Consider the following 56490-nt stretch of genomic DNA (forward strand, 5'->3'; position numbering starts at 1 on the left):
AGGACACCGCTGGCGAAGCTGCTCGGCAGGAAGGCGAAGCTCGCCCCGTTATTCACCGTGTCGGTCGAACGTGCCACTTGCCTGATCAGCCAGGGGAGCTCGCAGATCGAGATCGCGCTGGACCAGGGATTTGTGACAAATCCTTGCGCGGAGAATGGTTCGGACGCCGAGGCGATCAGCGAAATCGAGCTCGAGCTGAAGAAGGGAGTGGCGAAAGACCTCTTCACTCTGGCGCGTGAAATCTGCGAGCGCGTGCCCGTGCGTCTCGGCGTCGTGAGCAAGGCTGAGCGCGGGTTCGGCTTGATCGATGGGGAAGGCGATCGGGCTCACAGGGCCGAGCCGATCGACTTGTCGGACGACATGTCGGCCGCTGACGCATTCCGCACCATCGCCCATGGCTGCCTGCGCCAGCTGCGGCTGAACGAGGACGTTCTGCTTGGCCGCCACGATGTCGACGCCTTGCATCAGGCTCGCGTCGCGATCCGCAGACTCCGCTCGGCCATGTCACTGTTCAAGGATCTGCTGGCCGACGATCGGTTCGAGGGCATCAAGGCGCAATTGAAGCGCCTTTCGCAGCCTTTTGGGCGCACCCGGAACCTCGATGTCTTTCTCACGGAAACGCTGCCTGCGGAGATGTCCCGGCATCCTGATCATGCCGAGCTCCTGAGCTTGGAAAAGCATCTCCAGAGCCAGTGTGCCGAAGCCTATCTCGCGGTGGTCTGGACGCTGCGTTCGGAGGAGTGGCGGCGCTTCCTGATCGATCTGGTCGCGTGGATCAACGCCGGGCCGTGGCTGTCCGGGCAGGGCGGCGCCGAGCGCGACCAGCCCGCGCGTCCCTTTGCGTCGGGGGTGCTCGACAAGCGCAGGCGGCAGGTCGAGAAGCGTGGCCGGAACCTCGCGACATTGAGCATCGAGGAGCGGCACCAGCTCCGCATCGCGGCCAAGAAGCTGCGCTATGGCGCCGAGTTCTTCGCCAGCCTCTATGAAGGCAAGAAGGAGCGCAAATTCCAGAAGGCCTTTGCATCGGCCTTTGCGAAACTGCAGAGCAGCCTCGGTGGGCTCAATGACATCGCAGCCGGCCAGCAGATTCTGGAGCGCGTGGTGGGCTCGGATGCTGTTGGTTCCGTCCAGTTCGCCGCAGGTCTGGCGCTGGCCGATGTCGAGGCGAAGGAGCAGAAGCTGCTCGCCTCCGCCGTCGAGGCGTATGGCGAGCTGATCGCGCTTCAACCGTTCTGGCGCTAAGGAGATACGGGCGGCAGATGACCTCCAGCGCATGAGCTTTGGGCATCTCCGCAGCGAATGTTGCAGCGCGGGCGCATTCGTCTCCCGGTTGGGAGTCGCCAGCGCAGGCGCGGGGGATCAATCGGGATCGGTCACACATCGGGCGGGTTGACCCATGGAATCCGATAACGCCCGGCAGGCCATGGGCCGTCTGCTTCAAACCCGCTGCCTCTGGTCTTTCTCGATCTGTCGATCGAGGAGATCGGTATTCACCGCCGCATTGAGCGGTCTCGCGAACCACTCGCGCCGCCACGGAGCGGCAACTGGCTCGAAAGCCTTCTGGCATCTCTGACGAGCCAGGCGGCGAAGGGTTCGCGATGGCCTTTTCGGGAGGCTCCTGCTGGACGCCCATCGCTCAGGTTCTGCCCCGATCTATATGGCCGCCGCCGGCGGTTTCTCCTCGGGGCGGGTCGAGGGGCGCAGGCGCTCGCGCAGGGATTGGAAGACCACATAGAGCGCCGGGATGACGAAGATGCCGATTAAGGCCGCCGCTAGCATGCCGCCGAAGACGGGTGTGCTGACATTGCGCCTGGCGAGCATCGCCGGCCCTTCGGCGACGACGAGGGGCAGCAAGCCGAGGATGAAGGCGAAGGAGGTCATCATCACCGGGCGGAAACGCAGGCGCGCGCCTTCCGTGGCCGCATGCAGCAGCGGGTGCCCCTTCTCGCGCATCTCCTTGGCGAATTCGACGATCAGGATGCCGTTCTTCGCCGCAAGGCCGATCAGCACGACGATGCCGATCTGGGCATAGAGATCGAGCGTCAAACCGGCGACCACGATCGCGATGAAGGCGCCGAGCAGGCCGACCGCGACCGAGAGCAGGACCGGGATCGGGATCGTCCAGCTCTCGTAGAGTGCGACGAGGAAGAGATAGGCGAACAGCAGGGCGAAGGCGAGGATGATCCCGGTCTGTCCCTCCGCCCGCTTCTCCTGGAACGATACGTCCGTCCAGGCGCCGCGATAGTTCGCCGGCAAGGTCTTGGCCGAAACGGCCTCCATGGCGGCAAGGGCTGCGCCGGACGAGACGCCGGGCGCGGGCGAGCCCTGCAGGGTCACGGCGAGGCGGTTGTTGTAGCGGATCAGCGCCTGCGGGCCGACCACGACTTTGGCTTCGACGAAGCTGCGTAGCGGGATCATGTTGCCGCTGCGGCTGCGGACATTGATGCGATAGATGTCGTCGACCGAGGCGCGGTCGCTCCCTTCCGCCTGGACCTGCACCTGCCAGGTTCGGCCGAACAGGTTCATGTCGTTGACGTAGTAGCCGCCGAGCGAGGCCTGCAGGGCCTGGAAGACGTTGTTCAGCTCGACGCCGAGGATCTGGACCTTGTCACGGTCGATGTCGAGATAGATCGAAGGGGCGGAATCCGAGAAGGTCGAGAAGACCCGCCGCAGCTGCGGATCCTGGTTGGCCGCGATCGTGAGGCCACGCAACGCCCGGGCGAGGGCCTTCGGATCGGATGTGCCCATGTCCATCACGACGTAGCTGAAGCCGCCGCCGCTGCCGAGGCCGATGATCGGCGGCGGGGCGAGCGCCACCACGTTGCCTTCGCGCACCGCCCGCAGCTTCTGCGACAGCCGGGCGATGATCGCCTCTGCGGAATCCTCGCGGCTCGGACGCTGATCGAAAGGCTTCAGCGAGATCATGACGAAGGCGGCATTGGGCTGAGAATAATTGTCGAGGAAGTTGAGGCCGATGACTGTGGAGTAATCCGCGATCGCGCTTTCGGTCTTCAGGATGCTCTCGACCTGGGCCATGGCCGTGGAGGTGCGGCCGATCGAGGCGCCGTCGGGCAACTGGGCGACGATGAAGAAGGCGCCCTGGTCGTCGTCCGGCAGGAAGCCTGTCGGCGTTATGCGGCTCATCGCATAGATGCCGGCGCCGAAGGCCGCCGTCAGCACGAGGCTGATGGCGGAGACCCGCACGAGCCGCGCGACGGCGGAGCCGTAGCGGTCGCGCACCCAGTCGATCCCGCGCATGAGGCGGGCGATCGGCCCGTGCCGCGGCCCTTCGTGGCGTTTGAGCAGCACGGCGCAGAGCGCCGGCGACAGCGTCAGCGCATTGATGGCCGAGAGCACCATCGCCACCGCCACCGTGACCGCGAACTGGCGGAACAGCTCGCCGGAGATGCCGGGGATGAAGGCGACCGGCACGAAGACCGAGAGCAGCACCAGCGTGATCGCGATGATCGGGGCTACGATCTCGCTCATCGCCTTCTTGGTCGCCTGCGCCGGGGTCAGATCCGGATGCTCCTCCATCACGCGCTCGACGTTCTCGATCACCACGATCGCGTCGTCGACGACGATGCCGATCGCGAGAACCACGGCCAGCAGCGACACCGTATTGGCGGAGTAGCCGATGGCGTTGAGGACGACGAACGCGCCGATGAGGCTGACCGGAACGGCGACCGTCGGGATCAGCGTTGCCCGGAAGTTCCCGAGGAACAGGAAGACGACGAGGACGACGAGGACGAAGGCCTCGAGCAGCGTTTTCTGCACCTCGTGGATCGTCGCGGTGACGAAGGCCGTCGGGTCGTAGGTAACCTTCCAGTCGAGCCCTTCCGGGAAGGATTTCGACAGGTCGCCTACCGTCTTCTTGACGGCGTCGAGCGCGGCGATCGCATTGGCACCGGGTGACTGGTAGACGCCGATCAGGACCGCGGGGCCGCCGTTCAGCCGCGTGTCGCGGTCGAGATTGGCGGCGCCGAGCTCGAGGCGCGCGACATCGGAGAGCCGCAGGATCGAGCCGTCCGGATTGGTGCGCAGCACGATCTTGCCGAACTCCTCCGGCGAGGTCAGCCGGCCCTTGGTCTGGATATTCAGCTGCAGCTGCTGATCGTCCGCGATCGGGCGGGCGCCGATGCGCCCGACGGCGGCCTGGGTATTCTGGGACTGGATCGCGCTGATGATATCGCCGGTCGTCAGATTGAGGCCGGTCAGGTTGTCGGTGCGGATCCAGGCCCGCATCGAATAATCCTGCGCGCCGAACAGTGCGGCGTCGCCGACGCCGGGCGTGGAGCGGATCGAGTCGAGCAGGTTGATCGTGACATAGTTCGAGACGAACAGCGTGTCGTAGGTGTTCTTCGGCGCATAGACCGCGATCACGCCGAGCAGGGCCGAGGACTTCTTCTTCACCGTCACGCCGTTGCGCTGCACGTCCTGGGGCAGCTTCGACAGCGCGACCTGCACGCGGTTGTTGACGTTGACGCTGTTGATGTCCGGGTTGGTTCCCAGTTCGAAGGAGACGAGCAGCGAATAGCTGCCGTCATTGCCGCTGACGCTCTTCATGTAGAGCATCTTGTCGGTGCCGACGATCTGGGCTTCGAGCGGCTGGGCCACGGTCTGCTCGATCACCGCCGCCGAGGCGCCGGGATAGGAGGCGGTCACCGAGACCTGCGGCGGCACGATGTCGGGATACTGGGCCACCGGGATGGCGAAGAGCGACAAGAGGCCGGCGATCGTGGTGACGAGCGCGATGACGATGGCCAGGCGCGGCCGGTCGACGAAGACGGAGGTGAACATGGCTCAGCTCCGGCCGACCGGCGGAGGCACGGGCGAAGCCAGGACCGGCGTCCCCGGCCGCAGGTTCTGCAGCCCTTCGACGACGATCTGCTCGTTGCCGACGAGGCCCTGCTCGACGACGACATCGGCGCCGACCTCGGCGCCGATCTTGATGCGCTTGACCACGGCCTTGCCGTCCTCGACCGCGAAGACATAGGGGCCCTGCTGATCGGCGATCAGCGCCGATTGCGGGATCAGAACCTTCTCTTCGGGCTTGTCGGCCTGGACGGTGACGCGCACGAGCGTGCCGTCGATGAGCTTTCCGTCCGGGTTCGGAACCTCCGCGCGCACCAGGACCGTGTCGGTGGAGCGATCGACCGAGACGTCGACGAAGTCGACGCGGCCCTTGTAGTTATAGGTGCTGCCGTCCGCAAATCTGAGACTGACGGAGGGAGGGTTCTTCAGTTCCGCGACCGAGTTCGTCTTCAGCCCCAGAAACTCGCGCTGGCTGACCGGGAAGTTGACGTACATCGGGTCGCTGCTGACGATCTGCGCCAGCACGCCGCTGTCGGGGCCGACGACGTTGCCCTTGGTGAACTTGGTCCGGCCTATCCGGCCCGAGATCGGCGCCGTGATCTCGGTATAGCCGAGATTGATCTGCGCAGTCTTGAGGTTGGCCTCGGCCGTCGTCTGATCGCCCAGCGCTCCCTTCTCGTCGGCGACACGCTGGTCGCGGACGGCGACGGAGCCTGCGCTGGTGCGCAGGAGATCTTCGGCGCGTTGCCGCTGCACTGTCGCGTTCTGCAAAGCGCCCTGCGCGCGTTCCAGAGCGCCCTGGGCCTGCTCGACGGCTGCTTCGAATGGGGGGCGCTCGATGCGGAAGAGGGGTGTGCCTTCCTTGACGTTTGCACCGTCCTTGAAGAGCACTTCTTCGAGGTATCCGGTGACGCGTGCGCGGATGTCGACGCGATTGACGGCTTCGATGCGGCCGACGAAATCGGCGGTTTTCTCGATCGGCCGCTTTTCAGCGGAGACGGTGCCCACCGGAATCTTCGCCGGGGCGGCCTGTTGGGCGAGGGCGGTGGTCGCGGGACTCAAGACGAGGCTGCCGGCCAGGGCCATCGCCGCAAGGCAGAGAATTCCAGGGCGCAGTCTTCCATCCGCGCGCTGCGAAAATCCAGGCATCCGCTTTCCCCTGCCAGCTTGACCGCCGCATCGGCTCCATCACGGGGATGGGCCGGGTCGCGGCAATATTGGGCGTTTTTTTCGAAGGGCGCTACAGCCTTGTTCGGGCTGTCGCAAACGGTGCTTGTTGATGTCGGCCATTGTTCATGCCGAAGAACGGTCTTGGTTGGAGCTGCCCGAAGCTTTGGCGGCATTGATCCCGGTGACGGTGGAGCTCTCTCAGAACCTCGGAATATAGCTGCCATGGCACAGCTTTGATCGGGGGTGGAAATTGGTGCGAGACATCGCCCTTTTATAAAATTGTCGTCAAAGTGACAGTTTTGAATTCTGCCAGGTTGAATATTGTTTCTGGCATCGATGTTCTGGCTGTGCGTGCCTACAGAGGCAGTGCTGCGAATATCGGTCCTTGAGTCATACGTGAATTCGCGTCTAGAGTTCCGTCTGCTGTTATCGCTTGTTTGATTTCAATCAGTTCAGTTTCCAGAATTTGGGAGGCGATCTGTGGCGGCGCTATCGTCGATTTTTCATCAATCTCCGGAAATAGCTCTCTTCCTGTCATTGGCGGTGGGTTACTGGGTCGGCAAATTCCAGTTCGGGAAGTTCCAGCTCGGGGGCGTCGCCGGCTCCCTGCTTGCGGCGGTCGTGATCAGCCAGGTCGGCGTCACGATCGACAACGGCATCAAATCGGTCTTGTTCGCACTGTTCATCTATGCAGTCGGCTTCGAGAGCGGGCCGCAGTTCTTCCGCTCGTTGGGGCGGCAATCGATCCGCGAGATCGTCATGGCCGCGGTGCTGGCTCTCAGCGGCCTCGCCACCGTCGTCATCCTCGCCAGGATGTTCGGGCTCGACAAAGGTCTCGCGGCCGGCATCGCAGCGGGCGGGTTGACGCAATCGGCGATCATCGGCACCGCGAGCGCAGCCATCGGCAAGCTCGGGCTGGCGGCGGATGAAGTCCAGCGCCTGCAGGGCAATGTCGCCATCGGCTATGCCGTCACCTACATCTTCGGCTCCTTCGGCGCGATCATCGTCTGCGTCAACATCCTGCCCTGGCTCATGGGCCGCAGCATCCGGGACGATGCCATCAAGGCCGAGGCCGAGATGCTCGCGGGCATCCGGGTCTATGGCGCCGGCGAGCACCCGGCGGCGCCTGATCTGGTCGGTCGCTTGTTCAAGGTGGAGGGTGTCGCAGGGCGCTCGATCGCGGAAGTCGAGGCGCTGGCCGGTCCTGCCGCCTTCGCCATCGAGCGGCTCAAGCGCGACGGCTCCGTGATCGGCGTCGAACCGGACCTCAAGCTCAAGGCCGGGGACACCATCCTCGTCGTCGGCAGGCGTGCGGGCGTGGTTGGCGCAGCCGGCAAGATCGGCCCTGAGCTGCAGTCCTCCGAGGGTATGGATCTGGTCGTGCTCAGCCGCGACGTCGCCGTCGCCAACCGGGACTTCATCGGCAAGACCGTCAAGCAGATCAGAGATGCGACGGCGGGCAATCTCCGCCACGGCATCTACGTCACCGGCCTGCAGCGCGCCGGCAAGCCGCTTCCGCTGGCTGAAGATACCGTCGTCGAAGCCGGCGACGTCGCGACGCTCTACGGCACGGCGGAAGATGTCCAGCGCGTGGCGAAGGTCGTCGGCACCCTGCTGGTCTCCAGCGACAAGACCGATTTCGTCTTCCACGGCGCCGGTCTGGTCCTGGGTCTGTTGATCGGCCTGCTGGTGGTTCGTATCGGCGATGTCCCGCTGACGCTCGGCAGTGGCGGCGGCGCGCTGCTGTCCGGCCTGCTCTTCGGCTGGTATCGCAGCCGCAATCTCGCCATCGGCAACATGCCGACGGCGGCCTCGACACTGCTGCGCGATCTTGGCCTTGCCGGCTTCGTCGCGGTGGTCGGGCTCCAGTCGGGGCACCAGGCCGTCACCACCATCGCCCAGAGTGGCCTGTCGATCTTCCTGATCGGCGTGGTCGTCACGCTCCTGCCGTTGATCATCACCATGCTCGTCGGGCGCTACATCCTGCGCTACGACAATACGGCCGTTTTTGCCGGCGCATTGTCCGGCTCGCGCAGCGCCAACCCCGCCTTCGGCGAGGTTCTGGACAAGGCCGGGAACTCCATCCCGACCACCCCTTTTGCCATCACCTACGCGCTGGCGAACGTTTTCCTGACATTGCTCGGCCCGCTCGTCGTGGCCTTCACCTGATTTGATCGAGGAGACGTATTATGGCGACTGATTACAGCAAATACGCCAAGCTCAGCCCCTTCGAGCTCAAAGACGAACTGATCAAGCTGGCTTCAAGCCGCGAAAACCGCCTGATGCTCAATGCCGGGCGCGGCAATCCGAACTTCCTGGCGACGCTGCCGCGCCGGGCCTTCTTCCGGCTCGGCCTCTTCGCCACGGCGGAGGCGGAGCTCTCCTACTCCTATATGCCCAACGGCATCGGCGGCCTGCCGCAGATCGAGGGCATTGAGGGCCGGTTCGAGCGCTTCATCGCCGAAAACCGGGAGATGCCGGGCGTGGTCTTTCTCGGCCGCGCGCTGAGCTATGTCCGGGACCAGCTCGGCCTCTCGGCTTCCGAGTTCCTGCACGAGATGGTCGAGGGCATCCTTGGCTGCAACTATCCGGTTCCGCCGCGCATGCTCAAGGTGAGCGAGGAGATCGTTCGCCACTACATCGTCAAGGAGATGATCGGCGGCTTCATCCCGCCGGGCAGCATCGATCTCTTCGCGGTCGAGGGCGGCACCGCCGCGATGACGTACATCTTCAACACGCTGAAGCAGAACGGCCTGGTCAAGCGCGGCGACAAGGTCGCGATCGGCATGCCGGTCTTCACGCCCTATATCGAAATCCCCGAGCTCGACGAATACGGGCTGGTCGAGGTCGCGATCGATGCCGATCCCGAGAAGGGCTGGCAGTACCCGGATTCCGAGCTGGAGAAGCTCAAGGACCCAGCGATCAAGATCTTCTTCTGCATCAACCCGAGCAATCCGCCCTCGGTGAAGATGGACGATCGCAGCCTCGAGAAGGTCGCCGCGATCGTGCGCGAGCACCGGCCGGACCTGTTCATCCTGACGGACGACGTCTACGGCACCTTTGCGGATGATTTCCGGTCGCTCTTCGCGACCTGCCCGCACAACACGATGCTGGTCTACTCCTTTTCGAAGTATTTCGGCGCCACCGGCTGGCGCCTCGGCGTCGTCGCGACGCACAAGGATTCCATCTTCGACAAGGCGCTGGCCGATCTTCCGAAGAGCGCCAAGCAGGCGCTGGACCGGCGCTACGGTTCGCTTCTGCCGGATGTCAGCCAGCTGCGCTTCATCGACCGCCTCGTCGCCGACAGCCGCACCGTGGCGCTCAATCACACGGCCGGTCTCTCGACGCCGCAGCAGGTCCAGATGGTGCTGTTCTCGCTCTTCGCGCTCATGGACGAGGCCGACGGCTACAAGGCAGAGCTGAAGAAGCTGATCCGTCGCCGCGAGGCGGCTCTCTATCGCGAGCTCGGCGTCCCCCAGGGCAACGACGAGAATGCGGTCGATTACTACACGCTGCTCGATCTCGAGGCGGTGGCCCGGGACCTCCACGGGCCGGAGTTCGCCGCCTGGGTGAAGAAGAACGTCAACCCGGACGAGCTGCTGTTCAGGATCGCCGACGAGACCGGCATCGTGCTCCTCCCCGGCCGCGGCTTCGGCACGCGCCAGCCGGCGGGGCGCGCCTCGCTCGCCAATCTGAACGAGTACCAATACGCCAACATCGGCCGGTCCCTGCGCGGCATGGCCGAGGAGTTCCACGTGGTCTTCGAGAAGGGCGGCGGCTCCTCCGGCAAGAAGGGCGGCGGCAAGGCTGGAAAGAAGTCCAAGGGCTGAGTCGACCCGGCGCCGGGGCTCGTGGCTTTAGTCCCGGGCTCCGATCGATAATGAGCCGGCCGCTCAGCCCGGGCGGCCGGCTCGCTTCGCTTTCGGCGCATTCAGCGCGACGGCGGCGCGGATCAGCTCGGCCAGGGCCTTTTCGTCGATCGCCTCGCCCACGTGGAAATCGATGGCCCGGCGGACATTGCCCTCCAGGCTGGAATTGAACAGGCCGGACGGGTCTTCCAGCGCCGCGCCCTTGGCGAAGGTCAGCTTGACCACGCTCTTGTAGGTCTCGCCGGTGCAGATCATGCCGTCGCGATACCAGACCGGCACGCCGCGCCATTTCCATTCCTCGACGACGTCGGGAACGGTCTGCCGGATCAGGGCACGAAGTCTGGCAAGCATCTCTCCGCGCCAGTCGCCGAGCTCCCTGATCCGCCCGTCGATCAGTTCGGATGGTGATTGCTCGCTCTGGGTGGCGGTGCTTGTCATGATCGCTCTCCGTTGCCGCGTGCTCCAGGGCCGCGGCGGTTCCTGCGCAACTAGATGATCCAGCCGGGCAGCTTCGCGGCCTGCTCGACCCAGCGCGCCATCAAGGCTGCGTCGGTCAGGCCATGCTCATCGATGTGAATGTAGCGGGTGTTCTTGTCCTTCGACGCGATGGGCGGCAGCGGGTCGAGCGCCACGCCGTTGAGGAAGGCGATCTTGATGTAGCGTGCGAAGCAATGGACGCCGAGGAACCAGCCGTGCTCGCTGGTGCCGTAGAGGGGCGAGTTCCATTTGACCGCCTTGCGCAGGTCGGGGACGGTCCGCTCGATCAGCGCGTCGAGCTGCTTCCCCGCTGCGCTCTTCCATTCCGGCATCGCGGCGATATAGGCCTGCACGGCCGCATCGCCCTCGGCCTTCGCGATCTGCGGGTTGCCGCCCGAGAGCAGGACAGGCTTGGCGGGGCCGCCCGCATCGACCTCGATCGATGGTCTCGTTTTCTTCGCCAAACCGCTCTCCTCCGGCAAACCGATCTCCAAACGGCGCGGCTGAACGGCGGGCGTTTCTCAGCCCATCCGCGCGAGCACGTCTTCCAGCGCTGCGAAGAAACGCGGCCATCCGCCCTGGGCGCCCTGGAAGTAGCGCGGCTGGTCCGCCCGGAAGCCTGCCTGTTCCATGCGCAGCCACGTGCCGGAGCCGGCCGGCGTCAGCGTCCAGGTCACCACCGTCTTCAGTCTGTGATCGCCCCATGTGTAGGACAGCGTCCGGGCCGGCTCGACCTCCAGCACCTCGCACTGGACGGCGCCCCATTCGGCGCTGAAATCGAAGCGGTGTCCCACGATCGGCTGGAAATCGTTCTTCATCAGCCACTCTGCGATCAGATGCGGCTGCGTCAGGGCGCGCCAGAGCTTCTCCGGCGGATGCGGGAACTCCCGCTCGACGACGACGGAACGGATCTCGTCCGATGTTTCGTTCATTGATCCATTCTCCTCAGCAGATCCTCGAGATCGTCGAAGCGGTTTTCCCAGAAGCCGCCCATCTGGCCGGTCCAGTCGATCAGCGGCGCCAGAGCCCGGGGCTGCGCGCTGTAATGCGTCTGGCGGCCTGCCTGCCGGTCTCGCACCAGCCCGGCCTGCTTCAGCACGGCGAGATGTTTCGACACGGCCGGCTGCGAGACGCCGGCGCGGACCGTTAGCGCGCCCACAGTCTGCTCGCCGTCCCGGCATAGCCATTCGAACAGAGCCCGTCGCGTCGGGTCGGCGAGGGTCCTGAAGAGCTGGTCGTGATCGGTCGCTATCAAAATACATAACCCGTCAGTTATTGATTGAACCAATAACTGACGGGTTATGTAAGAGTCAACTCGAGAGGAACTGTGTTGTGCCGACGCGCGTCGCCGTCAGGAAACGAAGTCCTGCCGCATCGGCGTGAAGACGTCGACGAGCGTTCCCGCTTCGATGGCGGTCGCGCCGTGCACGGCATCCGGCGGCACGGTGAAGCTGTCGCCGGCCCGGAGCCGTTCTGTGCGCCCGGAGATGGTGATGTCGAACACGCCGCTCTCGACCAGCGAGCACTGGATATGAGGATGGCTGTGCGCCAGACCGACGGCGCCGGCCTGGAAGCGCACCCGCACCATCATGACTTCGTCGCGGTAGGTCAGGACCTTGCGCGTCACGCCTTCGCCGGCCGGCTCCCAGCCGAGATCGGCGTCGCGGGCGAAGGGCTCGTTCTTGCGATCCATGTCGGTTCTCCCTCAGCGCGCGAGCCAGCCGCCATCGACGGGCAGGACGACGCCATGGACATAGGCCGCGGCGTCGGAGGCGAGAAACACGGCGGCCCCGCCCAGTTCCCCGGGATTGCCCCAGTGTCCGGCCGGGATGCGGGCCAGGATTGCGGCATTGCGCTCGGGATCGGCACGCAGGGCCTCGGTGTTGTTGGTGACGAAATAGCCGGGCGCGATGGCGTTGACGTTGATGCCCTTGGCTGCCCATTCGCAGGCGAGCAGCCGCGTCAGCCCGGCAAGCCCGCTCTTCGACGCCGTATAGGAGGGGATGCGGATGCCGCCCTGGAACGAGAGCAGCGAGGCGATGTTGATCACCTTGCCGCCCTTGCCGTCGGCGAGCATGCGCTTCGCCACCCCTTGCGTCAGGAAGAAGGTCGACTTCAGGTTGACGTCCATTACCGCGTCCCAATCGGCCTCGGTGAAGTCGATCGCGTCGGCGCGGCGGATGATGCCGGCATTGTTGACGAGGATATCGAGCCGCGAGCCGTCGGCCTTCGCCGCCGCGTCGGCTTCCTCGACGATCCCGGCGATCGGCTCCAGCGTGGCGAGGTCGGCCGTGATCTCATGGAAGGGCTGGCCGGTCTCTGCGATCAGCGCCTTCGTCTCGGCCATGCTGGAACGGCCGACCGCGACGATGCCGGCGCCCGCCTGCGCGAGCGCGACCGCGATCGCCTGGCCGAGACCCGTATTGGCCCCGGTGACGATCGCGGTCCGGCCGCCCAAATCGAAGGGTGAGCGCATCAGCGCAGATCCCCGGTCGCGACCATGTCCATGTCGGTGTAGTCGACATTGTCGCCGCCCATCCCCCAGATGAAGGAATAGGCCTTCGTCCCGACGCCGGAATGGATCGACCAGCCGGGAGAGAGGATCGCCTGCTCGTTGGCGACGACGAGATGGCGGGTCTCCTGCGGCTCGCCCATCAGGTGGAAGACGCGGGCGTCGGCGGGGACGTCGAAATAGAGATAGATCTCGCAGCGCCGGTCATGGACATGCGAGGGCATGGTGTTCCAGATGCTGCCCTCTTCGAGCGTCGTCACACCCATCACGAGCTGGCAGGTCTCGCAGACGCCGGGGATGATGTACTGGCGGATGACGCGCTTGTTGGCGGTCGCCTGCTCGCCGAGCGCGATCGTCTTGGCGTCGGCCTCCCGGATGACCTTGGTCGGGTGCACGGCATGGGCCGGCGTCGAGAGCAGGTAAAACTTGGCGGGATTGCCGGCATCGTCGCTGACGAAGGAGACTTCGCCCGCTTCCTTGCCGACATAGAGCGCATCGCGTTTGGCGAGTGCGTAGTCCTTGCCGCCGACCGAGACCTTGCCGGGACCGCCGACATTGACGATGCCGAGCTCGCGCCGCCTGAGGAAGGCGTCGGTGCCGACGGCCTTCGGCGTCGGCAGCACGACAGTTTTGCTGGTCGGCATGGCGCCGCCGACGATGACGCGGTCGAGATGGCTATAGGTCAGCTTGACCTCGCCCGCGGCGAACAGCGTCTCGATCAGGAAGTGGCGCCGCAGCTCCGCCGTGTCGAAGCCCTTGACGGCCTCGGGGTGCGAAACCTGGCGAATTTCGATGGTCATGATCAGTCCTTCAGTGGAACAGGCGCGGCAGCCAGAGCGACAGGCCGGGCACATAGGTGACGAGCAGGAGCACGGCGATGCTGGCGCCGTAGAAGGGCCAGATCGTCCGCATGGACTCGCCGATGGAAATGCGGCCGATGGCGCAGGCGACGAACTGCACCGACCCCACCGGCGGCGTGTTGAGGCCGATGCCGGCGTTGAGGATCAAGATGACGCCGAAATGCACGGGGTCGACGCCGAAGGCCTTCACCACCGGCAGGAAGATCGGCGTGCAGATGATGATCATCGGCGCCATGTCCATGAAGGTGCCGAGCACCAGCAGGATCAGGTTGATCATCAGCAGGATGGTGATCGGGTTGTCCGACACCGCCTTCATCGCGGCGATGGTCGCCTGCGGCACCTCCAGGAAAGCCATCAGCCAGCCGAAGGCGCCGGCCGTGCCGATCACCAGCAGCACCATGGCCGTCGTGCGCACGGCGCCGAGCGTCGCCTCGACGAAAGCGGTCCAGGTGAGCTGGCGATAGACGAAGATGGTGATGAGGATGGCGTAGACCACGGCGACGCAGGAGGACTCCGTCGCGGTGAAGATACCGGAACGGACGCCGCCGAAGATGATGCCGATCAAGAGGATGCCGGGCAGCGCCAGCACGACATAGCGGCCGACGGTCGCGAAGCCCGGGAAGGGCTCGCGCGGATAGCCGCGCTTCACCGCGACCGCCCAGGCTGCCACCATCAGCGCGGCGCAGAGCAGCAGGCCCGGCACGACGCCGGCCGTGAACAGGTCCGCGATCGAGAGATTGCCGCCCGCCGAGAGCGAATAGATGATCATGTTGTGCGATGGCGGGATCAGCAATGCGATGATCGCCGCGTTTGCGGTGACGTTGACGGCGTAGTCGGCATCGTAGCCGCGCTTCTTCATCTGGGGGATCATCAGCCCGCCGACCGCGGAAGCATCGGCCACGGCCGAGCCGGAGATGCCGCCGAAGAGGGTGCAGGTGACGACGTTGACCTGGCCGAGGCCGCCGCGCAGATGGCCGACGAGGCTCGCCGCCATCTGGATCAGCCGCTCGGCGATGCCGCCACGGATCATCAGGTCGCCGGCATAGATGAAGAACGGGATCGCCATCATGGCGAAGGCGTTCATGCCGGAATTCATCTGCTGGAAGACGACCACCGGCGGCAGGCCCATAAAAGCGACGGTCGCGACCGAGGCGATGCCGAGGCAGAAGGCGACGGGCACGCCGATCAGCAGCAGGAGCGAGAAGACGCCGAAGAGAATCCAGAGTTCCATGGCTCAGGCCTCCTGGCTTTCGCCGAAATGGACGAAGCCCAGCGGAGCCTGCTGCTCGCCGGTGACGAAGAGGAGGAGCTTTTCCAGCGCGAACAGGGCGATCAGCGCGCCGCCCGCCGCGATCGGCACATAGTCCCAGCCGCGCGAGATGCCGATGATCGGCATCCGGTCGCTCCAGGTGCCGGCCGCGAGCTGCCAGCCATAGCCGAGCATGGCAATGCCGAAGGCGCAGACGAGGCCTTCACCCAGCACGATCAGCACGGAGCGCAGCGGCGGCGGAGACATCACCAGCCCGACCTCGAAGCCGAGATGGTCGCTTTCCCGCACGCCGACGGCGGCGCCGAGCAGGATGAACCAGGACATCAGGAACAGCGATCCGGCCTCGACCCAGATCGGCGTATCGTTGAGGACGTAGCGGCCGAACACACCCCAGGCGACCATCACGGTCATCAGGACGAGGCCTGTCCCGGCTGCGATCAGCGCGAAGAGGCTGAGCTTGGCGTCGAGGCGTGTCAAAAAGGCAGTGAAAGCGCGCATGGAATCTGCCCGGGCTGGCAAGGGGCCAAAGCGGGGCGGCCATTTCGGCCCGCCCCGCCTGATTGAGGCTCAGTTCACCGCCTGGATGGCGGCAACCATGTCCTTGAGCTTCGGATCGGTGACGAACTTGTCGTAGACCGGCTTCATCGCGTCGATGAAGGGCTGCTTGTTGACGGTGTTGATCTGGGCGCCGCCGGCCTTGACCTTCGCCTCGGACGCCTTCTCGCGGGCGTCCCAGAGCTCGCGCATCTTGAGGACCGATTCCTTGGCCGCAGCCTTGATGATCGCCTGGTCCGCCGCGTTGAACTTGTCGAAGCTCTTCTTCGACATCACCAGCGCCTCGGGCGACAGCGAGTGCTCAGTCACCGAATAGAACTTCGAGACCTCGAAGTGGCGGGTCGATTCATAGGACGGCCAATTGTTCTCGGCGCCGTCGATGACGCCGGTCTGCAGCGCGGAATAAACCTCGCCGAAGGGCATCGGCGTGGCGTTGGCGCCGAGCGCCGAGACCAGCGCGACGAACATGTCGGACTGCTGGACGCGGATCTTCATGCCCTTCATGTCGGCAGGGCTGTTGATGGGGCGCTTCGAATTATAGAACGAGCGCGAACCGGAATCGTAGAGCGCGAGGCCGATCAGGTCGTGCTTGTCGAACTCCTTCAGCAAATTGTCGCCGATCGGCCCGTCCATGGCCTTCCGCATGTGGTCGACCGAACGGAAGATGAAGGGCAGGGACGGAATGTTGGTCGCCGGGATCAGGTTGTTGAACGGCGCCATGTTGATGCGGTTGATGTCGATGACGCCGAAGCGGGTCTGGTCGATCGTATCCTTCTCCTGGCCGAGCTGGGCGGAGTGGAAGACGTTGATCTTGATGCGGCCCTGGCTGCGCTCCTCAAGGAGCTTGCCCATGAAGCGGACAGCCTCGACGGTCGGGTAGTCGGTCGGATGGATGTCGGCCGAGCGCAGCGTCACGCTCTGGGCGAGGGCGGAGGTCGCCGCGGCGGCCGAGAAGGCCAGTGCGGCGGTATAGGCAAGGAAACTGCGGCGTGCGGTCATGGTGCGTTCTCCCGTGGTTTCGAAGGCCTCGCCGTTTCCCGGCTTGTTCGCTGGCCTGCCGAACGTAAGCTTGCTGCCCGCGCCCCGTGCTCGGTTGCGGCAGTGATTGTATGGTAGTATGTTGTTGTATGGTACGCAACAGGCCCTGGAGGTTTTGACTTGAGTCTTTCGTTGGCGTCTCCCGCCTCTTTCCCGGGCGCTTCGGCGGCCGCGCGTGTCGAGGCCGAGCTGCGCCGCGCGATCGTCGCGCTCGAATTGCCGCCCGGCACGCGCCTGTCGGAGCAGGAGATTGCGCTGAAATACGGCGTATCGCGCCAGCCGGTGCGCGAGGCGCTGATCGCGCTCGCCAAGACCCGGCTCGTCGACATCCAGCCGCAGCGCGGCACGGTCGTGGTCAAGTTCTCGGTCCGCAAGATGATGGAGGCGCGCTTCGTGCGCGAGGCGGTCGAGGTCGCGATCGTACGCGAGGCCTGCGTGGCCTTTTCGGCCCAGAGCCGGCAAAGGATTTCCGATCTCCTCGACGTCCAGGAGAAGGCGGCTCAGCGCGACGACCACAGCTCCTTCCAGCGTTATGACGAGCTCTTTCATGTCGAGTTGACGGAAGGGGTGGGCATGCCGCTGGCCTGGGAGGCGATCCGGGATATCAAGGCGCATATGGACCGGGTCTGCCAGCTGACCTTGCCGGGACCCGACGCGATGCTGCCGCTGGTCGGGCAGCATCGGAGGATCATGGCGGCGATCGATGCCGGCGACGCTGCGGCGGCCGAAGCGGCCATGCGCCACCATCTGACCGAAATCCTCCGCGCCTTGCCGAAGACCGAGGTTGCGCACCCCGACCTCTTCGAATAGCGCGCAGCGCGTCCGATCACGGGGCGGCTCAGCGGCATCGTGCCGCGTTTTCGCGCACGGCTGAAAGCTGCGTCATGCGCATGGCTCTCGCGGGCGGCTTCTTGCATGCTATGAAAGCCGCTGAGCTCAATGTTCCATGCTTGTTCCGTTGGAGACGCTCCATGCGCTTCTGTCGCGTAGCCTTCGCCGCTGCCCTCGCTGCATCCCTGCTATCCCCGCCTCAGGCGCAGGCGCAGGCGCGGTTGAAGGCGCTGATCGAAAGACTGCGCGGCGACACGATGCCGGAGGGGATCGTCAAGACCAACGGGCGCATCGAGGCGACGCAGGTCGACGTATCCTCTAAATATGCCGGCCGCCTGGCGGAGGTCACGGTCAAGGAAGGCGATGAGGTCACCGCCGGCCAGGTGGTCGCCCGCATCTCGTCGCCGGAATACGAGGCTCAGCTGCGCTCCGCGCAGGCGCAGGTGCTGCGGGCCCGCCAGGCCCTCGCCGAGGCGGAGGCGCTCATCGCCCAGCGCAAGAGCGACCAGATTCTCGCCAGGACCGATGCCGAGCGTGGCAAGGAACTGGTTGCGAAGGGCTATCTCAGCAAGCAGGTCGACGACCAGCGTTCTGCCAAGGCCGATGCCGCCGATGCGGCGCTGCGGGCTGCCCAGGCGCAGCGCGACCAGGCCCAGTTCGCGATCCATGCCTCCGAAGCGGATGCCGAGCAGATCAAGGCGATCCTCGTCGATCTCGTGCTCGTCGCGCCGCGCAGCGGGCGCGTCCAATACCAGCTCGCCCGAACCGGCGAAGTGGTCTCGGCCGGCACGCGCGTCATCACCATCCTCGACCTGTCGGACGTCTACATGACGATCTACTTGCCGGCGGCGCAGGCCGGGCAGCTCGCGCTGGGGGATGAGGCGCGCATCATTCTCGATCCCGTGCCGCAATATGTGATTCCGGCGACGGTCAGCTTCGTCGCGGCCGACGCGCAGTTCACGCCGAAGGCCGTCGAGACAGCCGAGGAGCGCGAGAAGCTGGTCTTCCGCGCCAAGCTCCAGGTCGATCGGGATCTGCTCGCCAAGTACCACCGGCAGGTGAAGACCGGCGTGCGCGGCCTCGGTTTCGTCCGCACCTCTCCCACCGCGAAATGGCCTGACTCGCTGGTCGTGAAGCTGCCATGACGGAGGCCGGGCCTGCCGCCAGCCTCGTGGGCGTCACGCACCGCTACGGCAAGGTGACCGCCCTCGATGCGCTGACGCTCGAAATCCCGTCCGGCCGCATGATCGGCGTGATCGGGCCGGACGGTGTCGGCAAGTCGACGCTGCTCGCGCTCATCGCCGGCGTGCGGGCGATCCAGCAGGGCAGCGTGCACGCGCTCGGCGGCGATCTCGGCGTCAAGGCGGAGCGCGAGGCCCGGCGCGGGCGCATCGCCTATATGCCGCAGGGGCTGGGCCGCAATCTCTATCCGACACTCTCGGTCTTCGAGAACATCGACTTCCATGCGAGGCTTTTTGGACAGGACGCTGCCGAGCGTCGACAGCGCATCGACGAATTGCTCACTGCCACGGGGCTCGACCCCTTCGAGGGGCGCCCTGCCGCCAAGCTCTCCGGCGGCATGAAGCAGAAGCTTAGTCTCTGCTGCGCGCTGATCCACGATCCCGACCTGCTCGTCCTCGACGAGCCGACGACGGGCGTCGATCCGCTCTCGCGCGGCCAGTTCTGGGATCTGATCGACACGATCCGCGCCCGCCGGCCGGGCATGAGCGTGATCGTCGCCACCGCCTATATGGAGGAGGCGGAGCGCTTCGACTGGCTCGTGGCGATGGATGACGGCAAGGCGATCGCGACGGGCACGCCCACGGAGCTACGCCAGAAGGCCGGGCAGTCAACCCTGGAAGCCGCCTTCGTCGCGCTGCTGCCTGAAGCCAAGCGCGCGCAGCACCGCGAAGTCGTCCTCAGGCCGCGGGTCGTGAGCGACGACGCGACGCCGGCGATCGAGGCAGAGGGGCTGACGCGCCGTTTCGGCGATTTCGTCGCTGTCGATCATGTCAGTTTCCGGATCGGCCGTGGCGAGATCTTCGGCTTTCTCGGCTCCAACGGCTGCGGCAAGTCGACGACGATGAAGATGCTGACCGGCCTGCTGCCGGCGACCGAGGGCACCGCGAAGCTGTTCGGCCAGCCGCTGGCGGCCGACGACATGGAGACGCGGCGTCATGTCGGCTACATGTCCCAGGCTTTCTCGCTCTACAGCGAGCTCACGGTGCGGCAGAACCTCGTGCTGCATGCCGAGCTCTATCATCTGCCGCCGGCAGAGATCCCGGGCCGGATCGCCGAACTTCTGACCCGCTTCGACCTTGAGAACGTCGCCGATGAGCGGCCCGACAGCCTGCCGCTCGGCATCCGCCAGCGTCTGCAGCTTGCCGTCGCCGTCCTGCATCGACCGGCCATGCTGATCCTCGACGAGCCGACCTCGGGCGTCGATCCGATCGCGCGCGACGCGTTCTGGCGCACGCTGATCGATCTCTCGCGCGACGACGGCGTCACCATCTTCCTCTCCACGCATTTCATGAACGAAGCGGAGCGCTGCGATCGCATCTCCTTCATGCATGCCGGCAAGGTGCTCGCTGTCGGCACGCCGCAGGAGCTGGTGCAGAAGCGCGGTGCCGACACGCTGGAAGAGGCCTTCATCGCCTACCTCAAGGAAGCTGCCGGCATCGAGGAGGCGCCGGCGGAGGCCGCGGTCATCCCGGCGGCCGCGGCCCTGCCGGCGCCACCGGCCCGCCGCTTCGATCCGCGCCGGCTCTGGGCCTGCACCCGTCGCGAGACGATGGAGTTGTTGCGGGACCCGATCCGGTTGAGCTTCGCCTTCCTCGGGCCGTTGCTCCTGATGCTGGCCTTCGGCTTCGGCATCTCCTTCGACGTCGAGAACCTGAAGTTCGCGGCTTTCGACCAGGACGGCTCGATGGAAAGCCGGCAACTGGTCGAGGCTTTCTCCAGCTCGCGCTATTTCGACGAGCAGCCGCCGATCCGTTCCGAGGCGGAGCTGGACCGGCGCCTGAAAAGCGGCGAGCTTCAGCTCGCGATCGAGATCCCGCCCTCCTTCGGTCGCGATCTGATGGCCGGGCGCACGCCTGAACTTTCGGTCTGGCTCGACGGCGCCATGCCCTTCCGGGCCGAGACTACCCGCGGCTACGTGACGGGCTTGGCGGCGCAGTATGCGCAGGGGTTTGCGGCTGCCCAGTCGGCGTCGAGCCATGCGCCGTCGCCCGTCACGATCGAGACCCGCTTCCGCTACAATCAGGATTTCAAGAGCGCCAACGCCATGGTGCCGAGCGTGATCATGCTGATGCTGATCCTCATTCCGGCGATCATGTCGGCGATTGGCGTCGTCCGCGAAAAGGAAACCGGCTCGATCGCCAATTTCCGCTCGACCCCGATCAGCCGCTTCGAGTTCCTGTTCGGCAAGCAGCTGCCCTATATCGCCGTCGCAATGGCCAGCTTCGTCATGCTGGTCGTGATCGCGTTGACCGTCTTCGAGGTGCCGATCAAGGGCTCCGTCTGGGTGCTGGCGCTGGCAACCCTGCTCTATGTTTCCGCCACGACCGGCTTCGGCCAGCTCATCTCCAGCTTCACGCGCACGCAGGTATCGGCCGTGTTCGCCACGGCGATCCTGTCGATCATCCCTGCGGTCAATTTTTCCGGCCTGATGGTGCCGGTCGCCTCGCTCTCGGGCGGCGGCCGTCTCATCGGCATGACCCTTCCGCCGGCCTGGTACCAGCCGGTGAGCGTCGGCGTGTTCACCAAAGGGTTGGGAGCCGCAGAGCTCTGGCCCAACCTCGTGATGCTGGCCTTCTTCTTCCTGCTGTTCCTCGTCGTTGCGCAACTGGCGCTACGCAAGCAGGAAGCCTGAGATGTCCGCGCTCGTCATCCATCTCCAGAACATCCTGCGCCTCATCGTGAAGGAGCTGCGTAGCCTCCGGGCCGACCCGATCATGCTGGTGCTGGTGGTCTACACCTTCAGCATCGCGGTCTACACGGTCGCCACCGGCGTGAAGCTCGAGGCGCGCGACCTGACCATCGGCATCGTCGACGAGGACCAGTCCGAGTTCTCGCGCACGCTGCTGGGGGCCTTCGGCCCGCCACTGTTCAAGGTCTCCAAGCGCATCGCGGCCAACGAGATCGACGCCGAGATGAATTCCGGCCGCCTGGTCTTCGTGCTGGAGATCCCGCCCAAGTTCCAGGCGGACCTGCAGGCGGGGCGGCAGGCGACGCTGCAGCTCAATATCGACGCCACCGCGATGACCCAGGCGGGCAACGGCGCGGTCTATATCCAGCAGATCATCGCCCAGGAGATCGCGAACCGGCAGGCCGGGCGCGAGACCACGACGTCGATGCCGATCAATCTGGTGGTGCGGGCGCGCTTCAATCCCAACCTGGATTCCGGCTGGTTCAGCTCGGTCATGCAGATCCTCAACAATGTCACGCTGCTGACGATCGTGCTGACCGGCGCGGCGCTGATCCGCGAGCGCGAGCAGGGCACGGTCGAGCATCTTCTGGTGATGCCGGTCACGCCGGTCGAGATCATGCTCGCCAAGATGGTGGCGAATGCCCTCGTCATCCTGGTCGCGGCGGTCGCCTCGCTCGTCTTCATCGTCGAATGGGCGCTCGGCGTCCCGATCGCCGGCTCGCTTCTGCTCTTCGTGATGGGGACGGCGGTCTACGCCTTTTCCGTCGCGGCGCTCGGCATCCTGCTCGGCACGCTGGCGACGACGATGGGGCAGTTCGGCCTGCTGGCCATCCCGGTCTTCGTGGTCACGCAGTTGCTCTCGGGTGCGACCACTCCGATGGAGAGCATGCCGGTCTGGCTGCAATGGATCATGCAGACCTTCAGCCCGACGCCGCATTTCGTTTCCTTCTCCCAGGGCGTGCTCTATCGCGGAGCGGGGTTCGACGTCGTCTGGCCGGAGATTGCCAAGATCATCGCGATCGGCGCGGCCTATTTCGCCTTCGCGCTCGCCCGGTTCCGCAAGGTGATCTTCGCTTGAGACATACCGGGCAGAGGCGGAACGGGAGCGGCGCCGATGCGTGAGATGGTCGTCCATCTGAGCCTGTTCGCCATCGCAATGGCAGGGGCCGTCGCTGGATTGATCGCTGGCCGCGTCGGCGGCGCATGGTCGCCGGACCTGATCTGGACGGCGGCGACGATCCCCGTCGCCGTGGCGCTGGCGGTCTCGATGCTCCGCGACATGCTGGCCGGACGGCTCGGCGTGGATGCGATCGCGCTTGTCGCGATGGTCGCCTCCATCGCGATGGGCGAGCCGCTGGCCGGCGCGGTCGTCGCCATGATGTATTCCGGCGGCAACCTGCTGGAGGACTATGCCCGCGGCAAGGCCGAGCGCGAGCTCCGCTCGCTGCGGGACCGGACGCCGCGCATCGCCCACCGTCAGGACGCCGGCGGACTCGTCGATATCGCTGCGGAGGACGTGGCGGTTGGCGACGAACTGCTGGTGCGGGCCGGCGAGATGCTGCCGGTGGATGGTGAGCTTCTCGATGCCGCGGCGCGGCTGGACGAATCCGCCGTCACCGGCGAGCCGCTGCCCGAGGCGAAGGCGAAGGGCGAGGCGCTGCGCAGCGGCACCGTCAATGCCGGCGAGGCGTTCCGCTACCGCGCTTCGGCGGCGGCGCATGAGAGCACCTATGCCGGCATCGTCCGGATGGTCGAGGCGGCGCAGACCGCGAAGGCCCCCTTCATCCGCATGGCCGATCGCTTCGCGCTGCTGCTGCTGCCCGCGACCCTGATCGTTGCCGGCCTGGCCTGGTGGCTGTCCGACGATCCGATCCGCGCCCTCGCCGTTCTCGTCGTCGCCACGCCTTGCCCGCTGATCCTGGCGGCGCCGGTCGCCTTCATCGGCGGCGTCTCCCGCGCTGCCCGTGCCGGCATCCTGATGAAGGGCAGCTCAGCGATCGAGGCGCTCGGGCAGGTTCGCACTGCGATCTTCGACAAGACGGGAACCCTGACCGAGGGCGGCGCCCGGCTGGTCGCGTTGGAGTCGGCTCCGGAGGTCCAGGCGGCCGAAGTCCTCCGCCTCGTCGCCTCGCTCGAGCAGGCATCGCATCATGTGCTCGCCGAGACGCTGGTCGCGCTGGCGCGCCAGAAGGCGCTGCCCCTGTCCCAGCCCACCGAGGTGCGCGAATATCGGGGCTCGGGCCTTGAAGGCGTCGTGGATGGCAGGCATGTCCGCGCCGGCTCGCGCAATCTCGTCCTGGGAGATGAGCCCCTCCCGAGTTGGGCGCGGACGGCACAAGCGGGCCTCGACGGCGCCGCTGCTCTTGCCGTCTTTGTCACCCTCGATGGGCAATTCGCCGGTTTCCTCGCCATGGCGGATGCGGTGCGGCCCGACGCGCGCGAGACGCTGGACCGCCTGCATGGTGCCGGGGTCAATCGCATCCTGATGGTGACGGGCGACGATGCCGGGACGGCGGCGGAGGTTGCCGCTCACCTCGCTATCGACGACGTCAAGGCCGAGTGCAGCCCCGCCGAGAAGGTCGCTGCCATCGCGGCGGAGAAGGCTCGTCAGCCGACGATGATGGTCGGCGACGGCTTGAACGACGCGCCGGCGCTGGCCGCTGCGGATGTCGGCGTGGCGATGGGCGCCCGGGGTGCGACGGCCTCCTCCGAAGCGGCCGACGTGGTGATCCTCGTCGACAGGATCGACCGGGTCGCGGAAGCAGTCGTGATCGCGCAGCGGACGCGGGCGATCGCGCAGCAGAGCATCGTTGTCGGCCTCGGCCTGTCCGGAGTCGCCATGGTCTTCGCCGCCTTCGGCTACATCCCGCCCGTCGTCGGCGCGTTCCTGCAGCAGGGCATCGACATCGCTGTCATCGTCAACGCCTTGCGCACGCTCGTCGGCCCGATGGCGCGGGGCCGGACTTTGGAGGCAGCGCGGGCGCCGCGCATCGCAGACGGGGTTTGACCTGTCGCAAGGCTGTCGCGGTTGCCTCGGCAAGGTCGGCTGTCTACCTTCCGGGCGCAATCGACAATGCGGGTGTTTCGACCATGGCCACGAGCCGAAACGCAGTAGAGACATCTCGCCAGCCGACGAGTGGCCCCGACGAACTCAGCCTGCCCTGGTTCTGGCCTGTCGACGCCGCCCTGCGCCTGACCGAGTACAATCTCGATTTCCTCTCCGAGGCGGTGAAGATCACCCGCCCGCCGCCGCCGGACTGGGCGACGCGGAACACAGTGCGCCTCGACCTGCCGACGATGCGGCTACGCGAATTCGGCAAGCCTGAGCCCGGGGGTATCCCCGTCGTGATCGACGCGCCCTACGCCGGACATAGCGCGACCATCGCCGACTACGACAAGGGCCAGAGCCTCGTCGAGACGATGCTCGCGAATGGTCACGAACATGTCCTTGTCACCGACTGGAAGCCGGCGACGCAGGAGATGCGCTACTTCAGCATCGACACCTATCTGGCCGAGCTCAACGCCGCGATCGACGATCTCGGCGGCGTCGTGCATCTGGTTGGCCTCTGCCAGGGCGGCTGGCTCAGCGCGATGCTGGCCTCCCGCTTCCCGCACAAGGTCAAGTCGCTGGTCCTGGCTGGCTCCCCGATCGACGCGGATGCCGGCGATGGGCCGATCAAGCGCATGGCGAAGGCCATGCCGCTGAAGAGCTACCGCGCCATGGTCCGGACGGGCCGGGGCCTGATGCCGGGGCGCTTTATGCTCGCCGGCTGGAAGAACATGCACCCCGACGAGCATTACGTCGACAAGTACGTGCGGCTCTACCAGAACATCGCCGACAAGAACTATCTCGACCGTACCGAGACCTTCGCGGCCTGGTACGAGAACCCGCTCGACCTGCCCGGCGCCTACTACCTCCAGGCCATCGAGCAGATCTTCAAGGAGAATCGCTTCGCCAAGGGCGAGTTCGTCGGCCTGGGCCGGCGCCTGAGCCTGACGGACGTCGCTTGCCCGGTCTATCTCCTCGCCGGTGCCGAGGACGACATAACCACCAGCGAGCAGGTCTTCGCGGCGGAAGACCTCGTCGGCACGCCGAAGAAGAAGATCGAGAAGAAATTGGTGCCCGGCGGCCATATCGGCCTGTTCATGGGCCGCAAGACGCTCGCCGACACCTGGCCCGGTATCGCCCGCTGGATCGCCTTGCAGGGCTGAGTCGCCCGCACGGTCCGCTTCCTGAAATATCCGCCCGCCCTGGAGCCCTCGCGCCATGACGACGCTGTCCGCCTCCGAATATTTCCAACTCGCGCTCGGCCGCTGCGAGGATCTTCCGGCTGTGCGGACGGGGGTGGTTCATCCCGTCAAGGCCAATGTGATCGAGGCCGTCGCGGACGCCGTCGCCGAGCAGTTGATCGATCCGGTTCTGATCGGCCCCGCGGAGCGTATCCGCGCCGCCGCGCTGGAAGCCCGCGTCGATATCTCGCCTTGGGAGCTGGTAGACACCGAGCACAGCCATGAGGCGGCGGTGAAGGCCGTCTCGCTGGCTGCCGCCGGCGAGCTCGAAGCCCTGATGAAGGGCTCGCTGCACACCGACGAACTGCTGGGCGCAGTCGTGCACGCCGACTCCGGCCTGCGGACCGAGCGGCGCATCTCCCATGCCTTCGTGATGCATATCGACAGCTATCCCAAGCCCTTCATCATCACCGACGCGGCGGTGAACATCTCGCCCGACCTCGCCACCAAGGCCGACATCGTCCAGAACGCCGTCAATCTCTGGCATGTCGCGCTGAACGGCGTCGACGAATTGCCCAAGGTGGCGGTGCTCGCGGCCGTCGAGACCGTCAACCCACGCATGTGCGCCACGCTCGATGCCGCCGCCCTTTCGAAGATGGCCGATCGCGGCCAGATCACCGATGCCATCGTCGATGGGCCGCTCGCCTTCGACAACGCGATCAGCGCTGCGGCGGCGAAGGAGAAGGGCATCGTCTCGCTGGTGGCGGGGCATGCCGACATCCTGATCGTGCCCGAGATCGAAGCCGGCAACATGCTCGCCAAGCAACTCACCTTCCTCGGCGGCGCCGATGCCGCCGGGATCGTGCTCGGCGCGCGGGTGCCGATCATTCTGACGAGCCGGGCCGACAATCTGCGAGCGCGCCTGCTCTCCTGCGTCCTGGCGGTTCTTCTGGCTGATGCGCGGCGTACGGGGCGGATCAAGTGATCGACACCATTCTTGTCCTCAACGCGGGCTCCTCCAGCCTCAAGTTCCAGGTCTTCCGCAGCGACGACCTCAGCGTGCTCGCCCGCGGCAAGGCGGTGCGCCTCGGCGAGCCGGAACCGGTCCTGGATGCGAGTCTCGCGGATGGTCCGCGCGAGCGCATCGCGCTGCCGCAGGCCTGCGATCACAACACGGCGCTCTCCGCAGTCCTCGCCTTCGTCGACCGCCATGACGATGGCTGGCGGATGACGGCGGTCGCACACCGCATCGTCCACGGCGGCGAAAACTATGCCGACCCCGTCGTGGTGACGCCCGAGGTCTTTGCCGCGCTCGAAGCACTCGCTCCGCTGGCGCCGCTGCATCAGCCGCACAATCTCGCCGCGGTGGCCGCCGCCCGGCGCCTGATGGCCGACGTGCCCAACATCGCCTGCTTCGATACGGCCTTCCACGCCCGGCACGATGCTCTGACCCACAATTTCGCGCTAGAACAGGGGCTGCGCGACAAGGGCATCCGCCGCTACGGCTTCCACGGCCTGTCCTATCAATGGCTGGAGATGGTGCTGGCCGAGCGGCATCTCGACCTCCATGCCGGCCGCGTCGTCGCTGCCCATCTCGGCAACGGTGCGAGCATCTGCGCCATCCGGGGTGGCCGCAGCATCGACACGACCATGGGGATGACGACGCTTGACGGGCTGCCGATGGGCACGCGTTGCGGCGCGCTCGACGCCGGCGCGGTGCTTTACATGTTCCAGGGCCTGGGCATGAGCGCTGAAGAGGTTTCGAATGCGCTCTACGAGCGCTCGGGCCTGCTCGGCCTGTCCGGCCTCTCCAACGATGTCGAGACGCTGCTCAACAGCGACGATCCCCGCGCGCGTTTCGCCCTGGATTATTTTGCGCTGAAGGTCGCGCAGTTCAGCGCGGCAATGGCGGCGGCGATGGGCGGCATCGACGGGCTGATCTTCACCGGCGGCATCGGGGAGCATGCCGCACCCATTCGCAAGGCGATCCTCGATCGTCTCACCTTCCTCGGCGATTTCAAGGTTCTGGTGATCCCGGCTAATGAGGAGAGGGTCATGGCCGTCCAGGCGAAGGCGCTGCTCGCCTGATCGATAGAACGAGGGAGGCTGGGATGATCAGCACCCGAACGGGCTTCATCCGACGCGTCGATCTGCCGGCCGGGATCGCGGGCGCGCTCTGGCTCGGGCCGATGCCGGGCCGGCTGAGGCCGCTGGCGGATGACCTGGCTGACCTGACGCAGCAAGGGATCGCCCGCATCATCTGCCTGACGCCCGCGGAAGAGATCAGGCTGAAGTCGCCGGACTACGCCGCGCGGCAATCCGATCTCGGCATCCCCGTCACGCGCTTTCCGATCGGTGATTTCGGCGTTCCCGACGATGGCGGCGGCCTGAAGGCTCTTGCCGAGGAGGCCGCTCGCGACCTGAATGCGGGAAGGGAGCTGTTCGTTCACTGTGCAGCCGGCATCGGCCGGACCGGGATGGTCGCGACCTGCATCCTGGTCGCGCTCGGCCTGAGCGGTGCGGAGGCCGTTGCGGCCGTAGCCGCCGCCGGCTCGGGGCCGGAGACGGAGGTTCAGCAGCAGATGGTCGCGCGCTATGCCGAGGAGGCGGTGCATTCCGGCCGCTGAACCGGGCGCTTGCTGCGTTTTGATCGAAACGCATGTCATCCCGGGTCAAGCCCGGGCCGGCGGCGTGGTTCCGTGCCAGATCGGCATCTAGAGCGCCCGCAATCCTGCTCCCGGCTCCTCCCGATCGAGGTCGACGAGATATTCGATGTGCCGGCGCCCCGCATGTCCGGGCTTGATCGCCACGGCCACGCCGAAGACGGTGCGGATGGTCGCTTCCGTCAGCACGGTTTCCGGCGCGCCCGCCGCCAGCAGGCGGCCGTGATGCAGGAGTGCGATCTCGTCGCAGAACAGCGCGGCGAGGTTGAGGTCGTGCAGCGCGACGATGCAGGTGATGCCGAGCCGCCGGATCAGCGTCAGGATCGAGAGCTGATGCTGGATGTCCAGATGGTTCGTCGGTTCGTCGAGGATCAACTCGCTCGGCTCCTGCGCCAGCGCCCGTGCGATATGCACGCGCTGGCGCTCCCCGCCCGACAGCGTGTGCCAGAGCTGGTCGTGCCTGTCGGCAAGCCCGACGCGCGCGAGCGCCGAATTGACGGCGGCCTCGTCCGCGGCGGCCCAGGAGGCGAGTGCGGCGCGATGCGGCGTGCGGCCGAGCCGCACCACGTCGCACACGGAAAGCTGCACCTCGGTCGTAGCCTGCTGCTCGACGAAGGCGAGCCGGCGCGCCAGCTCGCGGCGCGGCACGCTCGCGATGTCGCGCGCGTCGAGCGTGACCACGCCGCCGGCCACATTGCGCAGCCGGCAGAGCAGCCTGAGCAGGCTCGATTTTCCCGAGCCATTGGGGCCGATCAGGCCGAGGATGCGGCCGGGAGCGGCATGAAGCGTCACGCCGTCGACGATCATCCGTCCGGCGGCACCCCAGCGCACGTCATGGGTCGCGAGTGTCATGCCGGCTTCCTCAAGCAGGCCTCCTGGCTCGGTAGAGGATCAGTGCGAAGGCGGGCGCCCCGAACAGGGCGGTGACCACGCCGATCGGCAGGATCTGCTGCGGCACCAGCACGCGCGACAGGATGTCGGCGAGGATCATGAAGATCGCGCCGATGACGAGGCAGGCCGGCAGCAGCCGGGCATGACCCGAGCCGACGAGGAAGCGCGCCGCATGCGGGATGACGAGGCCGACGAAGCCGATCGTCCCGACGATGCTGACCATCGCGGCGGTCATCACGGCGGTCGTCGCGAACAGGACGATCCGCACGCGCATTACCGGCACGCCCAGCGAGGCGGCGGCATCGGCACCGAAGGCAAAGGCGTCGAGCGCCTTGGCGTGCAGCATGCAGACACCGAAGCCGATGAAGGCGACCGGGGTCGCGATCCAGAGGTCCGGCCAGCGCACGCCGCCGAAATTGCCGAGCAGCCAGAACATCACCCCGCGCGCCTGCTCGGCGCTGGCGAGCGTCGTCACGATGGTGGCGGTGGCAGCGTTGAAAAGCTGTGAGGCGGCGACGCCGGCGAGGATGACGCGGTCGCTTGCGCCGCCGGTCCCCGCCGCGAGCAGCGCGACGACGGCAAGCGCGGCGCAGGCGCCGATGAAGGCGCCCGTCGAGAGGCTCACCGCCATGCCGCCGATGCCGACGCCGAGGATCAGCACCGCGACAGCCCCGGTGGAGGCGCCGGCCGAGATACCGAGGATATAGGGCTCGGCCAGCGGATTGCGCAGCAGCGCCTGCAGGATCACGCCCGACAGCGCCAGCGCCCCGCCGCACAGCCCCGCCATCAGCGCCCGGCTCAAGCGGTAGTCGAAGATGACGCCCTGCTGGATCGCGCCCACCGGCAGGCCGAGATCGAACAGCCCGTTGCCGAGTGCCTTGAGCGCGACGTCGAACGGGATCGCCATCTCGCCGATCGTCACCGCCAGCGCCACCGAGACGGTGAGCGCCAGCAGCGACAGGAGCGCGAGGCCGATCCGCGCCGGCCAGTTCGGGCCGTGGGCGGCGTGGCTCAAGGCGCGAGGCCGAAGCTGGCGATCGCCTTGGCGAGCGTCTCGATGCCGTCGACGGTGTCGAGCCCCGCACGGGTCGCACCCACGTCGATGATCACGACGCGGTTGTTCTTCACCGCGTCGAGCTTGCTGGCGACGGGGTCGGTCTTCAGGAATGCGAGCTTCTTCTCGATGTCATCAGCCGGGAAGCGGCGCCGGTCCATCTTTACGGTGACGATCACGGCCGGGTTGGCGGCGGCGATGCTCTCCCACCCGACCAGCGGCCATTCCTCATTGGTGGCGATGATGTTGCGCGCCCCGAGCTTGGACAGGATGTAGGCGGGCACGCCGTTCCTGCCGGCCATGAAGCCGTCACCCTTGATGTCCTTGCTGGAGAACCAGACGACGACGGGGACGTCCTGCGCCTTCAGCTTTGCGACCTGCTCGACCGCCTTGTCCTCACGAGCCTTCAGTTCCGCGACGAGCGTCTCGGCGCGGTCGCTGACGTCGAAGATCTGCCCGAATTCGCGGATGTTGCGATAGACCAGCTCCATCGAGAACATCTGCGTGCGCACGCCGTCGCCGGGGCCGGAATTGTCCTTGCCGACGCAATCGGTCGGCGAGACATAGGTCGGCACCTTCACCTTATGGAACTGGTCGCGCTTGCCGACGATGCCGTTCGGCCCGAGATGCCATTCGAACATTGCGGTGACGAGATCGGGCTCCTGCCCGACCACGGCCTCGAAGCTCGGGTCGTTGTCGGCCAGGCGCTTCACCTTGGCGTTGGCGGCCTCGTAGGGCTTGGCGACGGGCGAGAACCAGACGGCGGTGCCGACCACCCGGTCGCCGAGGCCGAGCGCATAGAGGATTTCCGTCTGGGTTTGGCCGATCGCGACGACCCGCTTGGGCGCGGCGTTGAAGGTGATGGTCTCCCGGCAATTCTCCAGCGTCAGCGGATATTGCGTCGGCCCGGCCGCGGCTGGCGCGGTGAACAGGGCAGCGCCGGCTGCGGCGGCGAAGAGGGCGGGCAGCAACGAAAAGGCGGGACGCATGGAGGCAACCGGGCTGAGCTGGACACCGCGTCGGCGAAACCGGAAGGCTTCGGCGCAAGGTCCAAAAAATGTAACAATGTTGCATTTCTCATAGATCGCACGACGCGACCGCGTCAAGCGTGCCGCGGCCTTCGCTGCAGACCGGCCAAAGATCATCGACATGGAATTCATCGCTCCCCGAGATGAGGGCGGGGGAGCTCGCAGGACACGGCCGGTGGCGCGGATCTGGAGCCGGCCGCCGACGCGCACCCCTCCGGAACACCCCGCCCGAAAGACGCCTTGCGATCGCGGCAGGTCTCCTGGCTCGCGGGTCGACGCCTGATCCGCCCGGCCTTCCCGGCGCAGGGCGCCAGTGGACGATGGACGGAGGGCTCGCCGCTTACAGTTGCGGGGGCAGCCTCGGCATTGGCGCGGGACGCGCCTCACCGAATTCCCTCTTAGCTCCGGGCGAAACCCGGAGAACCTCGATCGACCGGCACCATAGAGCGGTGCCGGGGCTCGTCAAGCGGGCAGGCGCCAGAGCCGGATCCGGTCGGGTTTGAACCCGATCGCGCGTGCTCTAGCTCAGCGTTCGAAACAGGCCGAATTGCGAGAAGAGCGCGGCGGTGCCGCCCGTATGGAGAACACAGGCGGGCTCGCTGCTCGGGATCCCTCCGTTGGCGAGCTGTTCGAGGAAGCCGGCGCAGGTCTTCGCCGTATAGACGTGCTCGATCAGGATGCCCTCGGTGCGCGCAAAGCTCAGGATGGCGGCTTCCGAGGCGGGCGTTGGGACACCCCAACCGCCACCGAGATGGTCCATGTGATAATGCGGCGGTGCCTGCTCCCATGCGGCGACATCGAGCCCCGTCCGCTCCCGCAGGCCCTCATAGATCCGCCCGACATGGCCGGCCAATTCGTCCCGCTCGTATTCGACGCTGACGAGGTGGATCTGGAAGGGATGGCCGAGCAGGGCATTGCCGAAGATGAAGCCGGCTTCGGTCGGCCCCATCGAGCCGGCGAGGAAGACATGCCGGATCGGCGCCTCCTGCTGCTGCGACTGTTCATGCAGTTCCAAGGCGGCGCGGACGTAGCCCATCGCACCCAGCACGGAATCGCCGACGATGTACGGCGTGCGGCCCTGCCGCGCGAGGTCCACGGCCGCCTCCGCAAGCGCCGCATTGCGCTGGCTTTCATCGACCGAGCCAAGGAAGCGCAGCTCGGCGCCGAACAACCGGTTCAGGAAGGAGGCCTGGCGGTTCTCCGGCGTGTCGGGCGCGTTGTGCAGGACGAGGCAATCGAGCCCGACCAGCGAGGCTGCCGCGGCTGTCAGGCGGCAGAGATTGGAGCTGGCGCCGCCGCCGACCAGAAGGATGTCGGCCCCCTTCTCCAACGCCGCGCCCAGCCAGTATTCGAGGCTGCGCAGCTTGTTGCCGCCGAGCGCGATCGGCATGAGATCGTCGCGCTTGGCATAGACGCCGGGTCGATCGAGCTTCGCCTCGAACCGGCGCAGTCTCTGGAGCGGCGTCGCGGTTTCGAGCAGAACGTGACGCGGCTCCCGCAGGAGGCTGGAAAGCTCAGGCATCGTCGCTCGCTCTCGTCAGGCGGGTATCAGCCGCCATACTGGCCGTCGGAGACCTGCTCCAGCCAATCCACGACCTTGCCGTCCTTGGCTTCCTGGACGGCGATATGGGTCATCCCGGTATACGGGCCGGCACCGTGCCAGTGCTTCTCGCCGGGCGGGAACCAGACCACGTCGCCGGGCCGGATCTCCTCGATCGGCCCTCCCCAGCGCTGCACCCGGCCGACCCCGCTGACGACGATCAGCGTCTGGCCGAGCGGATGCGTATGCCAGGCCGTCCGCGCTCCCGGCTCGAAGGTGACACTCGCGCCCTGCACACGTTCCGGTGCGTGCGGGTTGAAGAGCGGATCGATCCGGACCGACCCGGTGAACCAGTCGGCCGGCCCTTTCCCCGACGGCCGCGAGCCCGCGCGCATGATCTCCATGACGATCTCCTTATGCTCTGAGCTTCGGCAGACGGGTTGGTTTGTCGGTGACAGTTCGTCCGCGCCGCTTCACCGTGAGGGATCACCCGAAAACCGTGACCGTCAAGGCCTTCCGTGCCCGTCGCGAGGCGCTCGCGATCAGGCTTTCCTCAGAGCGAAAGCTGCGAACCGGCCTCGCGGCAGGAGGCCTTGAGTGCGAGCAGGATCGCCTCCTCGTCGGTGGCGATGCCATGGCGCTGCAGGCAGGGCACGAGGATCGCGGCTTCCGCATGGCCGCCCGGGCCGATCACCGGGCAGGCGATGTCGGTCACGGCCATGATGTCGCGGCTCGGCGCGACGCGATGCCCGCTCGTGCGGATGTCCGCCAGGATGCGGCGCGTCTCGTCGCTCTCCAGCTTGTCCCGGTCGGCCTCGGAGGCCTCCTTCATCAATTGCCGGCGACGTGCCTCGCTCTGGAAGGCGAGGATGAGCAGGCCGGAATTGGCGTCGAGCGCCGGCCTTCCATAGCCGGGGCGCACGATGACGCTGGCATCGAGATGGCCGGATGTGGTCGCGAGCACGACGGTCTGGGCCCGGCTCAGCACGACGAGGTGGGCGACCATGCCGCTTTCCTCGCTGAAGCGCTCCATCAGCGGCAGCACGATCGAGGTGAGCTGGCGCCCGCCCGGCGTGCGGATGCCCAGGTCGAACAGCCGCCGCGACAGGCCAAGGCGGTCGGTGCCGGCCTCGCGGGCGAGATAGCCGCGCTGCTGCAGCACGAAGACCATGCGGAAGATCTCGCTCTTGGAGCGGGCGAGGCGCTCGGCGATCTCGCGCGTCGACAGCGGCTCGCCGACCTCGGCGAGGAGCTCGAGGATGTCGAGCCCCTTCTCCAGGGCGGGAGCCGCATAGGTGCTTTTGTCTCCGCTCTCGGAGTCGGGCAGGTCGCTCATGTCTTCCTGTTTCATATATGAAGCTTGACATCAAATAAGAAACGAACCTAGCCTCCTCGTAAAGGGGAGGCGGATGGTGCGATGGCCTGATCATATCGCGCGTTCGAGCAGCGCAGCGACAGAGCCGCAAGGCGGCTGGGCATGAAATACGGCCTGCAGTTCCGCGACGTCTTCGCGGCCTGGGAATCGATCCTCGACGGTGTCTGGGTCACGCTGATGCTGTCGGCGGCGGCCATGGTGGGCGGTCTGGTCATCGGCATCGCCTGCGCGGCGGCCCGCGTCTATGGTCCGGCCTGGCTGCGCCGCGCGGTCGGCACCTATGTCGAAATCATCCGCAACACGCCGCTGCTGGTCCAGCTCTTCCTGATCTTCTTCGGCCTGCCCAGCTTCGGCCTGAGACTCGACGGCTTCACCGCCGCGATCATCGCGCTCGTTGTCAATCTCGGCGCCTACACCACCGAGATCGTTCGCGCCGGGCTCGAGGCCGTGCCGAAGGCGCAGGTCGAGGCCGGCCATTCGCTCGGCCTCTCCGGGCTGCAGGTCTTCCGCTACGTCGTGATGTTCCCGGCGCTGAAGTCAATGTTCCCGGCGCTCGCCAGCCAGTTCGTGCTGCTGATGCTGGCGACCAGCGTCGTCTCGCAGATTTCGGTCGAGGACCTCTTCCATGCGGCCTCGATCGTGCAGTCGCGCACCTTCCGCGACTTCGAGGTCTACACCGTCATCGGCGTGCTCTATCTCGGGCTCGCCTTCGCCTTCCGCGGCCTGTTCGCGGGCATCTACTACTGGGCATTCGGCAGGCGATGATCCGCGAATTCGGCCTCATCGATGTGATGTATCTGGTGGCGGCAGCGCGCTGGACGCTGGCGCTCACCGTCGCTGCCTTCATCGGCGCCTCGCTGATCGGCATCGTCATCGCCATCGCCCGCATCCTGCCCTTCGCGCCAGTGCGCTGGCTCTCGGCGGCCTATATCCACGTCGTCCAGGGCACGCCGCTGCTGGTCTGGCTGTTCGTGATCTTCTTCGGCCTGCCGCTCATCGGCATCTCGGTCAATCCGTGGATTGCGGCCGCGACCGCCTTCTCGGTCTATGGCAGCGCCTTCCTCGGCGAGATCTGGCGCGGCGCGCTGGTCTCGATCGCTAAGACGCAGTGGGAGGCCGGCGCCTCGCTCGGGCTCTCGCTCTGGGAGCAGTTGCGCTACATTATCGTGCCGCAATCGATCCGGGTCGCGATCCCGCCGACGGTCGGCTTCCTCGTCCAGCTGATCAAGAACACCTCGCTCGCCGCGGTGATCGGCTTCGTCGAGATCACGCGCGAGGGCCAGCTCACCGCTGCCGGCACCTACAAGCCCTTCGCCGTCTACATCACCGTCGCCGCGATCTATTTCGCGATGTGCTTCCCCCTCACGCAATGGAGCCGCTCGATCGAGCGGAAGCTCGATGTCGCTCGTTGAAATCCACGGGATCAACAAGAGTTACGGCGCCGTCCAGGTGCTGAAGGACGTGACGCTCGACGTCGCCAAGGGCGAGATCATCGCCGTGATCGGCCGCTCGGGCTCCGGCAAGAGCACCATGCTCCGCTGCATCAACGGGCTGGAGCCGGTCCAGGCCGGCGTCATCCGCGTCGACGGAACGCAGGTCAACGACCCCAAGACCGATCTGCGCAAGCTGCGCCAGGAGGTCGGCATCGTCTTCCAGAGCTTCAACCTGTTCCCGCATCTCTCGGTTTGCGACAACATCACGCTCGCCCCGCGCGTCGTGAAGAAGCAGGCGCCGGAGGCCGCCCGCGAGGTGGCGCGCGAGGTGCTCGCCCGCGTCGGGCTGGAGGACAAGCTCGACGCCTATCCCTCGCAACTCTCCGGCGGCCAGCAGCAGCGCGTCGCCATCGCCCGCTCGCTCGCCATGCGGCCGAAGCTGATGCTGTTCGACGAGGTCACCTCCGCGCTCGATCCCGAGCTGACCGGCGAGGTGCTCAAGGTTCTCGAATCCGTCGCGCAGGAAGGCATGACCATGATCCTGGTGACGCATGAGATGGGCTTTGCCCGCCGCTTCGGCTCGCGCGTCGTCTTCATGCATGAGGGGCGCGTCCACGAGCAGGGGCCGGCCGCCGCCGTGCTGGCCGAGCCGAAGACGCCGGAACTCCAGACCTTCCTCAGTGCTGTCCTGCACTGAGGCGGAAGAACAGACATCAACGAGGGGAGAGAGACGATGCGTTCACTGTTCGCAGGCAAATCTGTGCTGGCGGGGCTGGCCGCCCTGGCCGTCGCCGCCTTCGGMGCCGCCGAGGCCAAGGCCGACAAGCTCCAGGACATCCTGTCCAAGGGCGTGGTGCGCATCGGCGTGCCGCTCGACGCCCCGCCCTTCGGCGCGCAGGATGCGGACCGCAAGGCTGTAGGCTTCGACATCGAGATGGCCGAAATGGTCGCCAAGGGTCTCGGCGTGAAGCTGGAGATGCAGCAGATCACCGGCGCCAACCGCATCCCCTTCCTGATGACCGACAAGGTCGACATCGTCATCTCGGTGATGGGCCTCACGCCCGAGCGCGCCCGGCAGATCCAGTTCACCGCGCCCTATGCCAACACCTTCCTCGCGGTCTACGGCCCGAAGAGCTCGGTGGTGAGCAGCCCGGAGACGATCGGCTCGGCCCGCGTCGCCGCCGCCAAGGGCACGACGCAGGAGCTCGCCATCTCGGCCACGGCCCCCAAGGCCAGCCTGATGCGCACCGAGGACGACGCGACGGCGGCGGCGGCCTACATCACCGGTCAGGCCGATCTGCTCGCCACCAACTCGATCGTGGCCCAGGCGCTCGCCAAGCAGAACCCGAACAAGGAGTTCGAGCGCAAGTTCGTCATCCGCCGCAGCCCGGCGCATATGGGCGTCCAGATGGACCAGCATAACCTCGTGCGCTGGCTCGATGGCTTCATCTTCTTCAACACGATGAACGGCGAGCTTGATCGGCTCCACCGGAAGTATCTGGACATGCCGATGGACCCGCTGCCGCCGCTGTAGTCCATCCGACATCCGTCATTCTCGGGCGAAGCGAAGCGCGGACCCGGGAAACTCCTGACCAGAAGGCGCTGGTCGGAGCCTTATTCGGCCGGAGATGCTCGGGTCAGGCCCGAGCATGACGGCTTGTCTCGACCCTCCTCTTCTCGGGGAGGTCTCCCAAGTCACGTCTCATCGAGCCCGCCATGACCAGCCCCCGCCCCAAGCCGACCCCGCGCCCGTCCAGCGCCTTCCTCACCGTCGATCCCGAGCGGGAGGGCAAGCAGTCCGGCTTCCTGATGATCCCGCATTCGCCGCATGACGACGCCTGGGGCGTGACGCGCGTTCCGATCGCCGTGATCAAGAACGGCAGCGGCCCGACCGTGATCATGGAAGGCGGCAACCATGGCGACGAGTACGAGGGGCCGATCACGATCTGCGACCTGATCCGCGATCTCGACCCCGGGCGCGTCCAGGGCCGGCTGATCCTGATGCCGGCGAACAATGTCCACGCCGTCATCGCCGGCCAGCGCACCTCGCCGGTCGACGGGCTGAATTTCAACCGCACCTTCCCCGGCGACCCGCGCGGCACGATCACCCAGCAGATCTCGGCCTTCGTCAGCGACCATATCCTGCCGATCGGCGACGCCTTCCTCGACCTGCACTCCGGCGGATCCTCGCTCGACATCATCCCGAGCGCCATCGTCGAGCCGACCGACGATCCCGCTCTGCACAAGCGCAATGTTGCCGCCGTACAGGCTTTCGACGCGCCGATGACCGTCGTCATCAGCAATCTCGGCGAGCCGCGCACCGCGACTGCCGCCGCCTGCCGGGCCGGGCTCGTCACGGTCGGCACCGAGATGGCCGGCGGCGGCACGGTCTCGCTGGAGGCTCTTTCCGTCTGCCGGCGCGGCGTCGCCAATGTCCTCGACCATCTCGGCGTCGTCGTCCGCGAAAAGCCCGAGCCGAAGCGCGGCGACAGCCAGATCCTCGAACTGCCCGGCGTCTCGGCTTACGTCTATGCGACGGCCGACGGCATCTTCGAGCCCTTCCACGCCAACGGCGCCAAGGTCAGCGCCGGTGAGCCCGCGGGTCGCATCCACTGCACCTGGGACCCTTCGCGCCCACCGGAAACGCTGCATTACGCCGCCGACGGCATCCTCTACGGCCGGCGCCAGCCGGGGCGGGTGAAGCCGGGCAATTGCTGCCTGATCGTGGCGGCGCCCTATCGCGGAACCCTGTCATGATCGCGCTCGACGACATCCGCGCCGCCCGCCATCGGATAGCTCCCCACATCCGCCGTACGCCGACGCTGCCTTATGCCAGGACGCGCGGCACGGATTTCGGCGGCGATGTCACGCTGAAGCTCGAATTGCTGCAGGCCGCTGGCTCCTTCAAGGCGCGGGGCGCGATGAACCGGCTGCTGACCCTGTCGAAGGACGAGCTGGCGCGCGGCGTCGTCACAGCCTCGGGCGGCAATCACGGCCTCGCCATCGCCCGATCGGCGCATGTGCTCGGTGTGCCCGCGACGATCTTCCTGCCGTCCAACGCTGCACCCGACAAGATCGCCAAGCTGCGCGACTGGGGCGCGGACGTCCATATCGTCGGTGCGATCTGGGACGACGCCAATGCCGCTGCACTCGCCCATGCCCGCGAGACCGGCGCGACCTATGCCCATCCCTTCAGCGATCCGGTCGTGGTCGCAGGCCAAGGTACGCTCGGCCTCGATATCCTCGACGACATGCCGGACGTTGACGTCATCCTCGTCGCCATCGGCGGCGGCGGGCTGATCACCGGCCTGTCGACGGCGGTGAAGGCTCTGCGCCCACAGACGCGGATCATCGGCATCGAGCCGGTGGGGTCGCCGACGCTGCATGCCTGCCTCGCGGCCGGCCGCCTCGTCGCGCTCGACAAACTGGAGACCCGCGTCGCCACCATGTCCTGCCGCCAGACCGATCAGGCGATCTACGAAGCCACTGCGCGCAATGTCGACGAGATCGTGCTGGTCACCGATGCCGAGATGGAGCAGGCGGCCAAATCGCTCTGGTTCGAGTTCGGCATCGCGGCTGACCTGTCGGGCGCAGCCGCGCTGGCGGCGCTGCAGTCCGGACGGGTCGCGCTTACGGGCGGGGAGAAGGTCTGCGCGCTGGTCTGCGGCGCCGGCACCGACGGCTGCCTGCCGGGTTAGGTTGCTGGATTCTCCGGAACCGCGGGTCAAGCCCGGGATGACGGCGTGTTTCCGCGTGAGCTCCAGGTGTCGTCGAGCCCTGCACGCGCCTTGTCGTTGAAGAAGCCGGGCGGCCCCATCTGCCCGCCCTTCAGCACGATATCGAGCCCGTCGAGCCGGGAAACGTCGGAATGGGCGCGGCAGAGCGGCGCGCCGGGCACGCAAGGGCCGCGATAGGACAAGCCCCAGAGCGGCAGCGACCGGATCGCCATGGTCGAGGTGTCGCCGCCTGCGACGACGAGGCGGCCGATCGGGGCCCGCTCCATGATCGAAGCCAGCAGCCTGCCGGTCGCATTCGCGACGCTGCCGGCCGCAGCCGGCGCGCCTTCGGGCTGTTCCGTCACCAGCATAGCGTCACCATTCGCGAGTGCGGACAGTGCCGTTTCTCGCAGGCCCGTGGCATAGCTTTCGTCGGAAAGCAGGCGGTGCGGCTCGACGGGCAGCATTGCATAGCCCGTCGCGGCCTCGACCTGCTCACGTGTCACAGGCGAAAGGCTGCCAACGAGCGCGAGCACCGGCCCGACATGGCGATTGTCGATATGGGTGGGAGCTGTCTTCGCCGCAGACTCCGCAGGCGCTGCGGCGAAGGCACGCGCGACCGAACTTGCGCCGACGGCCAACATCGGGCCATCCGCCAGAGCCGTGGCAAGAAGCGCGCCGATCGCCGTAAGGTCAGCCTCGGTCGCGACATCGAACAGGATGGCCTGCGTGCCGTCGGAGCGGGCACGGGCCACCGCCGCCCAAGCGTCTGCATAGGCGCGGTAATCGACCAGGCCGAGGCCCTCTAGGCCCTGCGCGGCGAGGTGCCAGCGCAGATCGGCTTCGGCCATGGGCGTTACAGGATGACGGCTCATCGTCGGGTGCCGGTCGATGCGGTGGATCGTGCCGTCGCCACCCGCCGCGAACAGGTTTCCGAACAGGCAGTAGCGCCCGAGATTGGGTTGGCCGCCGAGGATCGGTACGAGAGGATTGGCGAAGAAGGGCTTCAGTGCCGCGACGGCCGCGCCGATGCTGCCGACATGCGGCGCGCTGTCGAAGGTCGAGCAGCATTTGTAGTGCATCAGCCCGACACCTTGCCCGGCGAAGAAGCGCCCGATCTCCGTCAGTTCCGCCGTGATCGCCTCCGGCGCCATCGCGCGGCTCGCCCCGGCGATGCCGATCGCGTCGAGCGGGCCGGCTGCGGCAAGTTGGGCTTCGTCCGGTTGGCGCAGGAAGAGCAACGCGCGGAAGCCGCGCTCGGCCAGCGTCGCCAGCGTATCGGTCGAGCCGGTGAAATCGTCGCCGTACCAGCCGTAGAGAGGCGTGCGTTTCGCGGTCACGGCGCGCTAGCCCGCCTTGCCGCCGAACATGTCGAGCGCCTGCTGCAATTCCGGATGCGCGCGCGCTGCCTCGGCGATAGGCGTACCTTCTGCGACGGCCGCCCATGCCTGCCGGATGCTGGCGACGCCCGCCTTCGGTCCGCCGGGATGGGCGAGGATGCCGCCGCCGGCCATGAACAGCAGGTCGTCATGGCCGATTGCGTCCCAGGTCGGCTGCGCGGTCCCGGCCCATTGCCCGGAAGAGAAGGCCGGCATCACCCGGTCATCGGCGCCATCTGTCAGCGGCGTGACGCAGTCCTTCGCGGAGGTCACGACCTCCTCGTCTTCCTGCGCGAACTTCCCCTGCAGCCCGTGGACATGCATGTGATCGACGCCGGCCAGCCGCCATAGCACCTGATAGGCCTGGAACCCGATGCCGAGCAGCGGATGGCGCGAGAAGGCACCATAGCCGTTGCGATGGCCGTGCAGGGCAAGGTCGGTCGAGCGGCGCAGGCTCTCGATCGCCGAAAAGCCGCACCAGTTCAGGCTCGCCATCACGCAGGAACCGCCCTCGCGCTGGACGAGATCGGCATGGCGGCGCATGGCGTCGGTCTCGTCGGTGATGTTGAAGGCAACCATGACGGGCTTGCCGGTCTTGTCCTGATGCCGGCGCACCGCCGCCATCACCGCCGGAATGCGCTCTGCCAACGGCGCATGCACGGGGTCGGCCGAAATCTCGTCGTCCTTGATGAAGTCGAGCCCGGCCTCGCACAGGCTGGCGACGAGCTCGGCGGTTTGCGAGGCACTGAGGCCCACATTCGGCTTGATGATCGAGCCGACGAGCGGCCCTTTCGCCGCGCCGGTCAGGCGCCGCGTGCCGGCGATGCCTTGCGCCGGCAGCGGGAAGCACTGGCGGTACGACCAGGGCAGGGCGATGCTTTCCAGCCTCAAGCCGGTGACCTCGCCGAGATCATAGAGGTTGCCGGCGACGACCGCCGCCAGCGTCGCGAGATTGGCGCCGACGTTGTCGACCGGGAAGGAGATCGTGACCCTCGCCCGTCGCCATGGCCCACCGACGCCTTTGCGGGCGAGCCAGGCATTCGGCAAGCTGGGCTCGGTTGCGGGTTCCAGCTCCACGATCCGCGTGACGACAGCGCGGGCTCGCTCGCGCAATTCGTCGGTCTCGCCGGCGACGCGGGCGAAGGTCCCGCAGGATTGCTCGCCGGCCATCACCTCCGCGACCCTGGCAGGATCGAGCGGGGTTTCGATGAGGTAGGTCGCTTCGAAATGGTCCTGCAAAGATGTCATGAATAACCAAACTCCCGGGTCATCCCGGACAAGCCGCCGGAGGCGGCGCCGATCCGGGATCCATGCCGGAGCCTCTCAGAATGAGGTTCAGGCATGGATCCCGGGTCTCCCTGCGGTCGCCCGGGATGACTCGGGCGGAAGAGGTTTAGGCGGCTGCCGCTGCGAGCTTGCTCAGGTCCGGGAAGGGCCGCACCGGGTCCTTGCCGTCCCAGGTCTCGGATGCCTCGCGGATCAGCCGGAACATCTCGCCCTTGGGGCCAGCGACTTCCGACAGTTCGATCACCGTGCCCGGATGGTAATGCGTGTCGAAATAGACGAAGCGCCCGCGCTCGCCGACCTCGCCTGACATCACCGGCTTGAATCCCTCGGCGACCAGCCGCTCCATGTCGGCGTCGTAGTCCGAAGTCCAGTAGGCGACATGCTGCAGCCCGGTCAGCCCCGCATCGGTGAAGTCCTTGTACATGGACGGCACCGCGTTGCGGCACTGGATCAGTTCGATCTGGAGCGGGCCTGAATTGGCCAGCGCCACCGAGTTATGCGGCTCGTAGGCCTCGCCCTTGTAGCGGTAGTTTTTGATCGGGACCTTCGGGTTGTAGAAGAAAGGCCCGACGCCCAGCACGCGGCTCCAGTAATCCATCGCCGCCTCGATATCCGGGACGACATAGCCGGCCTGACGGATCTGGCCAAAGAAGCGGCTCATGGGCGTTGCTTTCTGATTATCAGGTTCGAAGGAAGCCGATGGAGATCCACGGCACGGCAGCGACGATGACGAGGCCGATGAGCAGGGCGAGGATGTAGCCCCAGATGTATTTCAGGCCTTCGTCGGGATTGATCTTGCTGATCGCGCAGGCGCCGTAATAGCCGACGCCGAAGGGCGGGGCGAAGAGCCCGATGCCCATCGCGAAGATCACGACCATCGCGTAATGGACCTCGTGCACGCCGACCTGCTTGGCGATCGGGAACACCAGTGGCCCGAACAGCACGATCGCCGGGATGCCTTCGAGCACGCTGCCGAGGATGGTGAAGGCGACGATCGAGATCGCGAGGAAGCCCCAGGCACCGCCCGGCACCGCTGCCATCGCCTGCGCGAGATCGCGCGAGAAGCCCGATTGCGTCAGGCCCCAGGCCATGGCGGTGGCGCAGCCGATGATGAAGATGATCGCGCCGGTGAGCGAGGCCGTCTCGACCAGCATGCGCGGCAGGCGGCGCCAGTCGAACTGGCGATAGAGCAGGATGCCGGCGAGCACCGCATAGGCGATTCCGATGGTCGAAACCTCGGTCGCGGTTGCCACGCCCTCGACCACCGCGGCGCGGATGACGAAGGGCAGCGCAATCGCCGGCAGCGCGACCAAGGCAAGCTTACCGATTTCGCGCCGGGAGAAGCGCTTGACGTTGCTAAGGTCCTCGCCGCGGCAGCGCCACCACACGACGAAGCAGAGCGCGATGCCGAGCACCACGGCCGGCAGCATGCCGCCGGTGAACAGCGCCGCGATCGAGACGCCGGTCACCGAGCCGATGGTGATCAGCACGATCGAGGGCGGGATCGTCTCGGTCTGCGCGCCCGTCGCCGAGAGCAGGGCGACGAGATCGCCGGGCTTGGCGCCGCGCTTCTGCATCTCGGGGAAGAGCACCGGCGCAATCGCGGCCATGTCGGCGATCTTCGAGCCGGAGATGCCCGAGACCAGGTACATCGCGCCGACCAGCACATAGGACAGGCCGCCGCGAACATGGCCGAGCAGGCTCGCCAGGAACTGGATCATCGCCCTGGCCATGCCGGTCATCTCGATCAGCGCGCCCAGGAAGATGAAGAGCGGCACGGCGAGCAGGATGAGATGGCTCATGCCCTCGTCGAGCCGGCCGACCATGACCAGCATCGGCGTCGAGGTGGTGCAGGCGAGATAGCCGAAGGTGGCGAGCGCGAAGGAGAAGGCGATCGGCACGCCGGAGAAGACGTTGAGCGCGACGACGCCGACGAAGAAGACGATCAGGTTGAGCTTGCCGAGCGGCTTCAAGGCCGGCCCGGCAAGCCAGAACAGCAGCACGAACAGCGCGGTGATCCCGATCGCGAGCAGGGCGGGCTTCAGCGTCGAAAAGCGGAGCAGGCGGCAGCAGGCCGCGATCAGCATCAGGCCGACGCCGACCGGAATCGCTGCTGCGCGCCAGGCATTGCTGATCTCCAGGGCCGGCGTGACGATGAAGTTCTCTTCCTCGGCATATTCGAGCGCATGCGGGATGATGAGGAGGAGGAAGGCGATCGAGGCGGTGATCGCGACCGCCTCCAGGAGCGCCCGCGTCTGCGGCGAGACGCGGGAGACGAGCCCGGTCATCCGCATATGCTCGCCGCGCCGCAGCGCCACCACGGCACCGAGCATCGACAGCCACAGGAACAGGATCGAGGCGAGTTCGTCGGACCAGACCAGCGGAGCGTGGAAGACGTAACGCGCCGCCACGCCCGCCCCGAGGATGATGATCTCGACCAGCACCAGCACGGCTGCCACCGTCTCGACCAGCCCGCCCAGGGCTCGGTCGAGATGGCCTGCGAAGCGGCCGAGCCCGTTTGCGGGCATGGCGGCAGCGGGAAGGGTCGCGCTATGGGCATCCATCGGGGGCGTTTCCTGTCTTGTGCTTTTGGGCCTTATAGGCCCGCCCGCACCCCTCAGGCCAGCTTGCCGACGGCGTCTTCGAGCAGGCTCCAGGCCTCCTTGCCGAAGCGCTCCTGCCACTCCTTGTAGAAGCCGCTTTCCCGCAGCTTGGCGCGGAAGGAATCCGGGTCGGTCTTGTTGAAGGCGAGGCCCTTGGATTGCAGGTCCGCCTGTACCGTTTCGTTGAGCTTCTTGATGTCGCCGCGCTGGGCGACGCCGGCCTCGTTGATGGCTCCTGCGACGATCGTCTGAACGTCGGGCGGCAGGCCGCGCCAGGCACGCCCGTTGGCGATGAACCAGAACCCGTCCCAGATATGGTTGGAGACGGCGCAGCTCTTCTGGACTTCGTAGAGCTTGGCGACCTGGATGATCGGCAGCGGGTTCTCCTGCGCGTCGACGACCTTGGTCTGCAGTGCGGTATAGACCTCCGAGAATTGCAGGCTGGCCGGCGCGGCATCGAGCGCCTTGAACATCGAGATCGAGAGCGGGCTCACGGGCACGCGGATCTTGAGGCCGGCCATCTCCTTGGCGGTCTCGATCGCCTTGCCCGAGGTGGTCATCTGGCGGAAGCCGTTGTCCCACATCTTCTCGAAGGCATAGAGGTTCACCTTGGAGATGGCCTCGCGGACATGGGCGCCGAGCTTGCCGTCCATCGCCTTCCAGACCTGGTCGTAATCGGCGAAGGCGAAGCCGACCGCGTTGATCGCCGCGACCGGCACCAGCGTCGCGATCACCAGCGCCGACGGCGTGAAGAAGGTGATGCCGCCATTGCGCACCTGGCTCAGCATGTCGGTATCGCCGCCGAGCTGATTGTTCGGGAAGATCTTGATCTCGACCCGGCCGTTCGTCTCCTTGGCGACGCGCTCGGCCGCCTCCTGGGCGCGGATGTTGAGCGGGTGGCTGAGGGGCAGGTTGTTGCCGTATTTCAGCTCGATCTCGGCGGCGCGCGCGATATGCGGCATGGCGATGAACGAGGCGGCAGGCGCAGCGGCGAGCGTACGCAGCACCGTGCGGCGCGTGAAGTTCGTCATGGTGATCCTCCCGGTATCGCTGATGCGATTTGATTGATTGCGGTCTTCTTGCCCTCAGATTAGGAAGCTGGAATGATGGTGGTCAAACTCAAATAATGATGGTTTTTGATGTAATCCTATGACGGGTCCGTTGGAGAAAAACGGCGGCGGCGAAAGCCTGCAGCGCCGCCGGATGGCCCGCATCGCCGATGTCGCGGCGCTCTCCGGCGCTTCGACCGCAACCGTCGACCGGGTGCTGAACCGGCGCCCCGGCGTGCGCGCGGCCACCGTCCAGCGCGTGCTCAAGGCTGCGAGCGAGCTGGGCTATGTCCTCGATTCCGCCTTGCCGGCGCAGGCCTTCACGCCGATGCGTCTCGCCTTCCTGCTGCCGGCCGGGAGCAACCGCTTCCTTGCGATGCTCGGGCGCCATATCGCGGAGGCGCAGGAGCATCTCGCCTCCTTTAACATGCGCGCTCGCGTCGAGTTCATCGAGAGCTTCAAGCCGGAACTGCTGGCCCAGCAGCTCCGGCAGGTCGGGCGCGACGTCGACGGCATCGCCTTCATGGCGCTGGAGCATCCGGCCGTGCGCGAGGCGGTGAACGGCCTCGCCGAGCGCGGCGTGCCGGCCGTGACCCTGATCTCCGACATCGCCAATGCGCGCCGCGCCGCCTATGTCGGGCTCGACAACCGCTCGACCGGGCGCACGGCCGGCTATCTCGTCGCCCGCTTCATCGGCAAGCGCCCGGCCAAGGTCGCGATGATCGCCGGCAGCCTGAGCTACCGCGCCCATGAGGAGCGCGAGATGGGCTTCCTGCATCTCTTCGAGGAGATGTTTCCGCAGATCGAGGTGGTCGGCCTGCGCGAAGGGCTCGACGACGAGGGCCGCAACTATCGCCAGGCCAAGGCGCTGCTGGCCCAGCACCCCGACCTCGCCGGCATCTACAATATCGGTGGCGGGCCGGAGGGCATCGCGCGCGCCTTGAAGGAAGCCGGCCGCCAGCAGGAGGTGGTCTTCGTCGGCCATGGCCTGACGCCCGCGACCCGTGCACTCCTGCTCGACGGCACGATGGACGCTGTCATCACCCAGCATCCCCATGCGGCGCTGATGAGCTGCATCGCGATCTTCGCCAATCTGCGCGCCGGCCGCCCGGCCCTGGAGGGCACGGCGCCGCCGAGCATCGAGATCATCCTGCGCGAGAACCTGCCTTAGGCCGGTAGTCGAAGCTTGCATTCTGAGAAACAAAGAGGGAACATACACCCATGTCCCTTCCGGATTCCGTCCTCAATCCCCCGCCGGCGCGCCCCGATATCACGCGTATCGTCTGCCGCGGCGCAGCCCGGCATCTGCGCGAGCGCGGCTATGCCATCGTCAAGGAGATGACCTTCGCCAATGGCCGGCGCGGCGACATCGTCGCGCTGTCGCCGTCGGGCGAGCTCTGGGTCGTCGAGGTCAAGTCAGGCATCGCGGATTATCGCGTCGACGGCAAATGGCCGGATTACCGCGACTATTGCGACGGCTTCCTCTTTGCCGTGGCACCGGAGTTCCCGCGCGAGATCCTGCCGGATGATGTCGGCCTGATCGTCGCGGATGCCTATGGCGGCGAATTGCTGCGCGAGCCGCCGCGCCACCCCTTGAGCCCGGCACGCCGCAAGATGCTGACCATCGCGCTGGCGCGGCTGGCTTCGAGCCGGCTCGCCTTGATCGAAGACCCGGTCGGCTCAGACTGAAGCGGCCTCTCGCCAAGGCTCGGCCCCGGCGAACGCCAGCGGCTTCGCGAAAGAGCGCAGGTCGATCTCTTCAACCAGGAAGTCGATGAAGGCGCGCACGCGGGCCGGCAGCCGGCCGCCATGGCCGACATAGACGACATGGATCTCCTCGACGTCGCCGGGATTGAACGCTTCCAGAACCGGGACGAGGCGGCCGGCGGCGATATCGTCGGCGATATGGAAGACGGAAAGCCGCGTCAGGCCTTGACCTGCGAGCGCAAGTTCGCGCGCGCTCTCCCCGTCGCCGACCGTGGTGCGTCCGCGGGCGGCGAACTCGCTGCGCTTGCCGTCTATCAGGAACGGCCAGGAATCGCTGTGCCGCGCGAAGTTGAAGGTGACGAGGTCGTGTTGCGCGAGGTCGTCGGGATGCGCGGGGGCGGGATGGGCGGCGAGATAGGCGGGCGATGCGACCACGGCCATCCGGCTTTCGCCGAGCTTGCGTGCCACCAGCTGTGAGGAGCGCAGTGGACCGACGCGGATCGCGACGTCGGCGCGTTCATCCACCAGATCGACCACCGCGTCGCTCAGGGTGATGTCCAGCTGTACCCCGGGATGAAGCTCGGAGAAACGTGGCACCAGCCGCAGCAGGAAATGCCGGCCGAACGGCACGTTGGTGTTGACCCGGAGCCGCCCGCGCGGGATCTGGCAGGCGGAGACCGCCCGCTCCGCCTCGTCGAGATCGGCGAGTACGCGCAGTGCCCGTTCATGGAAGGTCGTGCCTTCCTCGGTCAGCATGAATTTGCGCGTCGAGCGCACGATCAGCCGAACGCCGAGCCGGGCCTCCAGCCGCGCGACGAGCTTGCTGACGGCCGAGGGCGTCATCCTCAGCGCCCGCGCCGCCGGCGAGAAGCCGCCGAGTTCGACAACGCGGGTGAAGACTTCCATCTCGCCGGAGCGGTTGATCTCGGTGCGCGGCATCGTGAATTCAACTCACAATTGCTGATCTTTCGCGCAGTCTAATTCACAAGCCTGCGCGGCGCTATCTCCGGGCCCGAACCCGTTCCCGGAGGCATTCCATGCCCATTGCCCTTTATGCCCTGACCGTCGGTGCCTTCGGCATCGGCGTCACCGAATTCGTGATCATGGGCCTGCTGCTGCAGGTCTCCAGCGATCTCGGCATCAGTGTGCCGCTCGCCGGGTTGCTGATGACCGGCTATGCGCTCGGCGTCTTCGTCGGCGCGCCCATCCTGACGATCGCGACGCGCTCCCTGCCGCGCAAGACGACGCTGCTGGTACTGATGGCGATCTTCACCCTCGGCAACCTGGCGGCCGCGCTGGCGCCGAACTTCGCCTGGTTGATGTCGGCCCGCATCGTCACCGCGCTGGCGCATGGCACCTTCTTCGGCGTCGGCTCGCTCGTCGCCACCAGCCTCGTCGCGCCGGAGCGCAAGGCCTCGGCCATCGCCTTGATGTTCACCGGCCTGACGATCGCGACGCTGCTGGGCGTGCCCTTCGGCTCCTGGCTCGGCCTTGCCTTCGGCTGGCGCTCGACCTTCTGGGCGGTAACGGGCATCGGCCTCCTCGCCTTCGTCGTCCTGGCCGTGCTCGTCCCGGCGGATCGCGAGCGCGTCGTCCCCGGCTCGCTCGCCGAGGAATTCAAGGTGCTGACGCGCCCGCAGGTCCAGCTCGGCCTGCTCATGACCGTGCTCGGTTTCGGCGGCATCTTCGCTGTCTTCACCTTCATCCAGCCGATCCTCGTCGAGCTTGCGGGCTTCAGCGAAGCGGCGGTCTCGCCGATCCTGCTCGTCTTCGGCGCCGGGCTCGTCGTCGGCAATCTGCTCGGCGGCCGCTGGGCGGACCGCAACCTCGCCCCAGCCCTCATCGGCACCATCGCGCTGCTGACCGTGGCGATGTTCGCCTCCGGCCTCGCCTTCTACAGCCAGATCGGCGCCGTCGTCGCGGCCTTCGCGCTGGGCGCCGCCGCCTTCGCCACCGTCGCGCCGTTGCAGATGTGGGTGCTGCAGCAGGCCGGTGGAGCCGGGCAGGGGCTGGCGTCGAGCCTGAACATCGCCGCCTTCAACCTAGGCAACGCCTTTGGCGCCTGGCTCGGGGGCGCTGTGATCACGCAGGGGCTGGGCTATGGCGCCATCGCGCCGGTCGCCGCCATCGTTCCGCTCGTGGCGCTCGGCCTCGCTGCTGTCGCGGTTGCGCTCGACCGGCGCACGGCCCGCCTCGCTCCCGCCTGCGCGACCTGAACCGCGAAAGCGATTGGACAAGCAAAAGCCCGCCGGACATGTCGCCCGGCGGGCTTTCTTCTGTTGGTCGTCGGATCAGCGCGGGGCGCGCTTGGCGAGAATGCGCTGGAGCGTGCGCCTGTGCATGCCGAGGCGGCGCGCCGTCTCGGAGACGTTGCGGCTGCACAGCTCGTAGACGCGCTGGATATGCTCCCAGCGGACGCGGTCGGCCGACATCGGATTTTCGGGCGGTTGCGGCCGGGCATCGCGCGCGGCGGCGAGCGCGGCATGGATCTCGTCGGCATCGGCCGGCTTGGCGAGGAAGTCGAAGGCGCCGAGTTTCACCGCGCTGACGGCGGTGGCGATGTTGCCGTAGCCGGTGAGGACCACGCCGCGGGCTTCCGGCCGGCGCTCCTTGAGCCGGGCGATCACGTCGAGCCCGTTGCCGTCACCCAGACGGAGATCGATCACAGCGAAGGCCGGGGCGGATTCCTCCACCGCAGCGAGCCCTGCGGCGACGCTGTCGGCAATGCGGACCACATAGCCGCGGCCTTCCATGGCGCGGGCGAGGCGGGTGAGGAAAGGCTTGTCGTCATCGACCAGCAACAGCGACATGTCCGTGTTGTCGGGCCTGCCGGTCTGGCTCGGCGCATCCTGCATTTTGATCTCCTGACCGCTTGTCCATGCGCGCTGCGGTGGCGCGAAGTGAGGTTTCGAAACGCCGGCCGCATGCCGTTCGGGCTTGCGGTCAGCTAAGCTCATGTAATGCCGATGCTTCCGGCTTGGTACCCCCCATCGCGGGCAGGTCCGCTTCAAAAACGTCACGGGGCCAGACGATGCGGATCGAGGCGCCGCTCGCCGGCGCCGGGCGGTTCGAGAATTCCAGCGTCGCGCCGCCGCGCTCGAGCAGGGTCTTCGCAATGAACAGGCCGAGCCCGAGCCCGCCACCGGCGCGTCCCTCTCCGCTGCCGCGCGAGAGATAGGGCTCGCCCGCCCGCATCAGCACATCGGGCGGAAAGCCCGGGCCGTCGTCGGCAATCGTCAGAACGACGCGGCTCTGCGTCCATTCGGCCGCGATCGTCACGGTCGAGCGCGCGAAATCGACCGCGTTGTCGACGATGTTGCCGAGGCCGTAGATCATGCCGGGGTTGCGCCGGCAGACCGGCTCCGGCTTGTCGCCGGTCATGGTGATCTCGAAGGGCACGCCGAAGGGCCGCTGCGGCCCGGCCGCTTCCTCGATCAGCAGACGCAGCGTCAGCTGATCCAGCGGGCCGGCATCGTCGTCCTGCAGGCTGGAGAGCTTGCCGAGGATGCCGCGGCAGCGTTCGACCTGCTCTCGCAGCAGCGCGATGTCCTCGGCCATCTCGCCGTCCGGCGGGGCAAGGCGCGTGAGCTCGCGGGCGACCAGCGCGATGGTGCCGAGCGGGGTGCCGAGTTCATGGGCGGCGGCGGCGGCGAGCCCATCGAGCTGGGACAAATGCTGTTCGCGCGCCAGCACGAGCTCGGTCGCGGCAAGCGCATCCGAGAGGTCGCGCGCCTCCTTGGCGACGCGCCAGGCATAGATGCCGGTGAAGGCAAGCCCGAGCACGAGCGCGACCCAGTTGCCGAGCTGATAGAATGGCGGCAGCACCGGCCGGTCCTCGCCCGCCCAGGGCAGCGGCAGGTGGAAGCGGCTGAGCAGGGTCGCCAGAATCATTGCCAGCAGGCCGAGCAGCAGGGTGCGTTGCGGCGGCAGCGCCGTCGCCGAGATCATCACCGGCGCCAGGAACAGGATCGCGAACGGGTTCTGAAGCCCGCCCGTCATGAAGAGCAGGGCGGCGAGCTGGGCGATGTCGAAGCCGAGCAGCGCCGTCGCCGGGCCGTCCTGCAGCCGATGGCTGAGCGGAAACCTGATTCGCAGGACGATATTGAGCCAAGCGGAAACGGCGATGACGGTGAAGCACCAGCCGAAGGGCAGGGGAAAACCAAGGCCGAAATGCACGCCGGCGACGGCCGCGCTTTGGCCGGCGATGGCCAGCCAGCGCAGCCGGACCAGCGTGTCGAGCCGCAGATGGCGGCCCGTTCGGGCGAGAAGAGGGGTCGAGAGGTCCGAGGCGCTCACCGTTGATCGGCCTTCTGCGCGGCTCCCGCCGGGAGCGGGAATGACGGCTTCATCCACATGGCAGTAAAATCTTAGCCTTTAGCCGGGTTGAATGAGAACAAAATCAACGTAAGCTGCGTTATTGCGACGCAGCATGCTTGTTGCGCCGCCAGAAGGACACTCGATCGCATGTACGGGGCCACCATGTCGTTTGCCTATCATGCCTACGAAGCAGTTCACATGATGGTGAGCCCGGTGCGCGGCGTCTCCGACGCGATGCACCTCGCCTTCAAGAACCCGGCCAATCCGCTGACCTATACGCCCTTCGGGCGCACCGTCGCGGCTTCCTGCGAATTGTTCGAGCGCGTCACGCGCCGCTACGGCAAGCCCGCCTTCGGTCTCGACGAGACGACGATCAACGGCGTCAAGGTGGCGGTCGAGGAGCGGGTCGTCTGGGAGCGCCCCTTCTGCAAGCTCGTCTATTTCGATCGCAAGATCGCTGGGCGGCGCAAGCCGCAGCCCAAGGTGCTGCTGGTGGCGCCGATGTCGGGCCACTATGCCACGCTGCTGCGCGGCACGGTCGAGGCGTTCCTGCCCGGTCATGAGGTCTACATCACCGACTGGACCGATGCGCGGCTGGTGCCGCTGACGGAGGGCCGCTTCGACCTCGACGACTACATCGACTACGTCATTGCCATGCTGCAGACGCTGGGGCCGGACACCCATGTCATGGCGATCTGTCAGCCTTCCGTCCCGGTTCTCGCGGCGGTCGCGCGCATGGAAGCCGAGGCCGACCCCTGCGCGCCCCGTTCGATGACGCTGATGGGTGGGCCGATCGATACCCGCCGCTCGCCGACCGCCGTGAACCAGCTTGCGATGGAGCGCGGCACCGACTGGTTCCGCCGCAACTGCATCACCGTCGTGCCCTTCCCGCATATGGGTGCGTTCCGGCAGGTTTATCCCGGCTTCATGCAGCTCTCGGGCTTCATGGCAATGAACATGGATCGCCACGTCACCGCCCATTACGACATGTTCAAGCACCTCGTTGGCGGCGACGGCGATTCGGCCGAGAAGCATCGCGACTTCTATGATGAATATCTCGCCGTGATGGACCTGACGGCGGAGTTCTACCTGCAGACGGTCGATACCGTCTTCGTAAAGCACGCCATGCCCAAGGGCGAGATGATGCATCGCGACAAGCCGGTCGACCTGACTGCGGTTCGCCGCGTCGCGCTGATGACCGTCGAGGGCGAGAACGACGATATCTCCGGCGTCGGGCAGACACATGCTGCGCATGATCTCTGCGTCAACATCCCCGCCGAGAAACGGGTTCACTATCTCCAGCCGAAGGTCGGCCATTACGGTGTCTTCAACGGCTCGCGCTTCCGCGCCGAGATCCAGCCGCGCATCTCCGATTTCATGGTGAGTCTCGACATGGAGGCGGCCAAGAGCCGTCGCAGCGAGAGCGCCGGCGAGCAGCGCAAGGCTCTGAAGATCGCCGGCTGACGGGGCGTAATAGTCTCTCCCTTCCCCATCGCCCGCGAATCCCGCACAATCGCAGTCGATGCGCATCTCCCTGTTCAGGCGCCAGCCGGACCCCGACCGGATTGAGGTCGTGCATGCCGGCACGCGTTATCCCGTATCGATCAAGCGGCGCGCCAACGCGCGGCGAATGACGCTGCGCGTCTCGCAGGCGACTGGCGAGACCACCCTGACCTTGCCCGAGCGGGTCGACTTCTCTGCCGGGCGTGCCTTTGCCGAGAATCATGGTGGCTGGATCGCCGCGCGCATTGCGAAGCGCCCGCTGGCCGTGCCGTTCGAGCCGGGGCAGAGCATTCCGTTGCGCGGCGTCCCGCACCGTATCGTCCATTGGTCGAAGGCGCGTGGGCTGACGCAGGCGACGCAGGACAAGGATGGTGCGCCGATCATCGCGGTTGCGGGCGATGGCGCGCATGTTCCGCGCCGGGTCAAGGATTTCCTCAGGCGGCTCGCGCTCGAGGATCTGGAGAAGGCGGTGCGGCATCACACTGCGACGCTCGGCATCCCCGCCCGCAAGATCACCATCCGCGACACCACGAGCCGGTGGGGCTCGTGCTCCTCGCAGGGGCATTTGAACTTCTCCTGGCGGCTGATTCTCGCACCGGCCTCGGTGCTCGACTATCTCGCGGCCCATGAGGTGGCGCATCTCAAGGAGATGAATCACTCGCATCGTTTCTGGGCGCTGACCCACAAGCTCTGCCCGCATACCGAGGAGGCGGAGGCGTGGCTGAAGCGCCACGGCGCCAGCCTGCACGGTTATGGTTGACGCGGTATCACTGCCGCAATTTTGCCGTTAACCACTTTATGAAACTTGCGCCCGCACACTGAACGCCGATTCGCCTTCAGTGTGAGTATGCCTATGGGTCACGTCATCGCGTTCCGTCGCCCGCAACAGCCCCTTGCCGCGCCCGAGCCTGTGCTCGGTCTGCTTTCGGCCGTGGATTTTGCGCTCCGCGATCTCGCGGAAATCATGCCTCACATCGCGCTCGACACCGCCCGCGCGCAGGCCGAGGCGTGTCGCGCCATGCTGGCGCAGGCTTTCGATGCCGAAGTTGAGGCCGAGCTCGGCAACTGATTCCGGCCAGCATCGCGCCCGCGCATGCCGCCCCCGGCGGCGGTGCGGGTTGCCGAAGCGGATGAATTGTCGAACCTCTGCGGGAAAGAGCCGGCGCTTGGGCCGGCCACAGCCCCGGGAGGCTCATCCGTGTTCCTGACCAACAGCGATATGGTCGATCTCGTCGATCTCAGACATCGGCTGCATCGGAGGCCCGAGATTTCGGGCGAGGAACGCGAGACCGCCGCCACCATCGTCGAATTTCTCAAGCCGACCCAGCCCGACCGCATCGTCACCGGACTTGGCGGCCACGGCGTTGCGGCGATCTATGAGGGCGCCGAGCCGGGCCCGACGGTGATGATTCGCGCCGAGCTCGATGCGCTGCCGATCGAGGAGCTCTCGACCAGCGATCATCGCTCCGAGATCCCCGGAAAAGGCCATCTCTGCGGCCATGACGGCCACATGACCATCCTCGCTGGACTCGCGCGCGGGCTCCGCCGCAATCCGCCCAAGCGCGGCCGCGCCATCCTGCTGTTCCAGCCGGCGGAAGAGACCGGCGCCGGCGCCGCCGCCGTCATCGCCGATCCGAAATTCGCCGAGATCGCGCCGGACTACGCCTTTTCGCTGCATAACCGCCCGGGCGTTCCGATCGGCCACGCCCGCATCTCGGAAGGCGCCGCGAATTGCGCCTCACGTGGCCTCAGGATCGTGCTCAATGGCGAGACCTCGCATGCCTCGACACCAGAGCATGGCCGCTCGCCAGCCCCAGCCATCGCGCGCCTCATCCCCGAATTGACGGCGCTCGGGCCGGGCGGCGAGCTCGATGCCAATTTCACGCTGGTCACCGTCACCCATGCCGGGATCGGCGAGCCCGCCTTCGGCATCGCACCGGGGCGCGGCGAGCTCTGGGTGACGCTGCGCACCGTCAACGACGCGCAGATGGGAGCGCTCTGCGAGAAGGCCGAGGCGCTGGTGCGTGAAGTCGCGGCGGCCGGCAGCCTCGACGCCGAGATGAGCTATCACGACATCTTCCACCATTGCGAGAACGAGCCTGAGGCCGTCGCCATGCTGCGCCGGGCGATGGATGAGGAGAAGGTGCCGCACGGCCCGACCAAGCCCTCGCGCGGTTCCGAGGATTTCGGCCTGTTCGGCCGCAAGGCCAAATCGGCGATGTTCCTGCTCGGCTCGGGCGATACGGCCCATCTCCACAACCCGGACTTCGACTTCCCCGACGATGCGATCGACACCGGCGCACGCGTCTTCATGCGGGCGCTGCGCAATCTGGTCGGCGAAGCCCCGCGGGCCTGAGGAAGAGGCCATGGCTCTGGATTGGACGCGCGCTGCTGCGCGGGCGAACGAAATTGCCGCTGGCTGGCAGCGCGAGGCCGGCCCCGGCGGCGCCGTCGTGCTGTTCGATCGCGACGGGGTGCGCGAGGCCTTTGCCGGCGGCCTCGCCAGCATCGACTACCGGGTGCCCTTCACGCCGCAGACGCCGAACCGCTTCGCTTCGATCAGCAAGCATGTGCTGGCGATCGCGCTGCTGCGTGCCGGCGTGCCCCTCGATGCACCGCTCGGCCGCTGGCTGACCGAGCTGCCTGCGCCGCTGGCCGCGATCGAACTTGGCCGCGCGCTGGACATGACCGGCGGCCTGCCGGACATGATGGAAGCCTTCTGGCAGCAGGGCGTGCCGTTCACGGCGACCCTGAGCGCCGACGAGGTCTTCGCGCTCGCCTGCCGTTTTCCGTCGCTGAGCGCCGAGCCCGGCACGGAGATGGCCTATTCCAACACCGGCTGGCGTCTCGGGCAGCGCATCCTCGAGCGTGTCACCGGCCGGTCCTACAGCGACATCGTCGCGGATCTGTCCGGCGAGCTCGGCCTCTCCTTCCGCCTGCCCTATGACGCTGCCGAGATCGTGCCCGGCCTCGCCACGGGCTATTGGGCCGACGGCGCGGCCTGGCGGCGCGGCCATTACGGCTTCCACTTCTCGGCTTCCGGTGGCATCGCCGGCTCGGCTGCCGATCTCGCCGGCTGGGCCTCCGCCCTGCTCGCCGGGCGCGGGCCGCTCGCCGGCATGCTCGAGCGCCTGACGGCACCGCGCCATTTCGCGGATGGCGGCGAGAGCGTCTACCGGCTCGGACTCGTCTGCAGCCGTCTCGGCGAGACCGGGATCGTCGGACATGGCGGCTCGCTCACCGGCTATCGCAATCACTTCCTGATGGCGCCTGCCCATGGTGTCGGCGTGGTCGTACTGAGCAATCGCGAGGAAGAGGCGCTCTGGCCGGCCATGACCGTGCTGGCCGCGCTGCTCGGGCAGGATCTGCCTGCGGCCGCCCAGGCGC

General features: G+C 66.9%; 52 protein-coding genes and 1 riboswitch (2 of these 53 cut by a window edge). Of the genes, 26 read left to right on the forward strand and 26 right to left on the reverse strand.

What is annotated here, in order from left to right:
* Positions 1 to 1242, forward strand: the 3' portion of a protein-coding gene (locus tag AC1DIN_RS17240; RefSeq protein WP_476810674.1) for a CYTH and CHAD domain-containing protein. Its footprint begins 291 nt before the window's first position; the window shows 1242 of its 1533 coding nt (coding positions 292-1533); its start codon lies off the left edge, out of view; the stop codon is at positions 1240 to 1242.
* A 411-nt stretch (positions 1243 to 1653) separates the two neighbouring features.
* Here AC1DIN_RS17240 and AC1DIN_RS17245 read toward each other — a convergent pair whose 3' ends face one another.
* Both AC1DIN_RS17245 and AC1DIN_RS17250 read right to left on the reverse strand, forming a co-directional pair.
* The gene (locus tag AC1DIN_RS17245; RefSeq protein ID WP_476810675.1) at positions 1654 to 4800 is read right to left on the reverse strand and encodes an efflux RND transporter permease subunit; all 3147 of its coding nucleotides are present in this window, start codon (positions 4798 to 4800) and stop codon (positions 1654 to 1656) included.
* A gap of 3 nt (positions 4801 to 4803) precedes the next feature.
* On the reverse strand, positions 4804 to 5964 hold the full coding sequence (locus AC1DIN_RS17250; protein ID WP_476766764.1) for an efflux RND transporter periplasmic adaptor subunit: 1161 nt from the start codon (positions 5962 to 5964) through the stop codon (positions 4804 to 4806).
* 501 nt (positions 5965 to 6465) lie between these two features.
* Here AC1DIN_RS17250 and aspT point away from each other — a divergent pair.
* Both aspT and AC1DIN_RS17260 read left to right on the forward strand, forming a co-directional pair.
* On the forward strand, positions 6466 to 8154 hold the full coding sequence (aspT, locus tag AC1DIN_RS17255) for an aspartate-alanine antiporter (protein ID WP_476810676.1): 1689 nt from the start codon (positions 6466 to 6468) through the stop codon (positions 8152 to 8154).
* Between the two features lie 20 nt (positions 8155 to 8174).
* Positions 8175 to 9815, forward strand: coding sequence for a bifunctional aspartate transaminase/aspartate 4-decarboxylase (locus tag AC1DIN_RS17260; protein ID WP_476810677.1), 1641 nt, complete (start codon positions 8175 to 8177; stop codon positions 9813 to 9815).
* A 63-nt stretch (positions 9816 to 9878) separates the two neighbouring features.
* Here AC1DIN_RS17260 and AC1DIN_RS17265 read toward each other — a convergent pair whose 3' ends face one another.
* The 10 genes from AC1DIN_RS17265 to AC1DIN_RS17310 form a co-directional block, all read right to left on the reverse strand.
* Positions 9879 to 10292 carry a DUF1801 domain-containing protein gene (locus AC1DIN_RS17265; RefSeq protein ID WP_476810678.1) on the reverse strand — a complete coding sequence of 138 codons (414 nt, stop codon included), beginning with the start codon at positions 10290 to 10292 and terminating at the stop codon, positions 9879 to 9881.
* A gap of 50 nt (positions 10293 to 10342) precedes the next feature.
* Complete coding sequence (locus AC1DIN_RS17270) at positions 10343 to 10795, reverse strand: DUF1801 domain-containing protein (RefSeq protein ID WP_476810679.1); 453 nt, start codon at positions 10793 to 10795, stop codon at positions 10343 to 10345.
* A gap of 57 nt (positions 10796 to 10852) precedes the next feature.
* Positions 10853 to 11263: an SRPBCC family protein gene (locus tag AC1DIN_RS17275; protein ID WP_441472739.1), complete on the reverse strand. Its 411-nt coding sequence runs from the start codon at positions 11261 to 11263 to the stop codon at positions 10853 to 10855.
* Positions 11260 to 11586, reverse strand: coding sequence for an ArsR/SmtB family transcription factor (locus AC1DIN_RS17280; protein WP_476766770.1), 327 nt, complete (start codon positions 11584 to 11586; stop codon positions 11260 to 11262). Before AC1DIN_RS17280 ends, AC1DIN_RS17275 begins: the two co-directional genes overlap by 4 nt.
* Positions 11587 to 11682: 96 nt before the next feature.
* Positions 11683 to 12024 carry a cupin domain-containing protein gene (locus tag AC1DIN_RS17285; protein WP_476810680.1) on the reverse strand — a complete coding sequence of 114 codons (342 nt, stop codon included), beginning with the start codon at positions 12022 to 12024 and terminating at the stop codon, positions 11683 to 11685.
* 12 nt (positions 12025 to 12036) lie between these two features.
* Entirely contained in the window at positions 12037 to 12807 is a 771-nt protein-coding gene (gene kduD, locus AC1DIN_RS17290) for a 2-dehydro-3-deoxy-D-gluconate 5-dehydrogenase KduD (protein WP_476810681.1), read from the reverse strand.
* A complete protein-coding gene (kduI, locus tag AC1DIN_RS17295; protein WP_476810682.1) occupies positions 12807 to 13643 on the reverse strand; it encodes a 5-dehydro-4-deoxy-D-glucuronate isomerase in 837 nt (278 codons plus the stop codon). The genes kduD and kduI overlap by 1 nt, the downstream gene beginning before the upstream one ends.
* 10 nt (positions 13644 to 13653) lie before the next feature.
* Positions 13654 to 14934, reverse strand: coding sequence for a TRAP transporter large permease (locus tag AC1DIN_RS17300; RefSeq protein WP_476810683.1), 1281 nt, complete (start codon positions 14932 to 14934; stop codon positions 13654 to 13656).
* A 3-nt stretch (positions 14935 to 14937) separates the two neighbouring features.
* Complete coding sequence (locus AC1DIN_RS17305; protein ID WP_476810684.1) at positions 14938 to 15471, reverse strand: TRAP transporter small permease; 534 nt, start codon at positions 15469 to 15471, stop codon at positions 14938 to 14940.
* 69 nt (positions 15472 to 15540) lie between these two features.
* On the reverse strand, positions 15541 to 16527 hold the full coding sequence (locus tag AC1DIN_RS17310; RefSeq protein ID WP_476766773.1) for a TRAP transporter substrate-binding protein: 987 nt from the start codon (positions 16525 to 16527) through the stop codon (positions 15541 to 15543).
* Positions 16528 to 16686: 159 nt separating this feature from the next.
* On the opposite strand from AC1DIN_RS17310, the gene AC1DIN_RS17315 reads away from it, so the two are divergent.
* From AC1DIN_RS17315 to AC1DIN_RS17355, 9 genes are all read left to right on the forward strand, one after another.
* Positions 16687 to 17376 carry a GntR family transcriptional regulator gene (locus AC1DIN_RS17315; protein ID WP_476810685.1) on the forward strand — a complete coding sequence of 230 codons (690 nt, stop codon included), beginning with the start codon at positions 16687 to 16689 and terminating at the stop codon, positions 17374 to 17376.
* Between the two features lie 161 nt (positions 17377 to 17537).
* Positions 17538 to 18542 carry an HlyD family secretion protein gene (locus AC1DIN_RS17320; RefSeq protein WP_441472748.1) on the forward strand — a complete coding sequence of 335 codons (1005 nt, stop codon included), beginning with the start codon at positions 17538 to 17540 and terminating at the stop codon, positions 18540 to 18542.
* Complete coding sequence (rbbA, locus tag AC1DIN_RS17325) at positions 18539 to 21271, forward strand: ribosome-associated ATPase/putative transporter RbbA (RefSeq protein WP_476810686.1); 2733 nt, start codon at positions 18539 to 18541, stop codon at positions 21269 to 21271. Before AC1DIN_RS17320 ends, rbbA begins: the two co-directional genes overlap by 4 nt.
* A 1-nt stretch (position 21272) precedes the next feature.
* Positions 21273 to 22406, forward strand: a complete 1134-nt coding sequence (locus tag AC1DIN_RS17330) for an ABC transporter permease (protein ID WP_441472750.1) — start codon at positions 21273 to 21275, stop codon at positions 22404 to 22406.
* 36 nt (positions 22407 to 22442) lie between these two features.
* Positions 22443 to 24335 (forward strand): heavy metal translocating P-type ATPase, encoded by a 1893-nt coding sequence (locus AC1DIN_RS17335; RefSeq protein WP_476810687.1) that lies wholly within the window; start codon positions 22443 to 22445, stop codon positions 24333 to 24335.
* A gap of 83 nt (positions 24336 to 24418) precedes the next feature.
* Positions 24419 to 25540, forward strand: a complete 1122-nt coding sequence (locus AC1DIN_RS17340; protein WP_476810688.1) for an alpha/beta fold hydrolase — start codon at positions 24419 to 24421, stop codon at positions 25538 to 25540.
* Between the two features lie 55 nt (positions 25541 to 25595).
* Positions 25596 to 26543, forward strand: a complete 948-nt coding sequence (locus AC1DIN_RS17345; protein WP_476810689.1) for a bifunctional enoyl-CoA hydratase/phosphate acetyltransferase — start codon at positions 25596 to 25598, stop codon at positions 26541 to 26543.
* The gene (locus AC1DIN_RS17350; protein ID WP_476810690.1) at positions 26540 to 27646 is read left to right on the forward strand and encodes an acetate/propionate family kinase; all 1107 of its coding nucleotides are present in this window, start codon (positions 26540 to 26542) and stop codon (positions 27644 to 27646) included. Before AC1DIN_RS17345 ends, AC1DIN_RS17350 begins: the two co-directional genes overlap by 4 nt.
* 23 nt (positions 27647 to 27669) lie before the next feature.
* Positions 27670 to 28185 (forward strand): phosphatase domain-containing putative toxin, encoded by a 516-nt coding sequence (locus AC1DIN_RS17355; RefSeq protein WP_476810691.1) that lies wholly within the window; start codon positions 27670 to 27672, stop codon positions 28183 to 28185.
* 87 nt (positions 28186 to 28272) lie between these two features.
* Here AC1DIN_RS17355 and AC1DIN_RS17360 read toward each other — a convergent pair whose 3' ends face one another.
* The 6 genes from AC1DIN_RS17360 to AC1DIN_RS17385 all read right to left on the reverse strand — a co-directional run bounded on the left by AC1DIN_RS17360 (position 28273) and on the right by AC1DIN_RS17385 (position 34070).
* Complete coding sequence (locus tag AC1DIN_RS17360; RefSeq protein WP_476810692.1) at positions 28273 to 29073, reverse strand: ABC transporter ATP-binding protein; 801 nt, start codon at positions 29071 to 29073, stop codon at positions 28273 to 28275.
* 10 nt (positions 29074 to 29083) lie between these two features.
* On the reverse strand, positions 29084 to 30127 hold the full coding sequence (locus AC1DIN_RS17365; RefSeq protein ID WP_476810693.1) for a FecCD family ABC transporter permease: 1044 nt from the start codon (positions 30125 to 30127) through the stop codon (positions 29084 to 29086).
* Entirely contained in the window at positions 30124 to 31155 is a 1032-nt protein-coding gene (locus tag AC1DIN_RS17370) for an ABC transporter substrate-binding protein (RefSeq protein ID WP_476810694.1), read from the reverse strand. Before AC1DIN_RS17370 ends, AC1DIN_RS17365 begins: the two co-directional genes overlap by 4 nt.
* A 272-nt stretch (positions 31156 to 31427) precedes the next feature.
* Positions 31428 to 31637: riboswitch (cobalamin riboswitch) on the reverse strand.
* Positions 31638 to 31714: 77 nt separating this feature from the next.
* A complete protein-coding gene (locus AC1DIN_RS17375; RefSeq protein ID WP_476810695.1) occupies positions 31715 to 32716 on the reverse strand; it encodes a 1-aminocyclopropane-1-carboxylate deaminase/D-cysteine desulfhydrase in 1002 nt (333 codons plus the stop codon).
* A gap of 26 nt (positions 32717 to 32742) precedes the next feature.
* A complete protein-coding gene (locus tag AC1DIN_RS17380) occupies positions 32743 to 33138 on the reverse strand; it encodes a (R)-mandelonitrile lyase (protein ID WP_476810696.1) in 396 nt (131 codons plus the stop codon).
* Positions 33139 to 33287: 149 nt separating this feature from the next.
* Positions 33288 to 34070 carry an IclR family transcriptional regulator gene (locus AC1DIN_RS17385; RefSeq protein WP_476810697.1) on the reverse strand — a complete coding sequence of 261 codons (783 nt, stop codon included), beginning with the start codon at positions 34068 to 34070 and terminating at the stop codon, positions 33288 to 33290.
* Between the two features lie 141 nt (positions 34071 to 34211).
* Here AC1DIN_RS17385 and AC1DIN_RS17390 point away from each other — a divergent pair, with 141 nt between their 5' ends.
* From AC1DIN_RS17390 to AC1DIN_RS17415, 6 genes are all read left to right on the forward strand, one after another.
* Positions 34212 to 34874, forward strand: a complete 663-nt coding sequence (locus AC1DIN_RS17390) for an amino acid ABC transporter permease (RefSeq protein ID WP_476810698.1) — start codon at positions 34212 to 34214, stop codon at positions 34872 to 34874.
* Complete coding sequence (locus AC1DIN_RS17395; protein ID WP_441472763.1) at positions 34871 to 35521, forward strand: amino acid ABC transporter permease; 651 nt, start codon at positions 34871 to 34873, stop codon at positions 35519 to 35521. Before AC1DIN_RS17390 ends, AC1DIN_RS17395 begins: the two co-directional genes overlap by 4 nt.
* Entirely contained in the window at positions 35508 to 36239 is a 732-nt protein-coding gene (locus tag AC1DIN_RS17400; protein ID WP_441472764.1) for an amino acid ABC transporter ATP-binding protein, read from the forward strand. The genes AC1DIN_RS17395 and AC1DIN_RS17400 overlap by 14 nt, the downstream gene beginning before the upstream one ends.
* Before the next feature lie 36 nt (positions 36240 to 36275).
* Positions 36276 to 37076 (forward strand): transporter substrate-binding domain-containing protein, encoded by an 801-nt coding sequence (locus AC1DIN_RS17405; protein ID WP_441472765.1) that lies wholly within the window; start codon positions 36276 to 36278, stop codon positions 37074 to 37076.
* Between the two features lie 182 nt (positions 37077 to 37258).
* On the forward strand, positions 37259 to 38299 hold the full coding sequence (locus AC1DIN_RS17410; RefSeq protein ID WP_476810699.1) for a succinylglutamate desuccinylase/aspartoacylase family protein: 1041 nt from the start codon (positions 37259 to 37261) through the stop codon (positions 38297 to 38299).
* Positions 38296 to 39240 (forward strand): threonine ammonia-lyase, encoded by a 945-nt coding sequence (locus AC1DIN_RS17415; protein WP_476810700.1) that lies wholly within the window; start codon positions 38296 to 38298, stop codon positions 39238 to 39240. Before AC1DIN_RS17410 ends, AC1DIN_RS17415 begins: the two co-directional genes overlap by 4 nt.
* A gap of 26 nt (positions 39241 to 39266) precedes the next feature.
* Here the strand turns inward: AC1DIN_RS17415 and AC1DIN_RS17420 are convergent, their stop codons facing one another.
* The 5 genes from AC1DIN_RS17420 to AC1DIN_RS17440 all read right to left on the reverse strand — a co-directional run bounded on the left by AC1DIN_RS17420 (position 39267) and on the right by AC1DIN_RS17440 (position 45558).
* Positions 39267 to 40598, reverse strand: coding sequence for a four-carbon acid sugar kinase family protein (locus AC1DIN_RS17420; RefSeq protein ID WP_476810701.1), 1332 nt, complete (start codon positions 40596 to 40598; stop codon positions 39267 to 39269).
* Between the two features lie 6 nt (positions 40599 to 40604).
* Entirely contained in the window at positions 40605 to 41885 is a 1281-nt protein-coding gene (locus AC1DIN_RS17425; RefSeq protein WP_476810702.1) for a ribulose-bisphosphate carboxylase large subunit family protein, read from the reverse strand.
* Between the two features lie 145 nt (positions 41886 to 42030).
* On the reverse strand, positions 42031 to 42585 hold the full coding sequence (locus AC1DIN_RS17430) for a VOC family protein (RefSeq protein WP_476810703.1): 555 nt from the start codon (positions 42583 to 42585) through the stop codon (positions 42031 to 42033).
* Positions 42586 to 42604: 19 nt separating this feature from the next.
* The gene (locus AC1DIN_RS17435; RefSeq protein ID WP_476810786.1) at positions 42605 to 44452 is read right to left on the reverse strand and encodes a TRAP transporter large permease; all 1848 of its coding nucleotides are present in this window, start codon (positions 44450 to 44452) and stop codon (positions 42605 to 42607) included.
* A gap of 89 nt (positions 44453 to 44541) precedes the next feature.
* Positions 44542 to 45558 carry a TRAP transporter substrate-binding protein gene (locus AC1DIN_RS17440; protein WP_476810704.1) on the reverse strand — a complete coding sequence of 339 codons (1017 nt, stop codon included), beginning with the start codon at positions 45556 to 45558 and terminating at the stop codon, positions 44542 to 44544.
* Positions 45559 to 45676: 118 nt separating this feature from the next.
* Here AC1DIN_RS17440 and AC1DIN_RS17445 point away from each other — a divergent pair, with 118 nt between their 5' ends.
* Positions 45677 to 46747, forward strand: a complete 1071-nt coding sequence (locus AC1DIN_RS17445) for a LacI family DNA-binding transcriptional regulator (RefSeq protein ID WP_476810705.1) — start codon at positions 45677 to 45679, stop codon at positions 46745 to 46747.
* A gap of 50 nt (positions 46748 to 46797) precedes the next feature.
* Positions 46798 to 47265: an MmcB family DNA repair protein gene (locus AC1DIN_RS17450; protein ID WP_476766529.1), complete on the forward strand. Its 468-nt coding sequence runs from the start codon at positions 46798 to 46800 to the stop codon at positions 47263 to 47265.
* Here the strand turns inward: AC1DIN_RS17450 and AC1DIN_RS17455 are convergent.
* The gene (locus tag AC1DIN_RS17455; protein WP_476810706.1) at positions 47257 to 48222 is read right to left on the reverse strand and encodes a LysR family transcriptional regulator; all 966 of its coding nucleotides are present in this window, start codon (positions 48220 to 48222) and stop codon (positions 47257 to 47259) included. The two genes, AC1DIN_RS17450 and AC1DIN_RS17455, sit on opposite strands and share 9 nt — an antisense overlap.
* Before the next feature lie 98 nt (positions 48223 to 48320).
* Here AC1DIN_RS17455 and AC1DIN_RS17460 point away from each other — a divergent pair, with 98 nt between their 5' ends.
* Positions 48321 to 49499 (forward strand): MFS transporter, encoded by a 1179-nt coding sequence (locus AC1DIN_RS17460; protein ID WP_476810707.1) that lies wholly within the window; start codon positions 48321 to 48323, stop codon positions 49497 to 49499.
* A gap of 75 nt (positions 49500 to 49574) precedes the next feature.
* Here AC1DIN_RS17460 and AC1DIN_RS17465 read toward each other — a convergent pair whose 3' ends face one another.
* Both AC1DIN_RS17465 and AC1DIN_RS17470 read right to left on the reverse strand, forming a co-directional pair.
* Positions 49575 to 50138, reverse strand: coding sequence for an ActR/PrrA/RegA family redox response regulator transcription factor (locus AC1DIN_RS17465; RefSeq protein WP_476810708.1), 564 nt, complete (start codon positions 50136 to 50138; stop codon positions 49575 to 49577).
* Between the two features lie 88 nt (positions 50139 to 50226).
* Positions 50227 to 51579, reverse strand: a complete 1353-nt coding sequence (locus AC1DIN_RS17470) for an ActS/PrrB/RegB family redox-sensitive histidine kinase (protein ID WP_441472777.1) — start codon at positions 51577 to 51579, stop codon at positions 50227 to 50229.
* Between the two features lie 183 nt (positions 51580 to 51762).
* Between AC1DIN_RS17470 and AC1DIN_RS17475 the strand changes: the two genes are divergently transcribed.
* From AC1DIN_RS17475 to AC1DIN_RS17495, 5 genes are all read left to right on the forward strand, one after another.
* Positions 51763 to 53064 (forward strand): polyhydroxyalkanoate depolymerase, encoded by a 1302-nt coding sequence (locus AC1DIN_RS17475; protein ID WP_476810787.1) that lies wholly within the window; start codon positions 51763 to 51765, stop codon positions 53062 to 53064.
* 58 nt (positions 53065 to 53122) lie between these two features.
* Complete coding sequence (locus tag AC1DIN_RS17480; RefSeq protein ID WP_441472779.1) at positions 53123 to 53863, forward strand: M48 family metallopeptidase; 741 nt, start codon at positions 53123 to 53125, stop codon at positions 53861 to 53863.
* 93 nt (positions 53864 to 53956) lie between these two features.
* The gene (locus AC1DIN_RS17485; RefSeq protein WP_476810709.1) at positions 53957 to 54172 is read left to right on the forward strand and encodes a hypothetical protein; all 216 of its coding nucleotides are present in this window, start codon (positions 53957 to 53959) and stop codon (positions 54170 to 54172) included.
* Positions 54173 to 54301: 129 nt separating this feature from the next.
* Positions 54302 to 55459, forward strand: a complete 1158-nt coding sequence (locus tag AC1DIN_RS17490) for an amidohydrolase (protein WP_441472781.1) — start codon at positions 54302 to 54304, stop codon at positions 55457 to 55459.
* A 10-nt stretch (positions 55460 to 55469) separates the two neighbouring features.
* Positions 55470 to 56490, forward strand: partial view of a serine hydrolase domain-containing protein gene (locus tag AC1DIN_RS17495; RefSeq protein ID WP_476810710.1) — the 5' portion only. 488 nt of this gene lie beyond the right edge of the window; the window shows 1021 of its 1509 coding nt (coding positions 1-1021); it begins with the start codon at positions 55470 to 55472; its stop codon lies beyond the right edge, outside the window.

It is taken from the genome of Allobosea sp. 05T438 (genome assembly GCF_056396025.1).

What these genes read in the sequence shown, in the direction of transcription:
- AC1DIN_RS17245 (WP_476810675.1), bottom strand. Translation starts at nt 4,800, where the DNA reads ATGTTCACCTCCGTCTTCGTCGACCGGCCGCGCCTGGCCATCGTCATC.
- AC1DIN_RS17250 (WP_476766764.1), bottom strand. Translation starts at nt 5,964, where the DNA reads ATGCCTGGATTTTCGCAGCGCGCGGATGGAAGACTGCGCCCTGGAATT.
- AC1DIN_RS17260 (WP_476810677.1), top strand. Translation starts at nt 8,175, where the DNA reads ATGGCGACTGATTACAGCAAATACGCCAAGCTCAGCCCCTTCGAGCTC.
- AC1DIN_RS17265 (WP_476810678.1), bottom strand. Translation starts at nt 10,292, where the DNA reads ATGACAAGCACCGCCACCCAGAGCGAGCAATCACCATCCGAACTGATC.
- AC1DIN_RS17275 (WP_441472739.1), bottom strand. Translation starts at nt 11,263, where the DNA reads ATGAACGAAACATCGGACGAGATCCGTTCCGTCGTCGTCGAGCGGGAG.
- AC1DIN_RS17285 (WP_476810680.1), bottom strand. Translation starts at nt 12,024, where the DNA reads ATGGATCGCAAGAACGAGCCCTTCGCCCGCGACGCCGATCTCGGCTGG.
- kduD (WP_476810681.1), bottom strand. Translation starts at nt 12,807, where the DNA reads ATGCGCTCACCCTTCGATTTGGGCGGCCGGACCGCGATCGTCACCGGG.
- kduI (WP_476810682.1), bottom strand. Translation starts at nt 13,643, where the DNA reads ATGACCATCGAAATTCGCCAGGTTTCGCACCCCGAGGCCGTCAAGGGC.
- AC1DIN_RS17300 (WP_476810683.1), bottom strand. Translation starts at nt 14,934, where the DNA reads ATGGAACTCTGGATTCTCTTCGGCGTCTTCTCGCTCCTGCTGCTGATC.
- AC1DIN_RS17305 (WP_476810684.1), bottom strand. Translation starts at nt 15,471, where the DNA reads ATGCGCGCTTTCACTGCCTTTTTGACACGCCTCGACGCCAAGCTCAGC.
- AC1DIN_RS17310 (WP_476766773.1), bottom strand. Translation starts at nt 16,527, where the DNA reads ATGACCGCACGCCGCAGTTTCCTTGCCTATACCGCCGCACTGGCCTTC.
- AC1DIN_RS17320 (WP_441472748.1), top strand. Translation starts at nt 17,538, where the DNA reads ATGCGCTTCTGTCGCGTAGCCTTCGCCGCTGCCCTCGCTGCATCCCTG.
- rbbA (WP_476810686.1), top strand. Translation starts at nt 18,539, where the DNA reads ATGACGGAGGCCGGGCCTGCCGCCAGCCTCGTGGGCGTCACGCACCGC.
- AC1DIN_RS17330 (WP_441472750.1), top strand. Translation starts at nt 21,273, where the DNA reads ATGTCCGCGCTCGTCATCCATCTCCAGAACATCCTGCGCCTCATCGTG.
- AC1DIN_RS17335 (WP_476810687.1), top strand. Translation starts at nt 22,443, where the DNA reads ATGCGTGAGATGGTCGTCCATCTGAGCCTGTTCGCCATCGCAATGGCA.
- AC1DIN_RS17340 (WP_476810688.1), top strand. Translation starts at nt 24,419, where the DNA reads ATGGCCACGAGCCGAAACGCAGTAGAGACATCTCGCCAGCCGACGAGT.
- AC1DIN_RS17345 (WP_476810689.1), top strand. Translation starts at nt 25,596, where the DNA reads ATGACGACGCTGTCCGCCTCCGAATATTTCCAACTCGCGCTCGGCCGC.
- AC1DIN_RS17355 (WP_476810691.1), top strand. Translation starts at nt 27,670, where the DNA reads ATGATCAGCACCCGAACGGGCTTCATCCGACGCGTCGATCTGCCGGCC.
- AC1DIN_RS17360 (WP_476810692.1), bottom strand. Translation starts at nt 29,073, where the DNA reads ATGACACTCGCGACCCATGACGTGCGCTGGGGTGCCGCCGGACGGATG.
- AC1DIN_RS17370 (WP_476810694.1), bottom strand. Translation starts at nt 31,155, where the DNA reads ATGCGTCCCGCCTTTTCGTTGCTGCCCGCCCTCTTCGCCGCCGCAGCC.
- AC1DIN_RS17375 (WP_476810695.1), bottom strand. Translation starts at nt 32,716, where the DNA reads ATGCCTGAGCTTTCCAGCCTCCTGCGGGAGCCGCGTCACGTTCTGCTC.
- AC1DIN_RS17380 (WP_476810696.1), bottom strand. Translation starts at nt 33,138, where the DNA reads ATGGAGATCATGCGCGCGGGCTCGCGGCCGTCGGGGAAAGGGCCGGCC.
- AC1DIN_RS17385 (WP_476810697.1), bottom strand. Translation starts at nt 34,070, where the DNA reads ATGAGCGACCTGCCCGACTCCGAGAGCGGAGACAAAAGCACCTATGCG.
- AC1DIN_RS17390 (WP_476810698.1), top strand. Translation starts at nt 34,212, where the DNA reads ATGAAATACGGCCTGCAGTTCCGCGACGTCTTCGCGGCCTGGGAATCG.
- AC1DIN_RS17395 (WP_441472763.1), top strand. Translation starts at nt 34,871, where the DNA reads ATGATCCGCGAATTCGGCCTCATCGATGTGATGTATCTGGTGGCGGCA.
- AC1DIN_RS17400 (WP_441472764.1), top strand. Translation starts at nt 35,508, where the DNA reads ATGTCGCTCGTTGAAATCCACGGGATCAACAAGAGTTACGGCGCCGTC.
- AC1DIN_RS17410 (WP_476810699.1), top strand. Translation starts at nt 37,259, where the DNA reads ATGACCAGCCCCCGCCCCAAGCCGACCCCGCGCCCGTCCAGCGCCTTC.
- AC1DIN_RS17415 (WP_476810700.1), top strand. Translation starts at nt 38,296, where the DNA reads ATGATCGCGCTCGACGACATCCGCGCCGCCCGCCATCGGATAGCTCCC.
- AC1DIN_RS17425 (WP_476810702.1), bottom strand. Translation starts at nt 41,885, where the DNA reads ATGACATCTTTGCAGGACCATTTCGAAGCGACCTACCTCATCGAAACC.
- AC1DIN_RS17430 (WP_476810703.1), bottom strand. Translation starts at nt 42,585, where the DNA reads ATGAGCCGCTTCTTTGGCCAGATCCGTCAGGCCGGCTATGTCGTCCCG.
- AC1DIN_RS17435 (WP_476810786.1), bottom strand. Translation starts at nt 44,452, where the DNA reads ATGCCCGCAAACGGGCTCGGCCGCTTCGCAGGCCATCTCGACCGAGCC.
- AC1DIN_RS17440 (WP_476810704.1), bottom strand. Translation starts at nt 45,558, where the DNA reads ATGACGAACTTCACGCGCCGCACGGTGCTGCGTACGCTCGCCGCTGCG.
- AC1DIN_RS17445 (WP_476810705.1), top strand. Translation starts at nt 45,677, where the DNA reads ATGACGGGTCCGTTGGAGAAAAACGGCGGCGGCGAAAGCCTGCAGCGC.
- AC1DIN_RS17450 (WP_476766529.1), top strand. Translation starts at nt 46,798, where the DNA reads ATGTCCCTTCCGGATTCCGTCCTCAATCCCCCGCCGGCGCGCCCCGAT.
- AC1DIN_RS17455 (WP_476810706.1), bottom strand. Translation starts at nt 48,222, where the DNA reads ATGCCGCGCACCGAGATCAACCGCTCCGGCGAGATGGAAGTCTTCACC.
- AC1DIN_RS17460 (WP_476810707.1), top strand. Translation starts at nt 48,321, where the DNA reads ATGCCCATTGCCCTTTATGCCCTGACCGTCGGTGCCTTCGGCATCGGC.
- AC1DIN_RS17465 (WP_476810708.1), bottom strand. Translation starts at nt 50,138, where the DNA reads ATGCAGGATGCGCCGAGCCAGACCGGCAGGCCCGACAACACGGACATG.
- AC1DIN_RS17475 (WP_476810787.1), top strand. Translation starts at nt 51,763, where the DNA reads ATGTCGTTTGCCTATCATGCCTACGAAGCAGTTCACATGATGGTGAGC.
- AC1DIN_RS17480 (WP_441472779.1), top strand. Translation starts at nt 53,123, where the DNA reads ATGCGCATCTCCCTGTTCAGGCGCCAGCCGGACCCCGACCGGATTGAG.
- AC1DIN_RS17485 (WP_476810709.1), top strand. Translation starts at nt 53,957, where the DNA reads ATGGGTCACGTCATCGCGTTCCGTCGCCCGCAACAGCCCCTTGCCGCG.